Here is a 55,059-nt window from a genome sequence, read left to right as displayed (position 1 = left end):
GAGCTCATCACCGCGCTCGGCGGCATCGACGCGGCGGGCGAGATCGGCTGGACCGGCATGATACCGGCAACGGACGAGGCGTTCACCGAGCTGGACCCGGACCTCATCCTCGTCATGACCGACGGCCTCGAGTCGGTCGGCGGCGTCGACGGCCTGCTGGCCGAGAAGCCAGCGATCGCCCTGACCGCCGCAGGGGAGCACCGCCGCTTCGTCGACATGGCCGACGGCCAGGTGCTCTCCTTCGGCCCGCGCTCGGCCGAGGTGCTCGACGCGCTCGCCCGCGCGATCTACGCGCCCGAGGCCTGAGCCTTCCTCCGTTACCGTTCCGTGATCGGCGGATGCCCATGCGTCCTTAAGGTAAGGCTAAGCTCAGTGAGGCTGCCCTCACTTCCGGGCGCCGACCCGACTCACAGCACCAGGAGGTCTTGTCGTGCACAGAACCAGGAGGGCGCCCGGACGGCGCACCCTCTCGAGCATCGCGATCGGAGCGCTGCTCGCGAGCGCGGCGGCCTTGGGCGTCGCGGCCCCGGCGAATGCGGCCGCAGCCGTGCCCACGCTGACGCTCTCCCAGGCGACGGGCCTCGACCCCGCAGGTCAGACGATCACGGTCACGGGGACGAATTTCGATCCGAACCAGGCGATCTACCTCGTCGAGTGCCCCGACGTGCCTCTGGCGCAGGTCTCCTTCGCGATGGCGTTCAGCTGCCAGTCGACCGCCAAGCGCGTCGTGCCGATCGACGATCCGTCGCCTTCCCCCACGGTCGTCCGTTTCGCCGCCGACGGCTCGTTCACCACCGAGCTCACCGTGCAGCCTCGGGCGAACGGCACCGCGGTCTTCACCCTCGCCGACCACACCGGCATGGATGTTCGCACGCAGGACGCCAAGGCGTCCGTCACCTTCGCCGAGCCGATCCCCCTGCCCTCGCTCGAGCTGTCGAAGTCCGCTGACCTCGACCCGGCCGGCGAGACGGTGAGGGTGACGGGGAGGCACTACGACCCGAACCAGGCCATGTACCTCATCGTGTGCGATGAGGCGCCGGTCGACGAGATCGATTTCAGGTTCGCCCAGTCCTGCACGGCTGGCGCCAAGCGCATCGTGCCGATGGACGACCTCACCGCCTCGCCGACGGCCGTCCGCTTCGCGGATGACGGCTCGTTCAGCACAGAACTGCACATCACGCCCAGGAGCGGCTCGACTGCCGTCTACACCCTGGCCGACCACACGGGCATGGACGTCCGCACACAGGACGTCAAAGTTCCAGTGAGCTTCGCCACGGTCGTCTCACCCGAGCCTGAGCCTGAGCCCGAGCCCGAGCCCGAGCCCGCGCCTGAGCCCGCTGCACCGGCAGTGACCGTGGCCCCGGGCACGGCACTCGACCCGAACGTCGCCAACACCCTCACGATCTCCGGCACCGGGTTCACCGGTCCGGGTGCCGCGAACGGCGCCTACGTCGTCTTCGGTGCGAAGACGCAGTGGGCTCCCGGGACCAAGCCCGGCCAGAACGCTTGGATCGCGCAGACTCACGTTCCGAAGGGCTCGATCGCCGATGGCGCCTTCACGACGACGCTCACCATCCCTCGCGGTGAGCTCGAGCCGGGCACCGAGTACCAGGTCGGCACGTTCGCCGCGCACGGTCTGTCGCAGTCCGACCGCACCCTCGACACGTCGACGACCATCACCGTGCAGGACGTCGCCGTGAAGCCCGCGATCAACCTCAGCGTCGACACCGTTCTGCAGGGCGGCGAGCTCACCGTGCGCGGCGCCGGCCTCGCTGCCGGCAAGACCGCCGTCGTCACGGTCAACTCCGACCCCTACGAGCTCGGCCGCACCACGGTCGGCAGCGACGGACGCTTCTCGGTCACGGGCGCCCTGCCCGCGGACTTCGCGACCGGCGAGCACACCGTGACGGTGTCGGTGGACGGCGTCGAGCTCGCCTCCGCTCCGCTCACGGTCGCCGCGGCGATCCTGCCCGCGGCCGTCGAGGCGCCGCCCGCAGAGACCTGCACGGCCCGTGCCGTCCGCGGCGCGAGCATCTCGTGGAACGTCAAGGAGAGCTTCCGCAGCTACGTCCAAGGTGGCACCGCGAAGGGTTCGTACTCGATCAACTGGGGCGGCGGCAACGGCGCGTTCAACACCGAGGACGACCGCGGTCGCGTCGCCTACAGCGGCTCGGCCACCTTCTCCGGTCACAGCGGCGCGCTCGACATGACCCTGTCGAACCCGCGCATCCAGGTGGCGAGCGCCACCAGCGCCTCGCTCATCCTCGACGTGCGCTCGGCCGGGCTCGGCTCCAACCCGGGTGTGGATGCGAGCGGCGTCGTCTTCGCGACCCTGCGCCTGCCCGCGGCGACCGAGTCCGCGGACCGCATCAGCTGGAGCGGCGCCTCGGCGACGCTCACGGCCGCCGGAGCCGAGGCCTTCGCCGACTTCTACGACGCCGGCGAGGCCCTCGACCCCGTGTCGTTCAGCTTCCCGCTGGGCGCCGAGGTGGAGTGCGACGCCACCACCAGCACGACGCTCGCCAGCACCGGTTCCGAGCAGGGCGCTCAGACGCTCTGGATCGGCCTCGGTCTGCTGGTGCTCGGCGCGGGTGTCTTCGCCCTCCGCCGCCGCACCGCCGGCGTCTGACCCCGGTGCCGGGCCGCGACGCGCGGCCGGCACCGCACGAGCCCCGTCCCGCATCCCGCGGGGCGGGGCTCCGTCGTCCCGCGGTGACGGCCGAGCGGATGCGGGACCACGCAGGCCGCATCCGCTCGGTGCGATGGGGAGGGGCGCCTACGCCTGGTCGGCGTTGTAGCGCTCCACGACCTCGTCGATCGGGCCGTCGAGCAGCAGGCGGCCGCCCTCGAGGTAGAGGCCGCGGGTGCAGAAGCGGCGCAGGTCGCGCTCGGAGTGCGAGACGAAGAACAGCGTGCGCCCCTCCGAGAGCATCTCCTCGATGCGGGCGTAGCACTTCTCCCGGAAGCCCTTGTCGCCGACCGCCAGCACCTCGTCGACGAGCAGCACGGGCTCCTCGACGCGCGACATGACCGAGAACGCGATGCGCACCTTCATGCCGCTCGAGAGGTGCTTGTAGGGGTGTCGACGAAGTCGCCGACGCCGGCGAAGTCGATGATCTCGGCGAAGGCGTCGTCGATCTCGGCCTTCGACATGCCGTGCAGTCCCGCGGTCAGGTACACGTTGTCGCGCACGCTCAGGTCATCGACGAAGCCTCCGGTGATCTCGATCAGCGGAGCGACGCCGCCGTTCACGCGCACGCTCCCCTCATCCGGAAGCTGCACCTCGGCGACGAGCTTCAGCAGCGTCGACTTGCCCTGGCCGTTGCGGCCGACGACGCCGATCGCCTCACCGGCGCGCACCGTGAAGCTGACGTCGCGCAGCGCCCAGAACTCGTCGGGCCGCTTGCGGCGCAGGTTGCCGGAGAGCAGGTCCTTGAAGCTGCGACGTCCGCGACGGTTGCGGCGGTAGCTGATGCCCAGGCCCTCGACCTCGATCATCGGGTGCCCCTCGGTGACCGCGGCCATCACAGCTCCTTCAGCACGGCGCGCTCGCACCGCTTGAACACGAGCAGGCCGATGCCCAGGATCGCGAGGCTCATCGCGGCGCCGATGCCGATCGTGAGCCACTCGAGCTCCTGCGGGAAGAACGCCGAGCGGTAGAGCGCGAAGATGCCGGCGAGCGGATTGAAGGACGCGAGCAGATGCAGCGACTGCGGCAGCAACGCGAAGCTGTAGACGATCGGCGTCGCGTAGAACATGAAGCGCATGATGAGCTTCACGGCCCGCTCGAGGTCGCGGAAGAACACGACGATCGGTGCGACGATCAGGCCGAGACCGACGATGAGCGCGGCCTGCAGGATGATCGCCGGGATCCAGAGCAGCGCGGTCCAGTGCAGCGTGAGGTCCGACTCCGCGTCGAAGAGCGCGAAGGCGAGAGCGAAGCCCGCGAGCACCGGGATCGAGAGCAGGAACTCGATGCCCTTCGACGCCACGACGCGCAGCACCCAGATGCTGCGCGGCAGCTTCGTGGAGCGCACGAGCTTGGCGTCCTTGAGGAAGGCCCGCGTCGACTCGTTGATCGACGTGCTGAACCACATCCACGGCAGCAGGCCGCAGAGCAGGAACACGATGTACGGGTCCTCGCCGACGTCGCGCTTGATGACCACCGTGAAGACGAACCAGTAGATCGCCGACATCATCAGCGGATCGAGGATCGACCAGAGGTAGCCGAGCACGGAGGTCGTGTAGCGCACCCGCAGGTCGCGCTGCGTCAGCAGCCAGAGCGAGTGCCGGTACCGCGCGAACGGGCTGCGCGCGGCGCGCGCAGTTGGTGCGGCGGTCATCCGCTCATCATATTGGGCGCGCCGGAGTGAGCGGGCCCGCGCACGACGAAGGGCGACCGGATGCTCGAAGCATCCGGTCGCCCTCCGGTCGCGCGCCGCAGCGGCGCGTCATGACGCTCAGACGAAGAGGTTCGCCCGCTCCAGGTCCTCGGCGAAGTCGACCTCGACCGCGTACAGGTCGGAGATGTCGACCGGCTCGATGCGCACGCCGTCCTGCTCGATGGCGAGCTCGAGGCCGCGCTCGAAGTAGTCCTGGTCGCCGACGCGGGCCAGCTGGCGCACGAGGGCCGCCTTCTGGTGCGAGGCGATGTAGTTGATGCCCACGGCCTCGCCCAGACCGCCCTTGACGGTCTTCGACAGCTCCTTGATGAAGCCCTCGGCGTCGGTCGTGTACTTGACCTCCTCGTCGCTCACCTTGGCGGTGTTGACGGTCACGAAGGACTGGTCGCGGGCGACGAGCTTGGCCGCGCGGCGCAGCGCCTCGGGGTCGAAGACGACGTCGCCGTTCATCCAGAGCGTGCCGCCACTGCCGCCGGCGCGCAGCGCGCGCAGCAGGCTCTTCGACGTGTTCGTCTGGTCGTACTCCTCGTTGTAGACGAAGTCGGCGTCGGGGAACGCCTCGACGATGTGCTCGAGCTTGTAGCCGACCACGATGGTGACCTTGGCGTCCGCGCCGAAGGCGGCGTGGATGTTGTCGAACTGCTGCTGCATGATGGTGCGGCCGTCGCTGAGCTCGGTCAGCGGCTTCGGCAGCGAACGGCCGAGGCGGCTGCCCATCCCGGCGGCGAGGATGACGATCTGCGTGCTCACGTGGAGTACCTCCCTGATACGTCGTGAATGCGGGAGGGACATGGCGGCGTCGTTCGCTCGCCATTCACCCGCAGGTGGCTTGCTAGACACGACGACGTGCCTCCTCGATCATGACAGAGCGCCTGCGATTCCGCGGTGAAGCGCTTGCTCTGTGGCCAATTCGTGACCCGCGCTCCAACCTCCCGGCGGCGTCCTCGGCCGTTGGTACGGTGGTGCGGTGGAGTCGAAGAATACCCCCGAACTGGGCACGGATGCCGAGTTTCCTGTGAACGCGCAGGAACCGGTTGCGGAGACCTCCGGCAGCGACCCCGAACCCTCCTCGGAGGAGTCGGCTCCCGCGAAGCCCGCGCGGGCGCCGCGCAAGCCCGTCGCGCGCAAGCCGACGACGAAGCCGGCCGGGGCGGCCGCGACGGACGCGCCGGTCGATGAGACCGAGCTGCCGGGAGCCGCTGCGGCCGCGACGAAGCCCTCGACCGCCGCGCGCAAGCCCGCCGCGGCGAAGGCGACGGCCGGGACGACCGGTGCCAAGCGACCCGCCGCGCGCAAGACGGCTGCCGCGAAGACGACCGCGGGAGCGAAGACGCCTGCGGAGACGCCTGCAGCCGCGAAGAAGCCCGCCGCCGCGAAGAAGCCCGCCGCACGCAAGCCCGCTGCCCGCAAGCAGCCCGCGCCGCCGCCGGCGCCGCCGAAGCCCGTGGTGCTGCAGGTCAGCGGTCTCGAGAAGCGATTCGGCCAGAAGGTCGCCGTCGCCGGGATCGACCTCGAGGTGCGCGAGGGCTCCATCTACGGCGTGGTCGGCCCCAACGGCGCAGGCAAGACGACGACGCTCTCGATGGCCACGGGACTGCTCCGTCCTGATGCGGGCGCCGTGACCGTCCACGGCGCCGACGTCTGGGGCGACCCCGAGAAGGCCAAGCGCAACATGGGCGTGCTGCCCGACCGGCTGCGGCTCTTCGACCGCCTCACCGGTGCGCAGCTGCTGCACTACTCCGGCGTGCTGCGCGGGCTCGACGTCGCCGAGGTGCGCCGGCGCAGCGCCGACCTCGTCGCAGCCTTCGGCCTCGAGGAGGCGACGGGCCGGCTCGTCACCGACTACTCCGCCGGCATGACCAAGAAGATCGCCCTGGCGTGCGCGATGATCCACTCGCCGCGCCTGCTCGTCCTCGACGAGCCCTTCGAGTCGGTCGACCCGGTCTCGGCGGCGAACGTCACCGAGATCCTGCAGCGGTACGTGGCCAGCGGCGGCACGGTGGTGCTGTCGAGCCACAGCATGGACCTCATCCAGCGCGTCTGCGACACGGTCGCGGTGGTCGTCGACGGCCACATCCTGGCCTCCGGGCCGGTCGACGAGGTGCGCGCGGGCGCGACCCTCGAGGAGCGCTTCGTCGAACTGGCGGGCGGACGCAAGGCAGCGGAGGGCATGGAGTGGTTGCACACCTTCTCCGACTGAGGCTCAGCCTCTTCGCGAACAACTTCAAGCGGTCCCCGTGGCAGGTCGTCGGCCTGGTCGTCGGCCTGCTCTACGGCGGCATCATGGCGGTCGTGCTGCTCGGCGGTCTCATCGCGCTGCGCTTCGCGCCGCTCGACATCGCCCGGCCCGCGGTGGTGCTCGGCGGTGCGCTCGTGCTGATCGGCGCGCTCGTCGTGCCGCTGCTGATGGGCAGCGACGACGACCTCGATCCGCGTCGCTTCGCGCTCTTCGGCATCCCGCTCGACCGGCTGGTGCGCGGGCTGTTCCTCGCCGGGCTGGTCGCGATCCCGTCCGTCGTGCTGGCGCTGGCCGGGATCGCGCAGATCGTCACCTGGAGCCGCGATCCGCTCGCCCTGGCGCTCGCCATCCCGGTCGCGGCGCTCGTGCCGCTCGCCTGGGTGCTGGGTGCGCGGCTCACGACGAGCATCGCCTCGCTCTTCCTCTCCACCCGCCGCGCCCGCGAGTGGACCGGCATCATCGCACTGCTGCTCGTCCTGATGGTCTCGCCCGTGTTCGTGCTGCTCGGCCAGGTCGACTGGTCGGAGGACGGCGCGGATGTGGTGAGCCTGCTCGCATCCATCGCCGGGTGGACGCCGTTCGGCGCGGTCTGGGCGGCTCCCGCCGACGCTGCCGCGGGACTCGTCGGGCCGGCGCTGCTGAAGCTGCTGATCGGCCTCGCGTACGTGGCGCTGCTCTGGTTCGGCTGGCGCGCGATGGTGGCTCGGATGCTCTCGGCCCCGGACCACGAGGGGGCGGCGAAGGAGTACTCGGGCCTCGGCTGGTTCGATCGCATGCCCGGCACCCCGACCGGGGTCATCGCCGCGCGCAGCTTCGTCTACTGGCTGCGCGACCCGCGCTACCGGGCCTCCCTGCTGGTGCTGCCGATCGTGCCGATCGTGATGATCGTGCCGCTGGCCGTGTCGGGCGTGTCCACGGAGGTGCTCGCGCTCATCCCGGTGCCGATGATCGCGCTGTTCCTCGGCTGGAGCCTGCACGACGATGTCGCCTTCGACAGCACCGCGTTCTGGATGCACGTGGCCTCCAACGTGACCGGTCGCGCCGATCGCTTCGGTCGCCTCGTGCCCGCCCTGACGATCGGCCTGCCGGTCGTGCTCCTCGGTTCGGTCGTGAGCGCTTGGGTGCACGGCGACTGGTCGGTGCTCGGCTCGATCCTGGGCGTGAGCCTGTTCACGCTGCTGTGGGGTCTGGGGCTGTCGAGCGTCATGTCGGCGGCGTTCCCGTACCCGGTGGTGCGCCCCGGCGACAACCCGTTCACGCAGCCGCAGTCCGGCGGCGGACTGACGGCGCTGCTGCAGTCGCTCACGTTCCTCGGCACCCTCGTGGCCGCGGTGCCGGTCATCGTGCTCGCCGCGCTCGGACTGTTCCTCGACCCCGGCTGGCACGTGGCGGCGCTCATCGTCGGCGCGGTGCTCGGCGGCGCGTCCCTCGTCGGCGGCGTGGTCTGGGGAGCGCGCATCTTCGAGCGCCGCGCGCCCGAGCTGCTCGCGTTCACGATCAAGCACGACTGACCTGTCGTTTGCGCCGCCGTCCCCGCCGTGCGCGGGCGCCGAGGCTTATCATCGAGGGCATGAGCAGCAACGAGCCGACCGGCGGTGGCACCGACGTCCTGGACCGCGAGCTCGAGGAGCTCCTGAACCAGGAGGCCATCGAGCCGGGCGACCACGAGCGCTTCTCGCACTACGTGCCGAAGGACAAGATCCTCGAGTCCGCGATGACCGGCAAGCCGGTGCGCGCGCTCTGCGGCAAGAAGTGGACCCCGGGGCGCGACCCGGAGAAGTTCCCGGTCTGCCCGGCCTGCAAGAAGGTCTACGAGAAGATGAAGGCCGAGTAGCACTCGGCCGCACCACGAAGGGCTCCGCCGCGGCGGGGCCCTTCGTCATTCCGGGGCGGCGCATTCGGCCCGGCTTCGGGCGGGCCCGGGAACCAGCCGCGCCCCCGGCCGCGTCCGCGGCACGGGCGCCGCGCATCCGCGCGCCGCGCATCCGCTCGCCCAGCTGGCAAACCGGCACCAGTTCCCAAATGACGGAGATTCGAGCGGATGCACGCCTCATCCAGCCCGGAAGTGCTCGAAATCAAGCCCTAAGGCTTGTTGCCGCCGATCGAGCGCCCGACAGTTCCGTCATTTGGCACAGGGGAGCTGGGGGCCGGGAAGCTGGGGGCCGGGAAGCTGGGGGCTGGGGGCTGGGGGCTGGGAGCAGAGTGCGGAGGCGGGGAGCAGCTTGGCGGCGAGCAGCGGGGATCGGGGTGCGTCAGTCGATGAGGGTGGGGATGCCGGCCTCGTCGCTGCGGCCGATGCGCAGCGCCTCGCGGGGAGCTCGCCCATCGCGTAGGCGTGGTGGGCGCGGGCCGCCGTGACGCCCGCCGGGCCGGTCCAGCGCTCGTCGACGGCGCCATCGACGACGAGCGGCACGAGCAGCTCGCGGGCGCGCTCGGGCGGCAGCCCCCGGGTGCGCACGATCTCGGCGATGGCGGTGCCCCGCGCATCCGTCTGCCGCCAGGCGCGCTTGCGCCCGCCGACGCTGGCCTTCGAGGCGCTGCGCTTCGCCACGGGCACCCAGGCGCCGTCGTCGTCGACGTGCGCGACCAGCTTGTAGACCATGCCCGCGGTCGGGGCTCCCGAGCCCGTCACGAGCGACGTGCCCACGCCGTAGGAATCGACGGGGGCGGCGCGGAGCGCGCCGATGGTCGCCTCGTCGAGGTCGTTGGTGACGGTGATACGGGTGCCGGTGGCGCCGAGCCCGTCGAGCTGGGCGCGCACCTCGGCGACGAGCGCGGGCAGGTCGCCGCTGTCGAGGCGCACCGCGCCGAGGCCGGTGCCGGCGACGCGCACGGCGGTCTCGACGCCCTGGCGCACGTCGTAGGTGTCGACCAGCAGCGTGGTGCCGGGGCCGAGCGCCTCGACCTGGGCGCGGAACGCCTGCTCCTCGCTGTCGTGCAGCAGCGTGAAGGCGTGCGCCGCGGTGCCCATGGTGGGCACGCCCCAGGCGCGACCGGCCTCGAGGTTGCTGGTCGCCGAGAAGCCGGCGATGTACGCGGCGCGCGATGCGGCCACGGCGGAGACCTCGCCCGTGCGGCGCGAGCCCATCTCGCTGAGCGGGCGGCCGTCGGCGACCGACACCATCCGTGCCGCGGCGGCGGCGACCGCGCTGTCGTGGTTGAGGATGCTGAGGATCACCGTCTCGAGCAGCACCGTCTCGGCGAAGCCGCCCTCGAGCACGAGGATGGGGGAGTTCGGGAAGAAGGGCTCGCCCTCGCGGTAGCCGTGCACCGTGCCGGTGAAGCGGTAGTCGGCGAGCCAGGCGAGGGTCGCCGGCGTGACGACGTTCTCGCGCTCCAGCCAACCGAGCTCCTCGTCGCCGAAGCGGAAGTCGCGGATCGCGTCGAGCATGCGGCCGGTCCCGGCGACGACGCCGTAGCGGCGACCGTTCGGCAGCGAGCGGGCGAACACCTCGAAGACGCTGCGGCGGTGCGCGGTGCCGGCGCGCAGGGCGGCATCGACCATCGTCAGCTCGTAGCGGTCGGTGAGGAAAGCGGTCGTGCCGGTCACCGCGCCAGCCTAGCCATCCGCGCCGGGGGCCCATCCCATCCGGGCGGGACGGCCAGGCGCCCCGCACTAGACTCGACCCCCGTGAACGATGCGCCGATCGGAGTCTTCGACTCGGGAGTGGGCGGCCTGACGGTCGCCCGGGCGATCATCGACCAGCGGCCGAACGAGAGCATCCTCTACGTCGGCGACACCGCGCACTCGCCGTACGGGCCGAAGCCCATCGCCGAGGTGCGCCGCTACGCGCTCGAGGTGCTCGACGACCTCGTCGCCCAGGGCGTGAAGCTGCTCGTCATCGCCTGCAACACCGCCAGCGCCGCCATGCTGCGCGACGCGCGCGAGCGCTACGACGTGCCCGTCGTCGAGGTCATCCAGCCCGCCGTGCGCCGCGCCGTGAAGACCACCCGCAACGGGCGGGTCGGCGTGATCGCGACCGCCGGCACCATCGGCTCGCGCGCCTACGACGACGCCTTCGCCGCCGCCCCGCACCTCGAGCTCTTCTCGAACGCCTGCCCGCGCTTCGTCGAGTTCGTGGAGGCCGGCGTCACGAGCGGGCCCGAGCTGCTCGCCGCCGCCGAGGAGTACCTGGCACCGCTGCGCGCCGCCGACGTCGACACCCTCGTGCTCGGCTGCACGCACTACCCCTACCTCAAGGGCGCGATCTCCTACGTGATGGGTGAGGACGTGACGCTCGTCTCGAGCGACGTCGAGACCGCCAACGATGTGTACCGCGTGCTCGCCGACCGCCGCATCGAGCGCACCGCCTCGACGCCGCCGACCTACCGCTTCCGCGCCACCGGCGAGAGCGAGGACGAGTTCCTGCGCCTCGCGCACCGCTTCCTCGGCCCCGAGGTGAACACGGTGTCGCTGGTGGAGACCGGCGCGATCGCCCTGCCGCGCGACCTGCGCGCCTGACCCGACCCTCCGCATCCGTCCATCCCCTCGAGAAGGAGCACCCCCATGAGCGAGACCCGCGTCGACGGCCGCAGCAACGACCAGCTGCGCCCCATCACGATCGAGCGCGGCTGGAGCGCCCAGGCCGAGGGCAGCGCGCTCATCAGCTTCGGCGGCACGAAGGTGCTGTGCACCGCCAGCTTCACGAACGGCGTGCCGCGCTGGATGGCCGGCAAGGGCAAGGGCTGGGTGACGGCCGAGTACTCGATGCTGCCGCGATCGACGAACGAGCGGATGCAGCGCGAGAGCATCAAGGGCAAGGTCGGCGGCCGCACCCACGAGATCAGCCGGCTCATCGGCCGCAGCCTGCGCGCCGCCGTCGACATGAAGGCGCTCGGCGAGAACACCATCGTCATCGACTGCGACGTGCTGCAGGCGGACGGCGGCACCCGCACCGCCGCGATCACCGGCGCCTTCGTCGCGCTCGTCGACGCCATCGAGTGGGGCCGCGAGAAGAAGTTCATCGGGCAGAAGGCGCAGGCGATCGTCGACAGCATCCAGGCGGTCTCCGTCGGCATCATCGATGGCACGCCGATGCTCGACCTCGCCTACACCGAGGACGTGCGCGCGGAGACCGACATGAACGTCGTCATGACCGGCCGCGGTCTCTTCATCGAGGTGCAGGGCACGGCCGAGGGCGCGCCCTTCGACCGCGAGGAGCTGAACGCGCTGCTCGAGCTCGGCACCGTCGGCAACGCCGAGCTGGCCCGCATCCAGGCCGAGGTGCTCGAGCAGTGAGCACCGTCGTGCTCGCCACGCACAACCAGCACAAGGTGCGCGAGCTGGGCGAGATCCTCGGCCCGCAGCTCGGCGGCATCGAGCTCGTCGCCTACGACGGCCCCGCCCCGGTCGAGGACGGGCTGAGCTTCACGGCGAACGCGTTCATCAAGGCCCGCGCCGCGGCGGCGCACACCGGGCTGCCGGCCCTCGCCGACGACTCGGGCATCTGCGTCGACGTGCTGGGCGGCTCGCCCGGCATCTTCTCGGCGCGCTGGGGCGGCCCGGCGCGCGACGCCGACGCGAACCTGGAACTGCTGCTCTGGCAGCTCGCCGACGTGGCCGACGAGCATCGCGGCGCGCAGTTCGCCTGCGCGGCGGCGCTCGTGCTGCCCGACGGCCGCGAGCACGTGGAGGAGTCGCGCTGGCGCGGGAGCATCCTGCGCGAGCGCACCGGTGCGGGCGGGCACGGCTACGACCCGATCTTCCGCCCCGAGGGCTCCGCGATCTCGGCCGCCGAGATGACCGCCGCCGAGAAGAACGCGGTCTCGCACCGCACGCAGGCGTTCAGCGCCCTGCTGCCGACCCTGCGCGAGCTGCTCGGCTGAGCGCTCCTGCGCGCCGCCCCCTGCGGCGCGTGGCCGGGCGCGGTCGCTCGCCCCGCCGGCTCAGAGCCAGCTGCGCTCGCGGGCGACCCGCGCCGCCTGGTGTCGTGAGCTGGTGCCCGTCTTGCCCATCGCGCTCGAGAGGTAGTTGCGCACGGTGCCGCCCGCGAGGTGCAGGCGCGCGCCGATCTCGCGTACCGAGTAGCCCTCCACGGTGAGCCGCAGCGCGTCGAGCTCGCGCTCGGTGAGCGGGCAGTCGTCCATCATCGCCGCCGCGGAGATCTCGCTGTCGATGTAGCGCTGGCCGCCGTGCACGCGCTCGACGACCTCGGCGAGCTGCGCCGGGTCGATCGACTTCGACACGAAGCCGCGCACGCCCGCGCCGAGGGCCCGCTTGAGCAGGCCCGGCCGCCCGTGCCGGGTGAGCAGCACGATCGCGCGGTCCGGGAACGCCTGCAGGATGCGGGTGGTCGCCTCGATGCCGTCCATTCGCGGCATCTCCATGTCGAGCAGCACGACATCCGGTCGGTGCTCGGCGTCGAGGGCGACCGCATCCGCTCCGTTGTCGGCCTGGGCGACGACCTCGATCTGGCCCTCCAGCTCCAGCAGGGCGCCGATGGCACCGCGCAGCAGGTTCTCGTCGTCGGCGAGCAGCACCCGGATCATGCGCGCACCGCCTCGCGGCTGCCGGCGAGGCTCGCCTCGGTCGTGAAGACGCCCTTGTTCACCGAGGCCTGCAGTGCGCCGCCCGCGTCGCGGAAGCGCTCGCCGAGGCGGGCCAGCCCGCGCAGCTTCGGCTCCGCATCCGCCGCCCCATCGTTGCTGAGCAGGATGCGCCGGTCGCCGAAGCGCACGTCGACCCTGCTGGCCTGCGCGTGCCGCAGGATGTTCGTCGTGCCCTCGCGCACGACGAGGCCGAGCAGCTCCTCGCCCTCCTCGGGCGGTGCGCCGTGCACGGTGAAGCGGATGCCCGCGGCCTCGAACAGCGCCTGCGAGTTCGCGAGCTCGGCGCGCAGCGACACCTCCCGCTGGCCGTAGGCGAGCGAGCGTGTCTCGGCGAGCGTCTCGGCCACCAGCCCCTCGATCTCGGCGAGGTGCTGCCGAGCGGCAGCGGGGTCGCGCTCGAGTAGCCGGTCGGCGAGGCGCGCCTTGAGCCGGATGACGTGCAGGGTGTGGCCCTGGATGTCGTGCAGGTCGGCGGCGAAGCGGAAGCGCTCCTGCATGACGGCCAGGCTCGCGGTGGCCTGGCGCGAGTCCTCGAGCTCGAGGGAGATGTTCCAGGCGTAGCGGTTGAGCCACATCATGAGCACGAACGCGAAGATCGTGCCGACGCCGAGCCCCAAGCCGAAGCCGGGCCCGTTCTCGACCGCGGCGCCCATGGTGGGCGGCCCGTCGAGGTCGACCCCGAGCGCCCGGACGATGACGAGGGGCGCCCAGCCGATCGCGCAGGCGAGCAGCGCCCACCACAGCCGGTGCCGCGGGGCGTACGAGACGAGCATGCCGGCGCCGAGCGCGAAGGGCAGGGCTCCCAGCGGGTTCGTGAGGCAGAGCACCGACACCCACCAGAGCGCATAGCCGGCGGCGGTCATGGTCGGCACGATCCAGCGCGGGCCCTGCTCGGCCCAGTAGAGCGCCAGCACGACCGTGGCGAGCACGCTGAAGGCGAGGCTCGTGAGCAGCAGGCCGGGGTTGTCGAACCAGCCGAGGCCGACGAACATGAGCATGAGGATCGAGCTCAGCAGCGACCACGTGGTGTACCGGTGCATCCGGGTCAGCGGCGACGCCCGCCGCTTCACGCGCTTGGTCCTCATCACGCGTCCACGCTAGCGCGGCCGCACGGCACGGAGCAGAGCGGATGCGCACGCCGCGATGTGACATCCGTCACGCGGATGCGTGCTCGCCGGGCACTACTGCGCCGCCGTCCTCCGGCGTTGGATCGGAGCCATGACGAACTCCACCGTGATCCAGGCCACCGGCCTCCGCGTCTCCTACGGCTCCTTCGAGGCCGTCAGCGGCGTCGACCTCACCGTGCAGCGCGGCGAGATCTACGCGCTGCTCGGCACCAACGGCGCCGGCAAGACCACGACCCTCGAGACGCTCGAGGGCCACCGCGCGCCGAGCGCCGGCACCGTCGAGGTGCTCGGCGGCGACCCCGCCGACCGCAAGCGCATCCGCCCGCGCATGGGCGTGATGCTGCAGGAGACGGGTTTCGCCGGCGAGCTCACCACGATCGAGATGGTCGAGCTGGTGGGCCGGCTCTCGGGGCGCAGCGATGACGCGATGCGCCTGCTGCAGGCCGTCGGACTGGCCGACAAGGCGCGCACCCGCCTCGATCAGCTCTCCGGCGGGCAGAAGCGCCGGGTCGACTTCGTCATGGCCATCTACGGCACCCCCGAGCTGGTCTTCCTCGACGAGCCGACCACCGGCCTCGACCCGAGCGCCCGCGAGGCGCTCTGGCAGGTCGTGGAGGACGTGCGCCGGGCCGGCAGCACGATCGTGCTCACCACCCACTACCTGGAGGAGGCGGAGCGCCACGCCGACCGCATCGGGCTCATGCACGAGGGCCGTCTGCAGCGGGAGGGCTCGCTGCAGGAGCTCGTGGAGGCGCATCCCTCCCGCATCCGCTTCGCGCCCGTCGAAGGGCTGGCGGAGCTGCCGCTCGCGCACCGCCTCGACGACGAGCTCGTGACCATCGAGACCTCCGAGCTGCAGGACGACCTCACCGCCCTGCTCGGCTGGGCCGCCGCCCGGGGCGTGCGACTCGACCGCCTCAGCGCCACCAGCTCGAGCCTGGAGGACGTCTTCCGTCAGCTCGGCACCGCGCAGCCCGCGAACGCCTGACACCCCCGAACCCGACAAGGAGAACCTGATGCTCGCCATCGCCGCCGCCGAGTCCAAGATGCTCGTGCGCAACAAGCTCGTCGCCTTCAGCGCCCTGCTCATGCCGTTCCTGTTCGGCTTCCTCATGATCAACATGAGCGACAACTTCGGCGGCTTCGCCTTCGCCGCCTCGTCCCTGGTCATCAGCGTGGTCGCGACCGCGGTCTACCTGACGTCGACGACGACGCTCTCCGCGCGCCGCCAGAACCTCTTCCTGAAGCGGATGCGCTCCACCGCCGAGAGCGATCTCGGCATCATCACCGGGCTGCTGCTGCCCACCGTCGTGCTCGCCGCGGTGCAGCTCGCGGTGATCCTCACCGGCATGGTGGTGTTCGGCGGCACGACCATCGCGAACCCCGTCGTCGTGATCGCGGCGATCCTGCTCGCGGTCGTCATGTTCGTCGGTCTCGCGCTCGCGACCGCCGGCGTGACGAACTCGCCGGAGCACGCCCAGGTCACCACGCTGCCGGTCTTCTTCATCGCCATCGCGGCCTCCGTGTGGGCGGGCATCGGCTCGCGGATCGAGGAGCCGGGCTCGGTCTTCGGCCTGGTGCGCGCCTTCCTGCCCGGCGGCGGCGTGGCCGAGCTCGTCGGGCTGGGCTGGAGCGGCGCACCGGTGGGCGAGCTCCTGGCCCCGCTCGGCGGAGCGGTGCTCTGGGCGGTCATCGGCCTCGTCGCGGCGCGGCGGATGTTCCGCTGGGAGCCGCGGGTCTGAGCGATCCGGTGCGCCGCCGCCCCGCGGCGCACGCCCGGCGGGAGCGACCGAGCGCGGTCGCTCCTGCCGGGCCGATCGGCACCGGGCCCCGTCTCGGCGGGGCCCTCTGCCATGTCGGCCGCCAGGCCGTCCGTCCGCAGTCCGTGGCCGGGCACGGATCCGGGGCTACTGTCGTGCTGCCGTGGTCTAAGGTTTCGGTATGCCGAAACTTCGATCGTCGACGTCCCTCGCGGCGGTGCTCACCGCTGGTCTGCTGCTGAGCGGATGCGCGAACCCGTTCGCCGACGGGGCACCGCCGACCGCCTCCGACGCCGCCGAGCGCCCGGTGGTGCTGACCACCTTCACGGTGCTCGCCGACCTCGTCGCCGAGATCGGCGGCGATGCCGTCGAGGTGCGCTCCATCACGCGGGTCGGCGCCGAGATCCACGGCTACGAACCGACGCCCTCCGACCTCGTCGCGGCGCAGGACGCGGACCTCATCCTGGACAACGGCCTGGGCCTGGAAGGCTGGTTCGCGCAGTTCACGGACGGCATCGATGCGCCGCACGCGACGCTCAGCGACGGCGTCGAGACCATCGCGATCGGCACCGGCGAGTACGAGGGGCGGGTCAATCCGCACGCCTGGATGTCGCCGAAGGAGGCCGCCGTCTACGTCGACAACGCGGTGGATGCCCTCTCGGCGCTGGTGCCCGCATCCGCTCGCTCCTTCGAGGAGAACGGCGAGGCGTACCAGGCCTCCCTCGCGGAGCTCGAGGCGAGGATCGTCGACGCCGTCGCCACGATCCCGCCGGAGCAGCGGATGCTCGTCACCTGCGAGGGCGCCTTCAGCTACCTCGCGCGCGACGCCGGCCTCGACGAGGCGTACCTCTGGGCGGTGAATCAGGAGCGTCAGGGCACTCCGCAGCAGACCGCCGCGGTCGTCGACACGGTGCGCGAGCGCGGGGTGCGCGCCGTGTTCTGCGAGTCGACCGTCAGCGACGCCGCGCAGCGCCAGGTGGCGCTCGAGACCGGGGCGGTCCTGGCGGGACCGCTGTACGTGGACTCGCTCAGCGAGGGCGCCCCCGTGCCCACACTGCTCGACCTGCTCGAGCACGACATCGACACCATCGTGGCGGCGCTCGCGTGAGCGCCGTGGTGGTCGCCGACCTCACCGTGCACTACGGCGAGGTGCTCGCGTTGAGCGCGGTCGACCTGCGGCTCGAGGAGGGCCGCGTGATCGGGCTGCTCGGCACCAACGGTGCCGGCAAGTCGACGCTCTTCAACTCCGTCATGGGTCTCGTCGCCCCCACCCGCGGGCGTGTCGAAGTGCTGGGCGGCGCCTCGTCCGACGCCCGCCGCCGCGGGCTCGTCGCCTTCGTGCCGCAGAGCGAGCGGATCGACACCGACTTCCCGGTCTCGGTGCGCGACGTCGTGGCGATGGGCCGCTACGGCCGCCTCGGCATCACGCGACGGCTGCGCGCAGCGGACCGCGACGCCGTGGAGTCGGCGATCGCGCGCGTCGGACTCGCGGAGCTGGCCGACCGGCAGATCGGCGAGCTCTCCGGCGGGCAGCGCAAGCGCGCCTTCGTCGCCCGCGGCATCGCGCAGGACGCCCGCCTGCTGCTGCTCGACGAGCCCTTCGCCGGCGTCGACGTCACCTCGCAGGCGCTCATCACACAGCTGCTGCACGAGCTGCGCGACGAGGGCCGCACCGTGCTGATCTCGACCCACGACCTCGCCGGCGTGCCCGCCCTCTGCGACGAGGTGGTGCTGCTGCACCACCGCGTCGTCTTCCACGGCGACCCGGCGTCGGCCATGGCCCCCGAGCGGCTCGCGCACGCCTTCGTGGGGCCGGACGCGCCGGATGCGGCGCACGCCCCGCCCGCCGCCTCCGCGCATCCGCTCGACCGATCGGGGGAGCCCGCATGATCGACCTCATCCTCGAGCCGCTGCAGTACTCGTTCATGACACGCGCGCTCCTGGTCAGCCTCGTCGCGGCGGTCACCTGCGCCCTGCTCAGCGTCTGGCTCGTGCAGATCGGCTGGTCGCTCATGGGCGACGCGGTGTCGCACGCCGTGCTGCCCGGGGTGGTCATCGCCTACCTCATCGGCTGGCCGTTCGCGATCGGCGCCTTCGTGTTCGGCGTCGGGGCGGTGGCCCTGATCGGCGGCATCCAGGCGACGACGCGGATCAAGGCGGATGCGGCGATCGGCGTCGTCTTCACCGCGCTCTTCGCGCTCGGCGTGGTGCTCATCAGCCGCACGCCGTCGGGCGTCGATCTGAGCCACATCCTCTTCGGCAACGTGCTCGGCACCAGCGCCGCGGACCTCGTGCAGGTGCTGATCATCGGTGCGGTCACGGCCGCGGTGCTGCTGCTCAAACGCCGCGACCTGACGCTGTTCGCCTTCGATCCCTCGCACGCGCATGCGCTGGGGCTCAGCGTGCGGTGGCTGCGCGCACTGCTCCTGGGCCTGCTGGCGCTCACGGTCGTCACGGCGCTGCAGGCCGTGGGCATCATCCTCGTGGTGGCGATGCTCATCACGCCGGGCGCCACGGTCGTGCTGCTCAGCCGGCGTTTCGACCGCATGCTGCTGCTGGCCGTGCTCATCACGGCGGTGAGCGCCGCCGTCGGCGTCTACGCCAGCTACCACCTCGACGTCGCGACCGGCGGGTCGATCGTGCTCGCGCAGGCCGCGGCGTTCCTGCTCGCGTTCCTGTTCGGTCCGCGCGGCGGGATGCTCGTGCGGTTGCGCGGGCGGCGGCGGGCGCGGGCGGCGACGGCGCCGCCCTCCGGAGCCGGTCCGCTGCCGGCCGGCGGCGCATCCGCTCGTCTCGACGGAGTCGCGCCGTGAAGGCCGTCGCCGGGGCGCCCACCTCGGTCGCCGAGGACTATGTGAAGGTCGTCTACGGGCACACCGAGTGGCAGCCGGCGCCCATCACGACCTCGGGCATCGCGGTGCGACTCGGGCTCGCGGCCTCGAGCGTCACGGAGATGGTCAAGAAGCTCGCCGCGGCCGGCCTGCTCACCCACGTGCCCTACGGCGCCGTCGAGCTCACCGATCGCGGCCGCGAGCTCGCGCTGCGCATGGTGCGCCGGCACCGTCTGATCGAGACGTGGCTCGTCGAGCAGCACGGCTACGGCTGGGACGAGGTGCACGACGAGGCCGAGGTGCTGGAGCACACCGTCAGCGACCGGCTGCTCGACTCGATCGACGAGCAGCTCGGCCGGCCCGTGCGCGATCCGCACGGCGACCCGATCCCCGACGCGGCCGGAGCCCTGCACCGACCGGACGCCGTGCTGCTCGGCGAGGCTCCCGACGGCCACGTCGGGGCGGTCGTGCGCATCAGCGACCGCGACCCCGACCTGCTGCGCTACCTGGAGGCGGAGGGCATCGGGCTCGACACGACCATCTCGGTGCTCGGCAGGCGCCCGTTCGGCGGAGCGCTGGCCGTGCGCGCAGCGGAGGCGGAGCTCGACCTCGGCGAGGAGGTCGCGTCCAGCGTGTGGATCGCGCGCTGACGCGCATCCGATCGCGCAGGTGTCGGCGGTGGGCATCCGCTGTGCGTGAAAGCGCCGATCAGAGCGAGGATCGTTCTCATTCCCGAGATGCCCCACGGGTGACGGATGCGCCCTACGGTGGTCGCATGAGTCACGCGCACGAGCACGGTCAGGGATCGAACCGGCGGCGCCTGCTGCTCGCGATCGCGGTCATCGGCGGGTTCCTGCTCATCGAGGTCATCGGCGCCCTGCTGAGCGGTTCGCTGGCGCTGCTCGCCGACGCCGGCCACATGCTCGGCGACCTCGTCGGGCTCTGCGTCGCGCTCGTCGCGCTGTCGGTCGCCGCTCGGCCGGCCACGGATCGGCAGACCTTCGGCTTCCGCCGCGCCGAGGTGTTCGGCGCCCTGGTGAACGGCGTCATCCTCGCCGCCGTCGCGGTGAGCGTGGGCATCGAGGGCGTGCGCCGGCTCCTGGAGCCGGCTGAGGGCCACGTCGACGGCCCGCTCATGCTCGCGGTCGCCGCGGCGGGCCTGCTGGCGAACGTCGCGGCGCTGCTCGTGCTGCGCGGCGGCCGCGGCGAGTCCATCAACCTGCGCGGTGCCTACCTCGAGGTGCTCGGCGACCTGATCGGCTCCGTCGCGGCGATCCTCGCCGGCGCCGTCATCCTGACGACCGGATGGGCGCCCACCGACGCCATCGCCTCGCTCGCCATCGCGGCCCTCATCCTGCCCCGCGCCATCGCGCTGCTGCGCGAGGTCGTCCACGTGCTCAGCGAGAGCGCTCCGCGCGAGACGAGCGTCGCCGAGATCCGCGAGCACGTGCTCCGCGCCGACGGCGTCGTGGCGGTGCACGACGTGCACGTGTGGGCGATCACCTCGGGGCACCCGGTGTTCACCGCGCACGTCGTGGTCGAGGACTCGGTGCTCGAGTCGGGCGGCACCGATGCGCTGCTCGACCGACTCGCCGGCTGCCTGGCCGAGCACTTCGACGTGGCGCACTCCACGTTCCAGCTCGAGCCGGCCTCGCACGCCCACCACGAGGACGTCGCGCACCGCTGATCGGTGCGCTCCTCGTGGCCCTCGCCGGTGCCGCTCCTCTGCTCCCGGCCGCCGCTCCTCTGCTCCCCGGCAGCTGCTCCTCGTTGCGCAGTGCAGCACGCGAGCGACACGGGAGTATCGAGACTCCTACGTCTTGGTCGGTCGGATACGGCTACTCGATGGCCCGCGGCTGCGCACGCCAGCGCCCCTGGGGGATGCCGGCGCGCAGCATGGCCAGCCTCAGGGGCTCCACGCGCATCACGTCGCTCCAGATCCAGCGGATGAACGCATCACCGGTGGCGGCACGGATCGCGTCTTCGCGGAGCTTCTCATCGATGACCACCTCGGCGGGCGTGCGCCCCTTGCGGAACTCCGCGGCGCGGTACTTCTCCAGACCGTCGAACTCGCCCCGCCGACGCCAGCGGGGCCAGCCGAAGTCCGTCGCGTACGGCGTGCCGATGGCCGGCACCTGCAGCAGCGGCGCCGGGAAGCCGAGCTCGAGCAGCGTGGCTCGACTCGTCGACTCGCCCGCGTTCGCGGCGTGGCCGTCGGCCCAGCTGATGGCGAGCTGCGCACGGCGATGCGCACGGGGCGCAGCGGCATCCAGTTCGGCCGACAACGCCTCGCGCGACCAGCCGCGGCGCAGCGCCTCATCGAGGGGTGCCAGCGCGAAACGGAACGGCGACGTCGCAGCGAGATCCACGAGGGTGCGTCCGATGGGCGTGGCGAGCGCCGCCCCGACCCGCACGACGTCGACGGTTCCGCTGCTGGTATGGCGCAGGACCGCGGCGGTCGAACGCGAGCGGACCGTGCGTCGCTCCACGACCTCGGGGCGCTCCGGCATCGGCCCGATGAGCGGCAGACCGTGCGCGACGGCTGCCGAGCGATGGCTCAGCACCGCCTCCGGCACGGTCGCGACCAGCGCGTGGGTGCGGAGGGCGAACCGCTCCCTGGGGTTCACGAGCTCCCAGTCCCGTCGCGCGATGTAGGCGCCGGGGCGGATGCGCACGAGCGCGCCGCGCTGCTGCGCGCGCTGCAAGCCGCGAGGGTCCGATCCCGGGGAGCGGCCGATGATGATGAGTCGCGGGTCGATCTGCATCCGTCGACGATGCCGGCCGCGTCGCGGCCACGGTGACCGCCCGGGAGACCCGTGCTGGGAGCTCCCGTTGCGCCCGATGTGGAGGGATGGAGCACCGGAGCGTCACGGCGGTATCGGCACCGGTACGGCGCAGTCGTCCGCGTACTGCGCCGACGGCGTGGCATCGCCGGTGGCCCGGCGAGCGCCGTGAGAGGAGCGCACCGCGCACGCGGCTCGCATCCGCTCGGGGTGCCTCAGCGCCCGCGTCATACAGCGCCCGCGTCATACAGCGCCCGCGTCATACAGTGCCCGTGTCATGCAGTGCCCGTGTCATGCAGTGCCCGTGTCGTGCAGCGCCGGTGTCATGCAGTGCCCGTGTCATGCAGTACCGGTGCGACACGGTCGTACGGATGCCGCTACGACTGGGACGTTCGCGTACTCCTTCACGGGGAGGCGCGGCCGTGGTGGCCACAGCGCGTCGGCGCGCTGCCGCGGCATCGCGTCAGCCGAGGTGGCGCGTCAGCCGCGGCGTCGCGGCTCCGGGCCGTGCTCGTCGAGCGAGCCGTGCTCGATCGACGGCGACCTATGCGGCGCACCGGTCGACTCCGACCCGGTGCCGGGCGCAGCGGGCGCACCGATCGCCCCCGACTCGGTGCCGGGACCCCCGGGCGCACCGGTCGGCGCCGACTCGGCGCCGGGCGCCCCGGCATCCTCCTCCTCCTGGCGCTCGCGCCGCTCCTTCAGCCAGTGCACGACCATGCTCGCCACGACGATGACGACCAGCCCGATGAGCACGTACTCGATGTAGTGCGTGACGAGGTCCGCGACTCCGGGGATATGGGCCACGCCCCAGCCGACCATGACGAGCCCGACGCCCCAGACCAGTGCGCCCAGCACGTTGAAGAAGAGGAACTTGCGGTACGGCATCCGGCCGACGCCCGCGGCGACCGGCGCGATGGTGCGGGCAACCGGCACGAAGCGCGCGATCGTGACCGCGAGGCCCCCGTATCGCTCGAAGAAGGCGTTGGTGCGCTCGACGCTGCGGCGCGAGAAGAAGCCGCTCGACTTGCGCTCGAAGATCGCCGGGCCGCTCTTGACGCCGATCAGGTACCCCAGCTGGTCGCCGAGCACCGCTGCGGCGAAGACGGCCAGGCACACCAGCCACACGGGCTGCGGAATCGTGCCCTGGAAGGTGAGCACCCCCGTCACCAGCAGCAGGGTGTCGCCCGGCAGCAGGAAGCCGATGAGCAGCCCGGTCTCGACGAACACGATGGCGCACACGACGAGCAGGCCCCAGGTGCCGGCGCCGGAGATCAGGCCCTCCACGTCGAACAGGCCTGCGGCGAGCGTCTCCACGGGGGTCTCCTGATGCGGGGCCACGAAGCCGCGGCAGGGTGTGCGGGCCTCCTCCGCCATCGCGGCGAGCGGATGCGGGGAGGTTCGATCGGTGCGGAAGGAGGGACTCGAACCCTCACGCCCTGGAGCACAGGAACCTAAATCCTGCGTGTCTGCCGATTCCACCACTCCCGCGGGTGTGCCCAGTGTATCCGCGGGCGCCGTGCAGCCTCGTCCGACCGCGGGATGACGCAGGACGGCGCCCCGGACCAGTCGGGCCGTCGCCCGCCAGCGTCCTCCCGGCCCGCCTCAGCCGCAGAGCTGGAACACGTGCGCCGGGTCGCCGGGCACCGTGAGATCGCGATCGCGCAGCACCACCGAGGCCGGCGTGGCCGGATCGTCGCAGATCTCCTCGAAGGGCGCGGCAGCGCATCCGTGTACTCGATGTCGATGACCGCGTCGCCGTAGACGTCGGTGTAGGCACGGCACTCGTCGAAGGCCGCGCACTCCTCGACGACGGCGAAGTCGAAGCCGGCCTCGTCGTGCATCCGCTCGGTCAGCTCCGCCGCGTTCTTCTGGCCCGCGGCGAGCCCCGCGCCGTGCGCGATGTCGACGAGGGCGGATGCGAGCGCCAGGTTGTCGTCCACGGTCAGCGCGTCGTCCGAGCGCGTGAACGTGTCGAGGTTGTCGAACTCGACCGCGTCGAAGCCGTCCTCGGCGCAGCCCTCGATCCACGGGCCGACGAGGTCGACGATCGCGTCGCGGCCCTCGGCCGTGCTCGTGTCGAGCAGCGCCTCGTCCGGCCAGTCGGGGTCGAAGACGGTCTCGCCGTCCCGCTGCAGCAGCAGCTCGTCGGGCCACTGCTCGAGCTCGCCGGGCTGGGTCTGGAAGCCGTTGACGTAGCAGACCGAGTAGGCGCCCTCCGCGGGTTCCGCGGACCGGTCGCGGCCGACGATACCGACCGCGGGGTCGGGGTCGTAGGCGCCGCCGAGCTGGTAGTCGGGGGCCGCGCCGGCGGGGAAGCCGTCGTCCGGCTGCGCGGCGCATCCGCTCAGCAGCAGGGCCGTGACGGCGACGGCGGCGAGCGGGCGGATGCGGGGCACGGGATGAGCCTAGGCTCGCTCGAACAGCCCCGGGTAGTCCACGACGAGCCCCTCGTCGTCGACCTCGATCTCGCGCTCGAAGCCCCCGTCGAGCGCCTCGTACCGGTAGCGGCGGGCATCGAGGCGGGTGTACCGCTGCCCGTCGGGTTGCACGGCGAGGTCGGGGGAGACGTAGGCGGTGACGATCTCGGCGCTCGCCCCGACGGGCAGCCGCAGCCGCCGGATCGGCAGCGTGTTGGTGAACGGCGACAGGGCCAGGTCGATGTCGACGGCCGCCGCCAGATCGTCGCGGCGCTCGCCGTCGACCCGCCAGGTGCAGTGCGAGCGCTCCAGTCGCAGCTCCCGCTCGCCGTGGCGCAGCAGCAGGCTGCGGAACCACCACAGGGGCGACAGCTCGAGGCTGTAGCGGATGCGCCGACCGCCGGACTCGAGCGTGGACTCGGCCCGGATCCGCTCCGGTTCGCTGCGGAGCGCCAGACGCTCGATGCTCGCGGGATCGGTGCCGCGCCACGCTACGACGGTCATGCCCGAACGCTACGCATCGACGCTGATCAGCGGATGAACGAGGGTGGGGGCCGACGCCGGGGGACATGACATCGACCCCCGGGAGACGAGAGTAGCCAGCGGCGGATGTGCGGACGCTCGGAGCGCCGGACGGTGGAGAACACTGCGCCCTGTGGATAACGCAGGCCCGCCGATCCGCGGCGAACGACCATGACCGCATGCCCACCGCCGTCGCCGTCATCACCGATCGGGTGCGCGAGCGCCTGCGACGCGACGGCGTCGATCTCGCCGTCCGTCCGGAGGCCGCGGGCTCCCTCGTGCGCGAGGAGGTGCGCCGCTACGCGGAGCGCGCGCTCGCCGGCGACGGCCCGCTGCTCGGCGACGAGCCCGGCACCGCGCGGCAGGTGCTCGCCCAGCTGACCGGCCACGGACCGCTGCAGCCGCTGTTCGACGACCCCTCGGTCGAGGAGATCTGGATCAACGGCGTCGACAAGGTCTTCGCCGCGAGGAACGGCGTCTCCGAGTCCACCGGCATCCGGCTCTCGCAGATCGAGATCCGCGACCTCGTCGAGCGGATGCTGCAGACCTCCGGTCGCCGCGTCGACCTCTCGAGCCCGTTCGTGGACGCGTCGCTGCCGGACGGCTCGCGGCTCCACGTCACGATCCCGGACATCACGCGCGAGTGGTCCGTCAACATCCGCCGCTTCCCGCAGCGCATCCGCTCGCTGCAGCGGCTCGTCGAGCTCGGGTCGCTCGACGCGGCGCTCGCCGAGGTGCTGCGCGACGCGGTGCGCGCCGGGCGCAGCATCCTGGTCACCGGCGCGACGCAGGCCGGCAAGACGACGACGCTGGCGGCGCTGCTCGGCGAGAGCGCGCCGAGCGATCGCATCGTCACGGTCGAGGAGACCTTCGAGCTCGCGATCGAGGCCCGCGACGTCGTGGCCATGCAGTGCCGGCAGCCGAGCCTCGAGGGCACCGGCGAGGTGACGTTGCGCCGCCTCGTCAAGGAGGCGCTGCGCATGCGGCCCGACCGCATCGTCGTGGGCGAGGTGCGCGACGCCGAGGCGCTCGACCTGCTGCTCGCGCTCAACGCCGGCCTGCCCGGCATGTGCACGCTGCACGCCAACAGCGCCCGCGATGCCCTCGCCAAGCTCTGCACGCTGCCGCTGCTGGCCGGGCGCAACATCGACGCCGGCTTCATCCTGCCGACCGTGGCCGCCAGCCTCGACCTCGTCGTGCACTGCGAGCTGCTCCCGGACGGGCGGCGCCGCATCCGCGAGGTCGTCGCGCCGATGGGCGTCGAGGGGGCGACGATCGCGGTGCGCACGGTCTACGAAGCGGATGCGGCGCCGTCCCCCGCTGCATCGCCGGCCCGGGCGGTGACCCGGTGACCGGGCCGATCCTGCTGGGGGCGCTGCTCGGCGCCGGTGTGCTGCTGCTCGCGGCGCCGAAGCTCTGGCCGCGCGCGACGCGCGAGCGCCGCCGCGAACCCGGCCCGCTGCGCCTGCTCCGCGACCGCCTCGTGCAGGCGGGCCTCGCCTCCGTCTCCGCCCCGGTCTTCCTGCTGGTCGTGCTGCTCGTCGCCCTCGCCACGACGGTGCTGGGCGCCGCGCTGCTGCCGGTGCCCGCGCTGGGCCTCGTGCTCGGCGCCGTGGCGCTCGTGCTGCCCTTCCTGCTGCTCGGCTCGCGGGCGCGCAGCCGGCGGCGCTCCGGCCGTGAGCACTGGCCCGACGTGGTCGACCTGCTCGTCTCCGCGGTACGCGCGGGCAGCACGCTGCCCGAGGCGATCGCGCGTCTCGGCGACGTGGCGCCGGAGCCCGTACGGCCGGTGTTCATCCGCTTCGCCGACGACTACGAGACGACCGGCGATGTCGGCCGTTGCCTCGACGACGCGAAGGCGCGGCTCGCGGACCCCGTCGCGGACCGCATCCTCGAGACGCTGCGCATGGCGCGCGAGGTCGGCGGCACCGAGCTGACCAGCGTGCTGCGCGGCCTCGCCGCCGCCCTGCGCGCCGAGGCTGCGGTGCGCCGCGAACTGGAGGCTCGGCAGGGCTGGCTCGTCAACGCCGCCCGGCTCGGCGTCGCCGCGCCGTGGATCGTGCTCGTCATGCTCGTCTCCCGACCCGAGGCCGCGGCGGCCTACGACACCCCGACGGGCGCCGCGGTGATCGTCGGCGGCGTCGGCGTCTCGCTGCTGGCGTACCGGGTGATGCGCGGTCTCGGACGGCTGCCGGAGGAGCGGCGGTGGTTCCGATGACGCTGCCGCTCGCGCTCGCGGTGCTCTGCGGCATCGGCCTCGGGCTCGGGACGTGGTCGCTCGCCTCCCTAGCGCCGCCGCTGCGCGGCCCCGCCTGCTGCTGCGGGTCGCGCCGGCGGTGGTCGACGTGTCGCCCGAGGCGCGCCGCCTGCTCGCACGGCGTCCCGCCGACCCGCTGCCCGTGCTCGGGTTCCTGCTCGCGCCCATCGCCGACGCCGGTCGCACCCTGCTCGACCGGGTGCTCGGCGGCGGTGAGACCATCGCTCGGCGGCTCAGCCAATCCGGCAGCTCCCTCGACCTGCGCGCCTACCGGTCGCAGCAGCTGCTCTGCGTCATCGGCGGCGGGGTGGGCGGGGCCGTGCTCGGCATCCTGCTGCTCGCCTCCGCCGGCGCCTCGCCCCTGCTGCCGTTCGGCCTCAGCCCGCTCGGCGCCGTCGTCGCGCTGCTGGTGCGGGAGCAGCTGCTGGCGCGTGCGGCGCGCGCACGCCTCGACCGGCTGGCCGAGGAGCTGCCCACGACGCTCGAGTTCCTCACCCTCAGCCTCTCCGCGGGCGAGGGGGTGCTGGATGCGCTGCGCCGCCTCGCCCGCGTCGGCCGCGGCGAGCTGGCCGCCGAGTTCTCCCGAGCCCTCGCCGAGCACGCCGCCGGTCGCCCGCTGAGCGAGGCCCTGCTCGAGCTGAGCGCCCGACTGCGCCTGCCCGTGCTGGAGCGTTGCATCGACCAGCTCGTCGTCGCCCTCGAGCGCGGCACCCCGCTCATCGAGGTGCTCCGCGCCCATGCCGACGACGCCCGCGAGCTCGGCAAGCGCGAGCTGCTCGAGTCGGCCGGGCGCAAGGAGGTCGCGATGCTCGTGCCGCTCGTCTTCCTCATCCTGCCCATCACGGTCGTGTTCGCGATGTACCCGGGCCTCGCCGTGCTGCAGATGGGCTTCTGAGATGGGGGAGCGGATGCGGGGACGGGCCGGCACGGCGCCCGCGGCCACGAAGGCGGCCGGGAGCCGAGCGACCGCTTCGCGCCGCACGACCGCTTCGCGCCGCACGACCACGGATCGACCGACCACGACGAGAGGAACGACCATGCGAACCCTTCGAACGCGAGCCGCGCTCGCCGCGGCCGCGGTGCACCGCCGCGCCGCCGACGATCGTGGCGACGTGCCCGGCTGGTCTGAAATTGGCTAGCACATATGACAGGCAGGTGTATGGAGGCTCGGGCGCAGGCTAGGCTTCACGGGTGGTTGGGGGCGAACGATAGCGATGTGGAATCCGGCGGATTATTTCGGCGCGGGACAACTCTTCGTCGCGATTTTGGGGTTCGGGATTGCCATATGGCAATTGGTGCGCACAGCGGACGCGACGGTCGAGTCCACCCGCCTCCTCGGTGCGAGGCTGCTCGCTAACGACTTGCTCGTACTGCTTCCGGAGCTTGAGGCTCTAGAAGACGCTGTTCACTCTGCAGTGAAATCCGAGGACGCGGATAAAGTTGGCATCGCGCTGGCAAAGTACGCGCGTCGGGCCCAGAGGGTTCACGGACACCTCACGTCAAGCCCAGTGTATGAAGGCGTTGTTCTCGTCGGCCTGATCAATGAGAGCGTTGAAGCCTGCCGTGACGCGAAGCAGAAGCTTTACGATAAGCCCAAAGTCAACATCATCCCAACCGTTCGCGCCGCAAGGCAAAGCATCGATAAAGTAGTTCTAGAAGCAGCAAGTTTCTCAGCTACTCTTCAGAAGGGGACCGAAAGTGGCAACAACAGAAGAAAACGTTGGTTCGGTTCTCGCCGCTCTGATCAGTGAGACTCGCTCAGGGGAGATGCACTGGGAGGACTCCATCGAGCCAACAGAGTACACCGCTCGAACAGGAAAATTTGGTTACTACATCAAATCTCGTGATGAAGACGGTCTCTCGCCCTTCAGGTTCCAAATCTTCTCGGAAGATACACCTTCGCGACCGATCTTAGAGATTGTCTCGGCAGACTTCCTCGAGAACCTGAATGACTCCTTCCGGGAACTCTACAACCTGGCGAAGGGAGCGGCGTCCGGGCTGTCCTCAAAACTCACAGCAGAAGTGCTCGAGGCCATCGAAAGGCATCGCGCCAACCCGTCATAAGTAAGGCGTATTTACTTCAAAACACGCCTGCCCTCGAGCGTCGCCACAGGTTGGTGGAGCTCGGGGGCTTCTCTATTTGGTACTTGCCAGGTACTCTTCTCAAGCCGGGACCATCCTGGTGGGCCAATCTTCTGTACGGTGGAATCCCAAATTTTGGGACGGCATGTGTAGTTAGCACATGGGCTCTTGCAGTACGCGCGGAGCATTCGTGTCTATCTCGGAATCTAGGGCTAACTGGGCCGCATCCTTCTATGGCCAGCCTGTTCATTATCAAGACAGAACTCGTTATACCCCTAAGCCTGTACTGCAGCTAACCAGGGAGCTTCAGAACTTCCTATTCGAGCAAAGTACACTCCAGGGACTCAAGCGGTGTAGTGACAGGTTTCCCTGCAGATGCGCCCTGTGCCCCTTCTGCGCTAGACGCCTTGCGGCCAAGGCGCGACGGGGCATCCACGGCAGTGATGTAGCTAACGCTCCCGCGTTGCTGCTTACCCTCACTACAGCGAGCTCGGCGAGCCTTGCTGAAGCATGGGATAACCAATCGCGAGTACGTGCAAGATTCCAGCGCAAATCATGGCTGTCGAGTCGAACTCAAGGCTGGACGCGAAATTCAGAAATTACGATGACGGACGCCGGATGGCACGTGCACGACCACTTTGTGGTGATGCCCGATGCAGCCAACCACGCCTTCCTCGAGGCGGCTATCCGGCACTGGCTCGCCGCTGCGGAGCATGAGGGCGTGGGAGCCTCGCAGAGCGGCCAGGACGCCCGGAGCTACAGGGATGCCCGGACAGCGGTGGCTTATGCGTCCAAGGGCTGGTTCAAGCCCGCCAAGGGCGCATCGCAGTCCCCGGGTGACATCCTTGCCGCCTTCATAGCCGGAGAGGCCGATGCGGCTGAGCGATGGCGTGAGTTGGAGGATCTTCTTATACAACGGAGGGTAGTTACCCGGGGTGCAGGTGGATGCCTCAAGAAGAACGCGCTGCTCAGAATTGCGAATGTGGAGTCTAGTGAGACCGTTACGAGTTCGTGACCGGATGGCGCCGATATAGCGACTTTTCCGGAATCCGAAAGCCGATAGTACTAGTAGAGGTAGTAGTAGAGAATAAGTCGTTCTACTCGGAATCGAATGGAGTTCGAAATGGCCAGGCCATGCGCTCTCTGCGGGCTCGCAAACCGCGACAACGTAGACGCCCGACTCGTTGCGGGTGCTCGCGTTGTGGACATCGCGGCTGAAGCCCGAGTCAGTGAGTCTGCCGTCCGCCGCCATGTCCGGAACCACCTCTCGCTGCCGCTCTTCCGCGACGGACTCGATGTAGACGATTTGTCGCCTTCTGACCTCATCGAAAAGCTCAGCGAGAACCTCCGTGACCTTGAGCGGGTTCGGAGTGCCGCATTGCGCACTGGTGCGAGCGGGACGGTTATCCGGGCCGCGTCTACTTCCTCAGACATCATCGCCACCCTCATGAACAGGCTTGGCATCGATGACCTGAGTATTGCGGGAGAGCTGGCGTACGCCGAGCAGCTAGCCCGAGCAGTCGCCACCGCCACGCGGTCCAGTCCGGCCCTCGCCGCCCTACTCGCGCCCGAACTCCGCACGGTCGGACTCGAAGCCGAGGCCGCCTCTCTAGATGCCTACGTCGCCCACCTAGGCGCGCTAACTACCCTACGCAAGGAGCCCTCTCATGACTGATAAGAAGCATCCTCTAGAAGGTGCGGAGATTCACTTCCTCCGCTCCATCACCGTCTATTTGGGTCAGCGCCAAAGCCGGGTGTTCGACCGCGGCGAGACCCTGACCCTCACCGCCGAGATTCTGGAATTCTCTCGGGACCGCCTCGGACAGTCTTGGTTCGAAACCGAGCTGGCGAAGGGCTCCGCGTCGCTAAAGATCGCTCGCGGCGCATGGCCGGAGGGGGTGCCGACTTGGATCGCTGGGGACGCAGCTTGGGCTACAGCGCGCGAGCAGGCGCGGCTGGAGGCATGGGCGCATCCCACGCTTGAAGAGCAGCTTGCTGCGCGAGCCGAAGTCAACAGGGTGTACGGCCCCGCGGTCACCTCCCGCACGCTAGGGCAGGTCGTGCGATGAGTGCCCCCATGGCCCCTATGGCGTTTCGGCAGCGCATCGCCGACGTGTTGCGGTCCTTCGGGGCTCCGGCACACGTCCGTGCCCGTTCAGACCGTCAACTCTCCGAGCTACTCGCCGAAGCTGAGCAGAACGCCGTGCGTCCGGACATCTTGGGACTGAAACGGTGGAGCATCAACGCTCGTGCCGACCTTGCAGTGTCCGGCGTTATCGCTTCCGCCGCGGAGGTTACGCGCGACGGGGCAGACTTCTCCGCCGTTGTAGTGCGTCGCCACGTCGCTGCGGGTGGCCGTGGCGGACTCGTCGCGGTCGTGCCTATTGCTGTCCTTGCCGATTTGATCGCGGAGAGTGAGGGTCAGCAGGGTATCTAATCTTGCGGGCCGCTTCCGTCCCCTACATGCGGCGGCCCGCGAGCGCGGATTTTCTTCGGGTCCGCGGTGGTGGCTGGGTTCTCCTTCCCTCAGCCCCCGGGGCCGGGCCTCTGCTGGGGCCCGGCCCTTTTTCGTTGCACTGATGCCGAGATTTCCGAATCTCGGGCTCGTAACGCGACCGCAGTCGCTGCATGACTTGAGCCACACGATAATGTCAGTTATCGTGTGTTTATGAGCGCGAGCGTCCAGGCCACCGACATCACGAGCAACACAACACGCCACGGGGCTCTCGCCGGAGCTTGGCTCGCATCGCTGACCAGCGACAACACCCGCCGCGCGTACCGCCGTGACCTGACGGCATTTCTCGAGTTCCTGGACGGTCACGGGGTCGACTTGTTCGCAGCTGAGCGCCCTCACGTTGACCTCTACCGGCTCAGCATCGAAGAGCAGTCCGCTGCCACGGTGGCCCGCAAGCTCTCTGCGCTGAGCGCGTTTTACCGCTATGCGCAGGATGAGGGGGCGGCGACGTCCAACCCCGTCGTTCGCGTCAAGCGCCCCAAGATCGATGCAGACCACTCTGAGACGCAGGGCCTCACCCGTGCACAGGCAATGGCGCTGCTCGAAGCTGCGAAAGAAGATTCCGCACGCTCGCACGCGCTCGTGGCGCTGCTCCTCTTCACCGGCGCTCGCGTCTCTGAGGCCCTAGGAGCGCGCGTGAGCGACCTCAAGCACAGTGGGGGCCACAGGGTACTTAGCGTGACCCGGAAGGGCGGTAAGCGGGCTCTGCTCGTGCTTCCGGCACAGGTGCTCGACGCGCTCGGCGGCTACCTGGGAACAGGGACGGCTCATGGCACTGAGGTCACCACCGCGGATGCGGCGAGCGCCGCCGATGCCCTGCTCTTCACTACCCGCACCGGGAAGTCGTGGGCGCCCTCTGAAGCCTTCCGCACGGTACAGCGGCTCGCTAAGGGCGCGGGTATTGAAGGGGCGCTCAGCCCGCACAGCCTCCGCCACACGCACGCCACGCTGGCGCTCGACGCCGGTATGCCTCTTGCCGAACTCCAGGATTCGCTAGGTCACGCCGACCCCCGAACCACGCAGCGGTACAACCGTGCCCGGAACCGGCTGGAGCGGTCGAGCGCTCACACCCTGGCGGCGGTGTTGTCCTGAGGTCGCACGCCTGTCGTACGTATCTTCACGCCGGAACAGCCGTACGCCAGTCGGGCGTGCATTGGGGTGTACATCCCATATACACGTGGTGCTAGAGTCAGACCATTGCTCCCCGCCCTCCCTAACGGGACTGGCGGGGCCTTTTTCTTTGGGGGACGTTTTGAGCACCGGCTGGCTCCTGATCGACTATCAGAATCTCCATTTCAGCGCTGGAGACGTGTTCGAGCCCCACGGGACGCCGCCCGAGGACTACCTTGTGCACCCCGACCGTTTCGCCGCGCAAGTCGAAGTCGAGTGGCAAAACAAGTTCGCTCAGCCTCTTGAGATTCGCCGTGTAGATGTGTTTCGGGGACTCCCTGATCCTCGCAAAGAGGGTGCGCTCAACGGTCATGTGAGCAGACAGAACCGCCTATGGACTAGTGGTCGAGTCAACGTCTACACCCGTGCTCTTCGCTATCCGCGGGACTGGCCGAACTCTCGCGCCGAGGAAAAGGGCATCGACGTGCTGCTTGCGCTGTCCTTCTTCCGCGCGGTGCTCGTCAAGAAATCGGACTATGTCGCGAGACACGGACCTCGTGCCTGCGCTTGAGATGGCCGAGACTGCTGTCCCTGGACGCGCTGCAATCGCGACATGGAGTGGTAGCTCCGTTCTCCGCCCGAAGACGGCGAACCAAATTCCGACCGTGCAACTCGGGCGTGCTGCGTACGAGAAAACTTTGGCCGAGCACGACGGGAGCTAGCTGTACCCTGGGACGCGCTCCGACGATGTGACGCACGGACCTTCGTGACGCGCCGTGATCGTCGACTGGTCCGTGCTGCTCGCCCGCGACCGCGTCAGGCGATGACGGACCGGTCCTCAACGCCGCATCGTTCGCCATCGACGATCGTCGCGCTGACGTTGTCCGCAATCGGCTGCGCATCCGCGCGGTCGAGCGGGTCCTGGCCCGCTACCGGATGCCACGTCGCAAGGCTGCGGTCCGATGGACGACGAGCTGGTCCACATCGATATCGCTCGCGCATGCGTGCTCGACGGTCGGGCCGGCATTACGCGTTCCTGCATCACGCGATCGACAGCTACTCGAGTCTACGAGCAGCACACGGACGATTCTGTTCGAGACCGCGTTCACCGTCAGCGCGGTGATGACCGATAACGGCTCTTGCTACCGCGTCTTCGCGACGGCGCTCGGCGACGTCAAGCTATCGGCCACGGTCGAGCGCTTCAACCGCTCGCGACCGAGTGCCTACGAACGGCTCGCTCAGCGACCTACGTCGACTGGGATCGGGCTCACGCCCGCCGATCACAGCTAGCCCCATCCGAAGTGAACGTTTGGGATCAGCCCGGAACTCAAGAACCTTGCGCACCCGCTCCTCCCGATCTGCGCTGAGTTCGAGCGGAATCATCCGCCCGTCGTCCGGATGCACCCCATACGCCATCCAAAAGATCGTGTGTCCGCGCCCGATCCGCCGCCGCTCGATCTTGCCGAGCATGTCGCCGTTCTCGTTATGCAGCGTCCACGCCTCGCTTCCGGGTACCTTGCGTTCTTCCACAAGCTCGAAGGTAAAGGGCGCCTGAGACATTGAACCTTTCGAGCCCTCAGGCAGTGGATGGCCGCTCGCTCAGCGCCCGAATCCGAGCGACTGTGCGGTCCATTGCGATCTGGACTTCGATGGCGTCTTTCTTCCACTCCGGCCAGTCGGGGTCCTCAAGAAACTTCTGAAACCCCTCCTCGTCATGACCTACCTGCCGATCCCACTGCTCAGGCACGAGGTCTCGGCCAAGGAGTCCAACCAGGGTCAATGCCTCCGCGCCCATGACCTTCCGCTCCTGAGGATCACTTGATCCACCACGGTTTCGGTTCTGGAGAAGGCGGATCATCATTTCCAGGTCCAGCATGAGTTTGGCTTGCTCGATACTGGCACGCCGATCCTCCGCGGCGATGCGACGGGAGTTCACTCGATCTCGCCACGACACGATTAGAGCAACGACTGAAGCGCCTACGGCAACCACGACGGCAGCCGTCTGAATCCATAGAGCTAGGGCCTCTGGGTAATCCACGGGTTTCCTCCTCGTTGTGCACGATGCTGGTTCCATTCAGACACACTCAATGGCGGATGCCGTTTTGCCTTGACCGATGCGTACCCCCTCGACACGGGTCTACAGAATTGGATCGTCCGACTGCTTCCAATCCGGTGGCCAGCGCTTGCGGATGAACCCTGCTGACCACTCCTCGCCCTCTCCGGGCCACGAGGTTGGAGGTGCGTCGCCTTGGAAGACGAACTTGCTCCTATGCTCCGAACCCCCGATGCCTAGCACCCCACCGCCAGGTGTGATTCGCCAGGCGCGCCATACCTTGAACGCGTCAGCGGTCTCGATGTGCACACCGTGATTGGCGGGCAGCCCGTGAGCCGCGGCATCGATTAGAACATCGGGCACATCGTCCCAATATTGTGAGCCGCGTCTTTCGTACTGTCCGTTTTGCAGGACCCACAACCACTCAAGCTGTTCTTTCGTTTCGCGAAACTCACGACGATCAAGGTGCCTGCCGTCGGCGTCTCGCTCGTTCCGCCCGACGTTGCGTTCCAGTGCCGCGAGGCGATCCGCTTCGGCTTGAGCGGTCTTCCGAATGTCCGCCCGAACTTCTCTCATCCCGAGGAGCGACCCCCGCAAAGTACCGTCACGGGCGAACTCATCATGACGAGGGCGATATCTCTGCAAGATGCTCAGCCTGCCCTGAGAACCCAGGGCGAGACCAGTCACGTTGCGACGTGTGAGCTTCGTCCCTCGGATGCTGATGCGGGTGGTCACCTCTTGGAGGACTACGGAATATCCGAACCAGTAAAAGAAAGGAAACAGCGACAGCGGTAGCCAGAATCCGTAGAACAGGGACTGCATCACATCTGCCCAGTCCGGTGGCTGCGTAACGAAGCTCACCGACGTCCAAATGAATAGAGATGCCCCGATGAGGGCGAGTCCTTTGGTTGCCCAGTTGCTACCGCTGTCCTTGCCTTGCCGGGCCACTGCCACCGACGCAGCGACCAGGACAAGCACGATGACTTGAAGGAGAAGCTCGCCTAGGAGCGGAAGGGGGCTGTGTCTAGATAGAACGTGAGTAGGACGGACAACCCGAACGTCTCTTTCATGAGACGAGAGGCGAGGTGTCCTCCTGAGTCAGCTTTAAACGAGCGGTATGCAAGGGGAAACACCACAGTTGTGGTGAGGATGATGGAGTCCTTGAGCAGGTTCAAATCCCACAGCCCGATGCTCCTCGCAAGGCCGGTGGAGATGACTGCTGCACCTGCGACGACCATGAAGACCTTCAGCATGGTGATGTTGAAGACAGCGCGGAGCAGTTCGCTGAGGGATGGGCGAATCTGCCGCCGCACGTTGGGGATCGCGACAAAGATCAAGCCTGTAGCAACGATCACGATCAGAGAGGCAAGCTCTCGTGTAGTAAGCACATCCAGCATGTTGACTCCCTCGGTCAACAGCGTACGGTTCTCCACCGTCACCCATCTGCCCTCCCTACAGCACGAGACGGTTGCCGCGTGAGGTACCTGACGGTCGGAGCCGCACGCCATCGGCGAACGGCGGGCAGTGTGAGATGACGCCTTCGCTTAGCAGAGTGCCGCTGGGCTGAGAGGGAAGGAAGATCGCTAGGGTACGAGCGGCATTCGATGATCCTGGGGGGACTAATGCACGTCGTGTTCGTTGACGATTCGAAGCAAAAGGGCCGCAGGGAGGCGATGGGGAATCTCATCACCCTCGGCGCAGTCGCGTTCGCTGAGGACAAAGTGCGTCCCTTCGCGGAAGCGTTCAACGCCCGCCTCGATGAGTTCGATGTGCCGCGTGAAGTCGAACTGAAGTGGTCTCCTGACTCGAAGACCGACTGGTTCCGCAAGAACAAAAAGACCAGCATTATCGCTCCGCTCCGCGAGGCCATCCTTGCGGACGCTCTCGCACACGGTTGCAGGGTGGTTGCAGCTGTCTGGGATGACGAGCTCGCCGGACTAGGGATGAGAAATCAGACGGCGGAGCAATGGGTGATTCGGTTCCTCTTCGAACGCGTCGAGATGATGCTTCAAAATGAGGGGCACCGTGGGATTCTGGTTTTTGACAAGCCAGGCGGCGATCACCGTGCAGAGGATGCTTGGTTAGGTGAGACAGCGGACTTGACCTCGATAGGCACCGAATTCGTGAAGTCGGAAGCCATCGTGATACCCGTCTTGACTGCACCGTCTCACCGGCATCCACATCTCCAACTGGCCGATCTTGTGACGGGCGTAGTGACCGCAGCCCTCGCAGGATCGAAGTATGGAATGGCCCTCGCGAACATGGTCACTCCCATGTTTCACCGGAATTACTACGGAGGCATTGGAGGCGCGGGCCTCAAGCTCTACCCGGACTCGCTACTCAACCTGCTGCACTGGGTGTTCGAGGAAGAACGTTTCGTGCGTAACGGCATGGGCTTCGCCTTACCTGCGCCAGCGCTCGGGCGCTTCGGCGAGAACGACGGCCTTGCACCATCCTGACCTGCACGACACTGGTGCCACATCTCTTGATAACGGCCTCGAGCCCGGCTGGGCGTCAATCATTTCGCGTAGCCATGACCGGTGTCGGGGCTGTGAGCGCCACGCCGCCGAGATACACCGGGGTGCAGCAGGCTGATCCGAAAGTCACGAGATGGCTGCCCAGCCCTCGGGCTCGGGTTCGAATGAAACCGGATTGTCGAAGCCCATATAGTCCCCGCCAGGCAACTGCCCCAAACTCAGCCGACTGATCCCACGTCCACCAACCTTCACGGATGGGCGGTAGCGGGCGCGGATCATGGCCCGCTGACGGTCGATGGGCAGGCTGCCCCAAGCCTCACGGAGGCGAGCCTCCCAGGCCTCGCGCTCCTCGGTGTCTTTGAACGGAGCATCGTCCGAACGCCGCCACTCATCCAGGAACCCGGAGAGCGCACCACCATCGGCAGCGCGGGAGAGGAGGCGATCTCGCTCCGCTTCGAGCTCTTCTCGTTCGCTGTCGAGGGCTGCCAGATTCGATTTGCCCTGAGCGTGGATCGACTTGAGGGCAGGGTCGAGCAACTGTGCCCCTACGTGCTTCACGTTCTCTTGGTTCTCAATGAGTCGTTGAGCCAGGTCGCTCAGTTTGGCGCTTACGTCGTCGCCAGGAGCCTTGATCCTGTCGTGAAAGAGGTCCGCCAGGAGCGTAGCCGTGAAGAAATCATCGACGGCACCTTGGGCTATCGATGCATGGCGCTGGCTCTTGTCGTAGAGGGCCTTTGAGCATTTGTAGTTCTTGAAGACGTAGCGCTTGCCCGCGGGGACGTTGCCGCGCTCCTTATTGCGCTGGGAATAGCTCGTGGTGCCGTGCATGACGGCTCCGCACTCACAGCGGAGGACGCCGCCGAGCAGGGTCACGGCACGCTCAGACACCGGTGTCCCGGCCTTCACGCGGCTTTTCAGGGCCTCATGCTGTTCCGGCTCGATGATGCGCTCGATCTTGCTCTCTGCGAGCTGCTGACCCTTGTACACGAGCAGGCCAGCATTCCGAGGGCGAAGGAGCAGCTGACGGACCGTCGTCGCGGTCCAGACCGTTGACACCGGGCGCTTCTCACCATCCCTGCTGACTCGCTCCCGGTAGTCCCGGCCCGCCTCGACATCTGCCTCTGAAGGTCGCATCGCGTCCGTCTTGACGCCAGCAGCGGTCCAGTCCTTTGCGATTCTCAGCATGGAGCGCGTCCCGCTGAGGTAGTCGGCGACGGCGGTCCGAATGTATGCCGCCTCCTCCTCACGGACCGTGATCCGGTCGGGCTCGAATCCGAACGGACGGGTGCCCCACAAGGGCATCCCCGCGGCTCGCTCCCGCTCGTAGCGTCGTCGCTGACGTGCATCGCGGATGCGGCCCTCACGACGCCCTGACGTGAAGATCGCTACGGCTGTCTCCTCTCCATTCGGTGTGGAAACGTCCAGCGGGGTCCGGTCGCCCTCGAAGTGCCAGAGAACACCAGCGTCGGCGGAGGTCGAAATGAACTTCAAGCCGTCTTGATACGTCCTCGCCAGTCGCTCGCCTTCAACAGCAAGGAGCACATCGAACTCCTTGGCCTCCATAGCCTTCAGGAGAGCTTGTGCGCCGGGGCGCTTCTCCAACGTGGTGTCGTCGATGCTCTTGCCTGACGCCGCGATGCCGTCGTCCTGGAACACCGGCCCCACGGTGTAGCCGCACTCGCCAGCGAACAGCTTCAGGATCGCAATCTGATCTGCGACCTTTGGCGTTCGCTTGTCCTTATTGCTGATCCGGGCGTATATCGCAGCGCGCAGCTTCATATGTTGAACTCTAGTACTGGCTGGGTGCTGATCACGCTCATGACCGCCGGGCTGGTCCTCATCATCTGGGCGCTCGCCGAGCCTGCGCTCAGCGGGGTCTTCGACGCGGCCATCGCCCGCGTCATGGGGTACTGAGGGGCTGCGCCGTGCATCCGCTCGTCCGCTCCGTGCCCGCTTTCGTGGTGCGGATGCGGCATCCCCTCGCGGACGAGCGCGGTTCGGCGCCGGCGGAGTTCGTGATGGTGAGCGCCCTGCTGCTCGCGCTGCTGCTGGCGGTGCTGCAGCTGGGAGTCGCGCTGCACGTGCGCAACACCGTGACCGACGCGGCCTCGGAGGGCGCGCTTCGCGGCGCTCGCCGACGGCTCCGCCGCCGCGGGCGTTGAGCGCACGCGCGAGCTGATCGGCACCGCGCTCGGCCCGTCCTACGCCGATGACGTGACGGCGGTCGAGGGCGAGCATCTCGGCGTGCCGTCCGTCGAGGTCACGGTGCGGGCCGCACTGCCGCTCTTCGGACTGCTCGGTGTCGAACGCGGTCTGGAGGTGCGCGGCCATGCGGCCCTCGAGACGCTGCCGTGACACGAGCTCGGCGGTCGGAGCGCGACTGCGCGACGATCGCGGCAGCGCCTCGCTCGAGTTCCTCGGTGCCGGCGTCGTGCTGCTCGTGCCGCTGATCTACCTCGTGCTCGCCGTGTCGCAGATCCAGGCCGGAGCGCTCGCCGTCGAGGGCGCGGCGCGGCAGGCCGCCCGGGTGCTCGTCGCGGCGCCCGACGTGGCCTCCGGGCGGGAATCGGCCGAGCTCGCGCTGGCGTTCGCGCTCGAGGATCACGGACTCGACGACGTCGACGCCTCGCTCGCGCTCCGCTGCGATCCGGAGCCCTGCCTCGGGCGCGGCAGCCTGGTGCACGTGACCGTCACGGCCGAGGTTCCGCTGCCGCTCGTGCCGCCCTTCGTCCAGTCCGCGCTGCCCGTCACCGTGCCGCTCGAGGCCGTCGCCAGCCAGCGCGTCTCGCGCTTCGCGGGAGCCGGGTCGTGAGGGCGGCCGAGCGGATGCGCATCCTCCGCCGCGATGACGGCTCCGTCCTGCCGCTGGTGCTGCTCGGGGCCTTGCTCGGCCTGACGCTGATCATCGTGGCGATGGGCGCCACCTCGCTCTACCTGGAGCGCAAGCGGCTGCTGAGCCTCGCCGACGGTGCCGCGCTCGCCGGAGCGGAGGCGTTCGACCTGGCCGGCGTCGGCCCGGGCGGCGACTGGCGCGCGCCGAACCTCGACTCCGGCGACGTGCTCGTCACCGTCGAGGACCACCTCGCTGTGGTGCCCCACCGGCTCGAGGGCCTCGAGCTCGTGCAGGCCGGCACGCCCGACGGCCGCAGCGCCCGCGTCGTGCTCGCCGCCGAGTGGCGACCGCCGGTCGTCGGGGTCGTGCTGCCGGAGGCGCTGCGCCTCGAGGTGACGACGACGGCGCGCTCGGTGCTCGTCGCGCCGTAGGGGCCTTCCGCGACGTCTGGTCTCGACGCCGCCTCAGCGAGCGGTCGCGGGCGACTCGCCGGCCGGGCCGCCGACGGTCGTGTCGACGCGGTCGCCGCCGAGCGCCTCGCCCTGGAAGGTGCGCACGATCCACTCGCCCTCGGGGGTGTCCTCGGCCACGACGACGCCGGTGTTGTGCATCGGGTTGCTCAGGATGTGCTCGCGCGGCACGTTGATGCCGCGGATCGAGGCCCACGCGCGGATCGCCGCGCCGTGGCTCACGAAGGCGACGGTGCCCCATCCGCTCTCCTGCGCCTCCGCGATGACGGCGTCGTAGCGTGCGACGAACTCGTGGCCGTCCTCGCCGCCCGGGATGCGCGCACCGAGGTCGCCCTGCGACCAGGAGTAGACGGCGGTCATGTAGGTCTCGACGCTGGGACGGTCGCTGTGCATCTCGAGGTCGCCCGAGGTGATCTCGCGGATGCCGGCACGCTGGATCGGCTCGAGGTCGAGGGTCGCGGAGAGGTGTGCCGCGGTGATGCTGGTGCGCACCATGTCCGACACGTAGATCGCGTCGATGCGCTCGTCGCGCAGCGCCCCCGGCAGCGCCGCCGCCTGCTCGAGGCCGAGCAGCGTGAGGCCGGGGCCGGGCAGCCGGGTGTCGAGCACCCCCTTCACGTTCGACGGTGTCTGTCCGTGGCGGATGAGGATGAGGCGCACGTCGCTCCCTGTCTGTTCGGTGCGCCCAGGCTAACCGCGCAAGGGCGTCATCCGTCCCCACGACGTAGATCGTTGGCACTCGCGGTCGGCGAGGCGCGGCCCGAGCGCCGGAAGTGGCAACGATCCCGGCGCGAGCGACCCGAGCGCCAGAAGCCGCGACGATTCCGAGGCGCGGAGTGGGCCAGGGGACACCAGTTGCTCCCCGCGGACTCGGGAAGCGCAGCTTCCGTCCCCTCGGCGGGCATCGTTGCCACTCGCGGTCGGCGAGGCGCGGCCCGAGCGCCGGAAGTGGCACCGATCGCGGCGTGCGGCGTGCGGCGTGCGGGGTGCTCAGTCCCGCGGCGTGCGGCGTGCGGGGTGCTCAGTCCCGCGGCGTGCGGCGTGCGGGGTGCTCAGTCCCGCGGCGTGCGGCCCGGCGCGTAGCGCGGCAGGTAGCGCAGGAACACCAGGCCGCCGATCACGCCGAGCACGCCCATCGCAGCGCTCGCCGCCGAGAGCGACACGAGCGCGGTCAGCCCCGAGATGATGAGCGGAGCGGATGCGGTGCCGCTGTCCGCGATGAAGCGCCACGCCCCGAGGAAGGGCGCCGGGTCGCGCGGGTCGGCCAGGTCGGCGCCGACCGTCATCATGATGCCGCTGCCGACGCCGTTGGCGAGCGCCAGGAAGACGGCGACGGCGCCGAACCACCAGGCGGCGGCGCCGACGTCGTGCGTGAGGGCCAGGACCAGGTGCCCGAGTCCCAGACCCGTCATGGCGGGCACCGCCGACCAGGCGCGGCCGAAGCGGTCCATGATCCATCCGCTCACGAAGAAGAGGCCGAAGTCGATGGCCGCCCCGAGGCCGATGATCAGCGCCGCGTCGCGCTCGCCGATGCCGAGGCTCACGGCCCACAGCGGCAGCAGGGTCATGCGGCTCGAGCGCAGCGCCCCCATGAGCAGCACGCCCCAGCCGAGCCGCAGCAGCACGTCGCGCCGCCGCCACAGCGTGCGGAAGGTGCCGGCGGATGCGGCGGGCGGGTCGTCGTCCGCCCCCGGTCCGCGCTCGGTCGGCTCGAGTGCGGTGCGCGAGCCGGCGCCCGCTCCGAGCTCGGGCGACTCCGCCCTCGGGCGCTCGGCCGCGTTCGCTCCGAGCCCGCCGGCTCCGCCCGCCGCGGTCCTATCGGCAGCGCCGCCCGGACCCCGCCGCGCAGCGGCCCCGGCACCGCCGAAGCCGCGCAGCCCGGTCTCCGGGTCGCGCAGCGCCGCGAGCAGCACCACGCAGGCCAGCGCCATGACGGCCTGCACCCAGAACACGTTCCGCGCGTCGCCGGTCAGCTCGATGATGAGCGCGCCGACGAACGGGCCGATGAAGAGCCCGAGCCGGAACGAGCCGCCGAGGGTCGACAGCGCCCGGGCGCGCACCCGCAGCGGCACCCGCTGGGTCATGAACGAGTGCCGGGCCAGCGCGAAGGCGGTGGTCGCGATGCCGAGCACGAGGATCGCCGCCGCGAGCACGGCCGGGGTCGGCGCCAGCAGGCAGCCGCCCATCGCCAGCAGCGCGAGCACGCAGCTGGCGATCATGGCCGGGCGCTCCCCGATGCGGCTGATCACCCATCCGCTCGGCAGGTCGCCGATCAGCGTGCCGATCATGAGCATGCCGGCGACGAGCCCGGCGATCGCGAGGCTGCCCCCGGCGTTCGCCACGATCTGCGGGATGACCGGCAGGATGGCGCCCTCGCCGGTGGCGAAGAGCACGGTCGGCAGGAACACCGGGATCGCCACGGAGCGCCAACGGAAGGGCTGCTCGGCGACGCTCATCACCGCCGAGCCTACGCCCGTCGGCGCGGGCCTCCGGGGCGGTAGGCTGGTCGGCACAATGCTGGACGACTTCAACGATCAGATCGCCGCTGCGCGGGCCACCTTCGCCGACATCAAGGCGGTGGTGGACACCGAGCGCCTCGAGCGCGAGATCGCTGAGCTCAGCGAGCAGGCGGGCGCCCCCGACCTCTGGGACGACACCGCGAACGCGCAGAAGGTGACCAGCGCGCTCAGCCACGCGCAGGCCGCACTCGGCCGCGTCACCGCGCTCGAGCGCCGGCTCGACGACCTCGAGGTGCTGGCCGAGCTGGCCCGCGAGATGGAGGACGACGACAGCGCCGCCGAGGCGGAGACCGAGCTGAAGTCGATCGAGAAGACCATCGCCGACCTCGAGGTGCAGACGCTGCTCGACGGCGAGTACGACAGCCGCGGCGCGGTCGTGACCATCCGCTCCGGTGCCGGCGGCGACGACGCCACCGACTTCGCCGAGATGCTCATGCGCATGTACCTGCGCTGGGCGGAGCGGCACAAGTACTCGGTCAAGGTGATGGATACCTCCTTCGCGGAGGGCGCCGGCATCAAGAGCGCGACCTTCGAGATCGACGCCCCCTACGTCTTCGGCACGCTCAGCGTCGAGGCGGGCACGCACCGCCTGGCGCGCATCAGCCCGTTCGGCGGCGCCGACAAGCGACAGACGAGCTTCGCCGCGGTCGAGGTCATCCCCGTCATGGAGGAGGCCCAGGCCGTGGAGGTGCCCGAGAACGACATCCGCGTCGACGTGTTCCGCTCGTCCGGCCCCGGCGGCCAGTCGGTCAACACGACCGACTCGGCGGTGCGCATCACGCACATCCCGACCGGCATCGTCGTGTCGATGCAGAACGAGAAGTCGCAGATCCAGAACCGCGCCGCCGCCATGCGCGTGCTGCAGACCCGCCTCATGCTGCTGCAGCGCGAGGAGGAGGCCGCAAAGAAGAAGGAGCTCGCAGGCACCATCACCGCGAGCTGGGGCGACCAGATGCGGTCGTACTTCCTCTACGGCCAGCAGCTGGTCAAGGACCTGCGCACCGGACACGAGGTCGGCAACCCCGCGATCGTGCTCGACGGCGACCTCGACGGCTTCATCGCCGCGGGCATCCGCTGGCGCAAGCAGCGCGCTGGAGCTGAAGGCTGACGCGAAGCGTCAGTGCGACGCCAGCGCCGATCGAGCTGTGCTCGATCGGTTCGATGACGAGCACCGGGCGCTCTGTTCATAAGGAACCCTCAGGGACCCGCCGCCCCCGCGCGGGTGTCGCTCCCGGGATCGCGGATGCGGCGACCTAGGCTCGTGCCGTCATGATTCGATTCGACCAGGTCACCAAGCAGTACGCGCGCACCGCCCGCCCTGCCCTCAACGCGGTCGACCTCGAGATCCTGCGGGGCGAATTCGTCTTCCTCGTCGGCGCATCGGGGTCGGGCAAGTCCAGCTTCCTGCGGCTGATCCTGCGCGAGGAGCGCCCCAACCGCGGGCAGATCCACGTGCTCGGTCAGGACCTCCAGAGCCTGCCGAGCCGCAAGGTGCCGTACTTCCGGCGCAACCTGGGCGTCGTGTTCCAGGACTTCCGCCTGCTGCCGAACAAGACCGTGGCCGAGAACGTCGCGTTCACGCTGCAGGTCATCGGCAAGAGCCGCGGCTTCATCCAGGAGGCCGTGCCCGACGTGCTGCAGATGGTCGGCCTCGGCAACAAGTCGGAGCGCCTGCCCCACGAGCTCTCCGGCGGCGAGCAGCAGCGCGTCGCCATCGCCCGCGCGATCGTCAACAAGCCGCAGCTGCTGCTGGCGGACGAGCCGACCGGCAACCTCGACCCCGCCACGAGCCAGGGCATCATGAACCTGCTCGAGCGCATCAACGCCAACGGCACGACGGTGGTCATGGCCACCCACGCCGCCGATCTGGTCGACCAGATGCAGCGCCGCGTCGTCGAGCTCAGCGCGGGTGACATCGTGCGCGACGAGCGCGGCGGCGGCTACCAGACGCAGGCCGTGCCGATCCAGGCGCCGGCGGACGCGGAGCCCGTCGCCCGGCGACGCGATCTGCGCGAGACCGGCGCGGTGACCATCCCGAGCACGCCGGTGACCGCGGCGACGGACCTGCCGTCCGCGCCCGAGTCGCTGCGCACCGGCCAGCAGCCCGCATCCGCTCCCGCCGCGACGGAACGGCCCGCCAGCGCCGCGCAGCCTGCGAGCGCCGCCCAGCCCGGCGACGACGACCGCGACCCGCGCGGCTTCGACAAGCCCATCCGCAGTACCCGGTTCGACAAGGGGGACCGCGCATGAGGTTCGCACTCGTCATGGGCGAGGTGGGCCAGGGCCTGCGTCGCAACCTGTCCATGGTCGTCTCGGTCGTGCTCGTCACGTTCATCTCGCTGACCTTCGTGGGCGCCTCGGCCCTGCTGCAGCTGCAGGTCAACGAGATGCGCCAGTTCTGGAGCGACCGCGCCCAGGTGGTCGTCTACATGTGCACGGAGTCCGCGGCCAACTGCGAGGGCGTGGCGGCCACGGATGCGCAGATCGAGGCGGTGCAGGCGGAGCTCGACTCCGACGTGCTGCAGCCCTTCGTCTCCTCCATGTCGTACGACACCCCGCAGGAGAGCTACGACCGCTTCGTGCAGCAGTTCTCGGGCACGCCGACCGCCGAGCTCGGCAGCGCCGAGAACTTCGGCGGCACCTTCTGGGTCAACCTGGTCGACCCGGCGCAGTTCGAGGTGCTCACCGAGTCGCTGGCCGGCCTGGCCGGCGTGGACGAGGTCGTCAACCAGCTCAGCTACCTGGCGCCGATCTTCGACGCCCTCAACGCCTCGAGCGTCGCGGCGATCGGCATCGCGGCCCTCATGCTCGTCGCGGCGGTGCTGCTGATCGCCACGACCATCCGTCTCTCCGCCTTCTCCCGGAGGCGCGAGCTCGGCATCATGCGCCTCGTCGGCGCCTCGAACGCGTTCATCAAGACGCCGTTCATCCTCGAGGGCATCGTGGCGGCGCTCATCGGCTCGGTGCTCGCCTGCGCCGCACTGGTGGCGCTCGTGCACTTCTTCGTGGGCGACTACCTGACGGCGCAGCTCACCGCCTTCAGCTTCATCGACCTCGACGAGGTGTGGCTCGTGCTGCCGCTCGTGATCGGCGTCGGGGTGCTGCTCTCGGCGCTCAGCGCCCAGTTCGCCATCAGCCGGTACCTGCGGGTCTGAGGCCCGTCCGCGCGGTAGGCTGTGAGGCTGCCCGCACGGTCCGGTGCGCGGCGATGGACGGATGAGGTGAGACGGTGCCCAGGGAGCAGGGAGAGCGCGTCGTCGCGACGAACCGCAAGGCGCGACACGACTACTCGATCGAGGACACCTACGAGGCGGGCCTCGTGCTCTCGGGCACCGAGGTGAAGTCGCTGCGCGAGGGCAAGGCCTCGCTGGTGGACGGCTACGCGTACATCGACCGCGAGGAGGCGTGGCTCGACAACGTGCACATCCCCGAGTGGGGATCGGGCTCGTGGACGAACCACGCGACCCGCCGCAAGCGCAAGCTGCTGCTGCACAAGGCGCAGATCATCAAGATCAGCCAGCGCATCCAGGGCGGCGGCTACACGCTCGTGCCGCTCAGGATCTACTTCAGCGACGGCAGGGCCAAGGTCGAGATCGCGATCGCGAAGGGCAAGCGCGAGTACGACAAGCGTCAGGCGCTGCGCGAGCAGCAGGACAACCGCGAGGCGCAGCGCGCCATGCGCTACCGCAACCTGGGGGAGTAGGGCTCAGGCCGCGCTCCGCCCAGCACATCGCCCCCTGCTTCTCCGCCCCTCCGCTGTCCTCACCAGCCTTTGGGGCGCTTTGGCGACGCTGGGGCATGCGGGCGCACGCCCCGTTGTCGCCGATGCGCCCCAACGGGAGGATGAGGCGGGTGCGACCCGGCCTCAGATCCCCGCGCCCAGGTCGAGCTCGACGGGTACGGCTGGACCGGTGCCGATCTGCCGTGCGGGCACGCCGACCAGCGTGCTGCCCGGCGCCGCGTCGCGGGTGACGACGGCGTTCGCGCCGACGCGGGTGTCCGCGCCGACCGTGACGGGGCCGATGACCTTGGCGCCGGCGCCGATGACGACGCGGTCGCCGATGGTGGGGTGGCGCTTGCCGGTGCGCAGCGTGCGCCCGCCGAGCGTGACGCCGTGGTAAATCAGCACGTCGTCGCCGACGACCGCGGTGGCGCCGATCACGACGCCCATGCCGTGGTCGATGACGACGCGGCGGCCGATGCGGGCGGCCGGATGGATCTCGACGCCGGTGAGCGAGCGGACGAGCTGTGAGAGCAGCCGGGCCGGCAGCCGCAGGCCCGCGCGCCAGAGGGTGTGGGACGCCCGGTGGGCCCAGAGCGCGTGCATGCCGGAGTAGGCGAGCACGATCTCCAGGCCCGACCGGGCGGCGGGGTCGCGGGCCTGGACGGCGCGCACGTCCTCGCGAAGCCTCATGCGACCAAGGCTATCGGGCCGTGAGGTCAGGCCAGGTCCTCGTAGAGCACCGTCGAGAGGTAGCGCTCGCCGTAGCTGGCGAGGATCACGACGATGGTCTTGCCGGCGTTCTCGGGTCGCTTCGCGAGCTCGAGCGCGGCGTGCACCGTGGCGCCCGACGAGATGCCGGCGAGGATGCCCTCCTCCGTGCCGAGGCGGCGGGCGGTGGCCACCGAGGTCGCGATGTCGACGTCGATGATCTCGTCGTAGACCTCGCGGTCGAGGATCGGCGGCACGAAGTTGGCGCCGATGCCCTGAATCTTGTGCGGGCCCGGGTTGCCGCCGTTGAGGATCGGCGACTCGGCGGGCTCGACGCCGACGACCTGCAGGCCCGGCTTCTGCTCCTTCAGGTAGCGGCCGGCGCCCGTGATGGTGCCGCCCGTGCCGATGCCGGAGACGAAGATGTCGACCTCGCCGTCCGTGTCCTGCCAGATCTCGGGGCCGGTGGTCGCGTGGTGGATGGCGGGGTTCGCCTCGTTCGCGAACTGGCTCGCCAGCACCGCGCCCTCGCGCTCGGCGGCGATCTGCTCGGCACGGGCGACGGCGCCCTTCATGCCCTCGCCGCCCGGGGTGAGCACGAGCTCGGCACCGTAGGCGCGCAGCAGCAGCTTGCGCTCGTTCGACATGGTCTCGGGCATCGCGAGCACGACCTCGTAGCCGCGCGCCGCGCCGACCGCGGCGAGCGCGATGCCGGTGTTGCCGCTGGTGCCCTCGACGATCGTGCCGCCGGGCTGCAGCGCACCGGACGCCTCGGCGGCGTCGACGATGGCGATGCCCAGGCGGTCCTTGACGCTGGCGGAGGGGTTGTAGAACTCGAGCTTGCCCAGCACGGTGGCGCCGACGCCCTCGGTGACGCGGTTCAGTCGCACGAGCGGGGTCTTGCCGAAGGCACCGGTGATGTCGGCGTGGATGTTGGCCATGGGTTGCAGACGCTCCCTTGTCGGTCGGACGGGTCGTTGCGAAGCCTAGTGAGAGCGGGTGAGCGGTGACCTCGCGTGACGGCTCGATGCATCCGCTTCGCTCTGAGCGGATGCGCGGGGCATGCGCCGCGGGCGGGATGCGGGTTACACTGAACGGCCCGCCGGAAACGGCGGACACCGCTCGCGAGGGCGGCTTGGCAACTCCACAGCGCATGACGACGGCCCGCAGGGGGATGATCGGTTTCGACATCGCCTGGATGCGCACGAGAAGCGGGCCGAGGACGCGGGGTTATCTCGTTAACGCCCTCCGCAAACCAATAGGTGCCAATGCTAAGCGCACCGACTTCGCCCTCGCCGCCTAAGGCCAGCGCGTAAGTCCGTCAGACCGGGTTCGCCTCCGCCCCGGTTCCTGGCGTCATCTAGGAGGCTCGCTGCGCGGCGACGCCTGAGCGTCGCGCGGGACTTGTACTCGGGCTGGGCCTGTCGATCCAGGGGCTCATGGCAAGGATCGGGGCCGAGTAGAACGCCTTCATGAGCTGCGCCCGGAGAAGACGTGCAAACTCAGCGATGGACGGGGGTTCAATTCCCCCATCTCCACCATAGGAGGCTTATTAGAAACACCGTCCGCTGAAGCGGCGGTGATCAAGTAAGTCCAAGTCGTCGTCATGCGCTGTGAGCTGTCGAGAAGGCCGTCCTCCTGGGCGGCCTTCTGCTTTGCGGGGACGTTCCGCGCGAATGCAGCGTTGTAAGCCGCCTTGATCGCCTCAGCCCCGAGCCCAGCGTCCGATGCTCGGTAGGCTGCCTCCGTCGCCAGCAACTGGCCGAGCGGCTCGTTGAGCTCGGCGCCCTCCACGACCTCATCGCTGATGTAGAGCCGGTGGAAGATCGCCTGGTTGAGCCGGCGCCGAACCTCGTCCTCCGCGACCACGTAGAGCTCCTGCGGGTTCTCGAGGAGACGAAGGTTGGCCTCGATGTAGCGCACGCCCATCTTGAGATCGGTCTCGACGCCACCAAGCTGTCCGGAGAGGCGCTCGCGCTCGAGCTTGATCTTGGACAGTCGCGCCCGGATGCGAGCCTGCGGAACCTCGGGATCGGCCGCGAGATCGAGGAGGTTCTCCTCCTGCACGTCGTAGGACTTGAGCTGCTCGCGGAGCTGTCGCTGGAGCAGGCGCTGAGCGTCGGACTGGTCGGCGATCGTGCCCGTCATGAGGTCGCGCATCGCAGCGATGAAGTCGGGGCCGAAGCGCTTCGTCTTGTAGAAGTCCTCGACCGCGTACTCAACGCGCAGCACGTTGTGGTGCGGCTGGTTGCAGTCGCGCTCTCGCCGGCCAGGGCAGAAGAAGTAGTAGTACTCGCCGCCATTGCGCCCAACCGCCCGCTGCAGGATGAGACGCTGCTCGACACCGAATCGGCGCCTGCATTCACCGCAGTAGACGGAGCCCTTGAGGTAATGGTGGTGCTCACGGCGACGCTCACCCGAACGACCTCGTGATTCGACGAGTGCCTGTACGGCATTGAACAGTTCTTCGTCAATCAGCGGCTCGTGGCGCCCGGCGAACTGCTCGCCCTTGTAGCTGACGATGCCGACGTAGTAACTGTCGGTGAGCATCTGGTGGATCTTGTTGACCGATACCGGGCCGGCGGGGCGACTTGCTGTCGGGCGCGTAGTGAGGCCGCGCTCCGTCAACTCGTCCACGATGTCATTGAGGGTGTAGTTGCCGGTGGCGTAAAGCTCGAACGCGAGCTTGACGAAGGGGGCCCGATCCGGGTCGAGACCGACCGTGCGGATTTGCCGGCCCTCGCTCGAGTCGATCACGTTGAGGTAGCCGAGCTTGGCCTTGCCGAGCGTTCCACCGCGCCTGGCCTTCTCGCCCATCTTGAAGGCGATGTCAGCTCCTGAAGCCTTGGACTGGTACTCATTGATCACGGCCAGCATGCCGGGGACTGCCCCGACTTTGGTTGACATCTGAGTTCTGAGGCCCGTGGGTCTCTGATGGAAGGATGTTCCCTGTGCCGAAGCCGTATCCGAAAGAGTTCCGTGACGATGTCGTGGCCGTCGCCCGACGCGGGCAAGCGCCGCTGGTCCAGATCGCGAAGGACTTCGGGATCTCCGAAGGCTCGTTGACGAACTGGATCAAGCGCGCCGACATCGAAGACGGCGTTCGTGCCGGTGCGAGCGACGCCGACCGTGCCGAACTGCGTGAAGCGAGGAAGCGGATCCGTTTGCTCGAGCAGGAGAACGAGGTGCTGCGGCGGGCGGCGGCGTATCTGTCGCAGGCAAACCTGCCGGGAAAATAGTCTTCCCGCTCGTCCGAGAGATGGCCGAGCCCGGCGCCCGCGTGCGGGTGCCGGTCGCGGTGGCGTTGCGGGTCCTCGGCCTCTCGAGGCAGGGGTATTACCAGTGGTTGGCGGAGCCGGTGTCCCAGCGGGACTGGGACGACGCGCATGTCATCGACGCGCTGCGCGTCGAGCACGACAAGGACGCGACGCTCGGGTACCGGTTCCTGACCGACGAGCTCGCCAGTGAGCACGACCTGGTCGTGGGCGAGAACCGGGTGGCGCGACTGTGTCGTATCGCGGGCATCCAGGCCTCACACCACCCCAAACGCAGCAAGGCCGGCAGCGCCGGGCCCGCCCCGCACGACGATCTCCTCGCGATCGTCGACGAGCACGGCGTCGTCCGGCACCGGTTCGTCGCGGCCGGGCCGAACACGGTCTGGTTGTGGGACATCTCCGAGCACCCGACCCGGGAGGGCAAGGTCTACATCTGCGCGATCAAGGACCTCTGGTCGAACAAGATCGTCGGCTACTCCATCGGCGACCGCATGCGCGGCGAACTCGTCCGCGCAGCCCTGCGCAACGCGATCGCGTTGCGCTCCCCGGTCGGCACGATCTGCCACTCCGACCGAGGCGGCCAATTTTGTGCCAAGAAGACCCACGAGCTCCTGCAACGTCACGGGCTCGTCGGGTCGATGGGCCGCTCCTACGGCGCTGGCGACAACGCGAGCATGGAGAGCTTCTTCGCGCTGCTGCAGAAGAACGTCCTCAACACGCGCCGGTGGGAAACCCGGCAGGACTTGCGCCTGGCGATGGTGTCCTGGATCGAGACGAAGTACAACCGGCGCCGCCGCCAACGCGGCCTCGGGAAACTCACCCCGGTCGAGTTTGAGATGATCTACACGGCCGCAAAGGCGGCCTGATTTCTACAACCCCCCGACTGTCAACCAAACTCGGGGCAATCCCATCTGTGGTTTGTCGGAGATTAGGACTGGGACTCGTAAGGCGCTCGAAACGTGCGGCGGCGCGACCTCATTGCTAGGGCGTGGACGGTCACCTCGACCGAGTTGGCAGCCCGCGCCGCTTCAGCAGCGCGCGGATCGTCTCGCGGTGCACCTCGAACTCGACGGCCAGCGCCCGGGCAGACTCGCCCGCTTGATGCCGCTCAACGAGCTCGTCGATCCGCGCCTTCGACAACCTTCCCGACCGCTCGAGGGTTTTATTCACAGCAGGTGTCTCGAGCCGCGGAAGCCGGATCTCGCCCCGAGAAGCCCGATCCAGCAGCTCGATCACTGCATTCGCGGCCCTCGCGTGGTTGGAGTAGTGTCCCAGCACTTCCACCGAAGAGACGGTCGGATGGACGGTTGATGAGACGGGTGTGAGCTCGGCTGATCAGCTGGTTCCGTGAAGACCGTCGTGGTCGTCGTCATGCGTTGTGCTGCTGTAGTCCTGCTGCCCTCCCCGAATGAGCCACGCTTGCGACCGTGCCTGACTAGGCTCGACGCGCTGCGCAGGCGGCGGGATATCGGGGGATCGACGTGCGATTGAAGCTGACGGTGCGTTCGGAGCGCGGCGACGACGACGTGGTGGTGTCGTGCGACGCGACGGCGACGGTCGGGGATCTCGCGTCGGCGCTGTTCCGGCAGACGGTGGAGCAGCGGCTGCGGCAGCCGGTGACGTTGTGGACGGATGGCGGCGGGCGTACCGCCCCACGCGTGCTGAGCCCGTTGTTGTCCGTGCACGAGGCCGGGATCGGCTCGGGTGCGTTGGTGTCGGTAACGAGCCCGGAGGGTCCGGACGACGCCTTCGTGACTGCGCGGGCGACGGTCGTGGTGGAGGAGCCGCGCCGTGAGCGGCGCACGGTTCCCTTGGGCGACGGGGTGGCTTTCATCGGCCGGGATTCGGCTGCGCAGATCCGGTTGAACGATCCGAAGGTGTCCCGCCGTCACGCGAGCCTGCAGCTCGACGTCATCGCTCGCGAAGCCGATAACCAGCGCGCTCTAGAGGACATCAAGGCGGTGATGGAGCGATGAGGGGCAGAGCACGAGCAACGGCGACCGTCGGCGCGCTCGTCATCGCGATGCTCTTGACGGGGTGCGGAACGGAGGACCCGGTGGCCCAGGATCTCGAATCGGCCAAGCGCGCTGCGCAACAGCAGCAGGAGGCGATCGTTGCCTTGCTGCCGCAGGAGCTGATCGCATCACTCGAGCAGCCCGACACCGGTGTGCTGATGGCGTGCGAGTCGGAGGGCAGCGCGCAATGGACTGGAAGGGCGACCGTCGTGCTGTCCGAGCTGCCGGATCTCGAAGCGACGTTGGCGAGCATCGCAGCGGCATTCGAGGAACGAGGCTTCGCTGCACGGTGGGACCAGACGATCTCCGGCGAGCCGCGGGTGCAGCTGCTCGGAGCCGATGGCGATTCGTATCTCGTGTCGCCTTGGGCGGAGGAAATGAGTATCGGTGTGGCCTCCGCCTCGCCGTGCTTCCCGCTCGCTGATGACGAGCACCCAGGTCTGGTCGTCTGAAATCGAATCCGGCTCGAAATGTCGGAGTGTGGAGATGCGGGCGTGTCCGTGACTGACTTCCTCCCGCCGGATCGCCCCGCGGTCAGCCTTCTCGTGACTTCGCGCTGCGGCAACGAAGCTGAGGGAGGCTGAGCCACGACGACGACGGTAGTGAAATGACCAAGCCCATGCGACAACAACGGCTGCTGATCGCGGCGCCTCTCGGGTCGATGTTGCTCGCCAGATGCGCGACAGCCGATGTGAAAGAGAGCCCGTGTTCACGATCGAAGTCGTCTGCCGCATCGAGTCTGCTCAGCGAATCGACGTTGCTCATCGGAGCCGTCCAGTTGGGTTCGGCTGCTGTCGAGGGCGTACTCGCTCAGACCACGAGCATCCATCAGGCTCGTGTTGGTGCGGTCGCCAACCTGCTCGCTGTCGAGAAGGCCGGAGTGCGGGGCGCGATCCTCGAGTTCACCGGGGTCGACGAGCAAGCCGGCGAGACGGGGCGTCGGCTGGGAGCGGCCATCGGACATGGTGGGCGTCATTGGGCGAGCCTCAGCAGACCGCGCTGGTCCTCGGGGCCGCCGGTGCCATCGGCGCCCTCGGAGGGATCCCACCCCTCGCCCGCGCAGCCGCGAACCGGGTTAACGCGACAAGAGCGCTGACGACGATCGACGAGGAAATCCGCAGCGCCGAGGAATCCAGGCCGAGCGGAGCGCTCCGTGAGGAGGTATTCGCTGATCATCTCGAGAAACTTCGCGATGAGCGCACCTACGTCGCTAAGGTCGCTGAGGGCAGCGTGCAGCTCTATCTCTGGGACCGCGACCGCGGGCACATCGTCGAAATGGTCGGTGACTTCACGAAGGAGTACCACCGCGTCATCACCTACACGCCGGGTACATTCACGAACATGCAGTCGTTCTACGACGGTTCCGTGCAAGAGGCAGCGAAGTGGTTCACCGGAGAGAACTCCGGGGCGGTCGGTTTCGTCTGGAAAGGTGCCGAGTTCCCGGGGCAAACTCGCGAGCTCGGCAAGCCCGTCGACACCTTCGTCGGGATCAACGAGGCCAACGCCCAGCAGCTCGCACTGGATACCGGCTCCGCGCTCGCTGCTTTCCAGGACGGGATCCGGGCCGATCCCCGCATTGACGGCAGCCAGAGCATCGCGATGGGGCACAGCTGGGGTCTCGCAGCGACGACGGGATCGGAGGTCGCCGGCGCGCACTATGACCAGGTGCACTCGCTGGCCGGCGCCTGGATGCCGCAGGGCTGGGACGCCGACGGCGACACCGGCTACCACCATTGGTCATACACCGACTTCCTATCGGTCGCGCAGGACTTCGGGCTCGTCGGTGAAGGGAACGTGCCTGATACGGATCCCGCTTTCACGAGCACGATCTACGAATCCGACGAGGACTCGACGATCTACATTCCGACGACGACAAATCCCTGGGCACCGACCCCGCCCGGCGAGATCCGGAGCGCGTCCGGCGCCGGACTGACGGAGAATCACACCCTGATCGCAACGCAGGAGGACAAGAACTTGGAGGCGCTCCTGGACATGCGCGCGAGGATGGACCGGTGATGTCGAGAATGCGCAAAGTCGCAGGTATGGCGGTGCTCGGTGCAGTGATGACGCTCACCGCGTGCGCCAGCGTGGAGGAGGAACCGGTGGTGGACGAGACGATCACGCTCGAGACAGCGAAGCAAACGACGATGCAGGTGGAGCGACAGATCGCTGAGCTGGTCCCCGATGTCTCCCCGGATGCAATCCAACAGCAGCAGGAAGGCGTTCTGCTGAGCTGTTCCGATGACGGAGTCAAGCGCTGGACCGGACGCACCACTGTGGCGGTCGATCCTGGTCGCTCCGACGGTCTGCTCGATGCGGTACAAGAGCACTTCGCGGCGCTCGAAGGTTTCGAATCGCTCCGCGAGACCTCGCAGGGCGGCATCGAT

General features: G+C 69.4%; 60 protein-coding genes, 1 tRNA gene, 1 other RNA gene and 2 pseudogenes (1 of these 64 only partly in view). 41 read left to right on the top strand and 23 right to left on the bottom strand.

Annotated features, from left to right (window positions below):
* Together QQK26_RS16030 and QQK26_RS16025 are read left to right on the top strand one after the other, a co-directional pair.
* On the top strand, positions 1-306 hold the end of the coding sequence (locus tag QQK26_RS16030) for a heme/hemin ABC transporter substrate-binding protein (protein WP_284234356.1). The gene continues 792 nt to the left of window position 1, outside the view; only the last 306 of its 1,098 coding nucleotides appear in the window; its start codon lies beyond the left edge, outside the window; the stop codon is at positions 304-306.
* A 124-nt stretch (positions 307-430) separates the two neighbouring features.
* Entirely contained in the window at positions 431-2,629 is a 2,199-nt protein-coding gene (locus QQK26_RS16025) for an HtaA domain-containing protein (protein WP_284228805.1), read from the top strand.
* Positions 2,630-2,776: 147 nt separating this feature from the next.
* Here the strand turns inward: QQK26_RS16025 and QQK26_RS16020 are convergent.
* The 3 genes and pseudogenes from QQK26_RS16020 to QQK26_RS16010 form a co-directional block, all read right to left on the bottom strand.
* Positions 2,777-3,525 (bottom strand): annotated as a pseudogene (locus tag QQK26_RS16020) (ABC transporter ATP-binding protein).
* On the bottom strand, positions 3,525-4,343 hold the full coding sequence (locus tag QQK26_RS16015; RefSeq protein WP_284228807.1) for an ABC transporter permease: 819 nt from the start codon (positions 4,341-4,343) through the stop codon (positions 3,525-3,527). The pseudogene QQK26_RS16020 and the gene QQK26_RS16015 overlap by 1 nt, the downstream one beginning before the upstream one ends.
* Positions 4,344-4,460: 117 nt before the next feature.
* Positions 4,461-5,153, bottom strand: a complete 693-nt coding sequence (locus tag QQK26_RS16010) for a phosphocholine cytidylyltransferase family protein (protein WP_284228809.1) — start codon at positions 5,151-5,153, stop codon at positions 4,461-4,463.
* Positions 5,154-5,850: 697 nt separating this feature from the next.
* Here QQK26_RS16010 and QQK26_RS16005 point away from each other — a divergent pair.
* The 3 genes from QQK26_RS16005 to QQK26_RS15995 are packed head-to-tail and all read left to right on the top strand — an operon-like array spanning position 5,851 to position 8,476.
* Positions 5,851-6,603, top strand: a complete 753-nt coding sequence (locus QQK26_RS16005) for an ABC transporter ATP-binding protein (protein ID WP_431308021.1) — start codon at positions 5,851-5,853, stop codon at positions 6,601-6,603.
* Positions 6,579-8,153, top strand: coding sequence for a hypothetical protein (locus tag QQK26_RS16000; RefSeq protein WP_284228811.1), 1,575 nt, complete (start codon positions 6,579-6,581; stop codon positions 8,151-8,153). The genes QQK26_RS16005 and QQK26_RS16000 overlap by 25 nt, the downstream gene beginning before the upstream one ends.
* A 59-nt stretch (positions 8,154-8,212) precedes the next feature.
* The gene (locus QQK26_RS15995; protein ID WP_284228813.1) at positions 8,213-8,476 is read left to right on the top strand and encodes a DUF3039 domain-containing protein; all 264 of its coding nucleotides are present in this window, start codon (positions 8,213-8,215) and stop codon (positions 8,474-8,476) included.
* 288 nt (positions 8,477-8,764) lie between these two features.
* Here QQK26_RS15995 and QQK26_RS15990 read toward each other — a convergent pair whose 3' ends face one another.
* Positions 8,765-10,192, bottom strand: a complete 1,428-nt coding sequence (locus tag QQK26_RS15990; RefSeq protein WP_284235442.1) for a nicotinate phosphoribosyltransferase — start codon at positions 10,190-10,192, stop codon at positions 8,765-8,767.
* Between the two features lie 81 nt (positions 10,193-10,273).
* Between QQK26_RS15990 and murI the strand changes: the two genes are divergently transcribed.
* From murI to rdgB, 3 genes are read left to right on the top strand one after another with little or no spacing between them, the layout of a single operon-like run.
* Positions 10,274-11,104 carry a glutamate racemase gene (gene murI / locus QQK26_RS15985; protein ID WP_284228815.1) on the top strand — a complete coding sequence of 277 codons (831 nt, stop codon included), beginning with the start codon at positions 10,274-10,276 and terminating at the stop codon, positions 11,102-11,104.
* A 45-nt stretch (positions 11,105-11,149) separates the two neighbouring features.
* Positions 11,150-11,881, top strand: coding sequence for a ribonuclease PH (gene rph, locus QQK26_RS15980; protein ID WP_284228816.1), 732 nt, complete (start codon positions 11,150-11,152; stop codon positions 11,879-11,881).
* The gene (rdgB, locus tag QQK26_RS15975) at positions 11,878-12,468 is read left to right on the top strand and encodes an RdgB/HAM1 family non-canonical purine NTP pyrophosphatase (protein WP_284228817.1); all 591 of its coding nucleotides are present in this window, start codon (positions 11,878-11,880) and stop codon (positions 12,466-12,468) included. Before rph ends, rdgB begins: the two co-directional genes overlap by 4 nt.
* Before the next feature lie 60 nt (positions 12,469-12,528).
* Here the strand turns inward: rdgB and QQK26_RS15970 are convergent, their stop codons facing one another.
* Both QQK26_RS15970 and QQK26_RS15965 read right to left on the bottom strand, forming a co-directional pair.
* Positions 12,529-13,131, bottom strand: coding sequence for a response regulator transcription factor (locus QQK26_RS15970; protein WP_284228818.1), 603 nt, complete (start codon positions 13,129-13,131; stop codon positions 12,529-12,531).
* Positions 13,128-14,276, bottom strand: coding sequence for a sensor histidine kinase (locus QQK26_RS15965; protein ID WP_284228819.1), 1,149 nt, complete (start codon positions 14,274-14,276; stop codon positions 13,128-13,130). Before QQK26_RS15965 ends, QQK26_RS15970 begins: the two co-directional genes overlap by 4 nt.
* A 133-nt stretch (positions 14,277-14,409) precedes the next feature.
* Here QQK26_RS15965 and QQK26_RS15960 point away from each other — a divergent pair, with 133 nt between their 5' ends.
* From QQK26_RS15960 to QQK26_RS15930, 7 genes are all read left to right on the top strand, one after another.
* Positions 14,410-15,306, top strand: a complete 897-nt coding sequence (locus QQK26_RS15960; protein ID WP_284228820.1) for an ABC transporter ATP-binding protein — start codon at positions 14,410-14,412, stop codon at positions 15,304-15,306.
* A gap of 28 nt (positions 15,307-15,334) precedes the next feature.
* Positions 15,335-16,060 carry an ABC transporter permease gene (locus QQK26_RS15955; RefSeq protein WP_284228821.1) on the top strand — a complete coding sequence of 242 codons (726 nt, stop codon included), beginning with the start codon at positions 15,335-15,337 and terminating at the stop codon, positions 16,058-16,060.
* A 199-nt stretch (positions 16,061-16,259) separates the two neighbouring features.
* Positions 16,260-17,186 carry a metal ABC transporter substrate-binding protein gene (locus QQK26_RS15950; RefSeq protein WP_284228822.1) on the top strand — a complete coding sequence of 309 codons (927 nt, stop codon included), beginning with the start codon at positions 16,260-16,262 and terminating at the stop codon, positions 17,184-17,186.
* Positions 17,183-17,968: a metal ABC transporter ATP-binding protein gene (locus QQK26_RS15945; protein WP_284234346.1), complete on the top strand. Its 786-nt coding sequence runs from the start codon at positions 17,183-17,185 to the stop codon at positions 17,966-17,968. Before QQK26_RS15950 ends, QQK26_RS15945 begins: the two co-directional genes overlap by 4 nt.
* Complete coding sequence (locus tag QQK26_RS15940; protein WP_284228824.1) at positions 17,965-18,891, top strand: metal ABC transporter permease; 927 nt, start codon at positions 17,965-17,967, stop codon at positions 18,889-18,891. The genes QQK26_RS15945 and QQK26_RS15940 overlap by 4 nt, the downstream gene beginning before the upstream one ends.
* Positions 18,888-19,559, top strand: a complete 672-nt coding sequence (locus QQK26_RS15935; protein ID WP_284234348.1) for a metal-dependent transcriptional regulator — start codon at positions 18,888-18,890, stop codon at positions 19,557-19,559. The genes QQK26_RS15940 and QQK26_RS15935 overlap by 4 nt, the downstream gene beginning before the upstream one ends.
* A gap of 125 nt (positions 19,560-19,684) precedes the next feature.
* Positions 19,685-20,596 carry a cation diffusion facilitator family transporter gene (locus QQK26_RS15930; protein ID WP_284228826.1) on the top strand — a complete coding sequence of 304 codons (912 nt, stop codon included), beginning with the start codon at positions 19,685-19,687 and terminating at the stop codon, positions 20,594-20,596.
* A gap of 151 nt (positions 20,597-20,747) precedes the next feature.
* On the opposite strand, the gene QQK26_RS15925 is transcribed toward QQK26_RS15930, so the two are convergent.
* From QQK26_RS15925 to QQK26_RS15905, 5 genes are all read right to left on the bottom strand, one after another.
* Positions 20,748-21,674, bottom strand: a complete 927-nt coding sequence (locus tag QQK26_RS15925; protein ID WP_284228833.1) for a hypothetical protein — start codon at positions 21,672-21,674, stop codon at positions 20,748-20,750.
* Positions 21,675-22,172: 498 nt separating this feature from the next.
* Complete coding sequence (locus tag QQK26_RS15920; RefSeq protein ID WP_284228835.1) at positions 22,173-23,069, bottom strand: DedA family protein; 897 nt, start codon at positions 23,067-23,069, stop codon at positions 22,173-22,175.
* A gap of 32 nt (positions 23,070-23,101) precedes the next feature.
* A tRNA-Leu gene (locus tag QQK26_RS15915) sits at positions 23,102-23,183 on the bottom strand.
* Positions 23,147-24,091 carry an endo alpha-1,4 polygalactosaminidase gene (locus tag QQK26_RS15910; RefSeq protein ID WP_348519969.1) on the bottom strand — a complete coding sequence of 315 codons (945 nt, stop codon included), beginning with the start codon at positions 24,089-24,091 and terminating at the stop codon, positions 23,147-23,149. The genes QQK26_RS15915 and QQK26_RS15910 overlap by 37 nt, the downstream gene beginning before the upstream one ends.
* A gap of 9 nt (positions 24,092-24,100) precedes the next feature.
* Positions 24,101-24,616, bottom strand: coding sequence for a putative glycolipid-binding domain-containing protein (locus tag QQK26_RS15905; protein ID WP_284228838.1), 516 nt, complete (start codon positions 24,614-24,616; stop codon positions 24,101-24,103).
* A 197-nt stretch (positions 24,617-24,813) separates the two neighbouring features.
* Between QQK26_RS15905 and QQK26_RS15900 the strand changes: the two genes are divergently transcribed.
* From QQK26_RS15900 to QQK26_RS15855, 10 genes are all read left to right on the top strand, one after another.
* Positions 24,814-25,986, top strand: a complete 1,173-nt coding sequence (locus QQK26_RS15900) for a TadA family conjugal transfer-associated ATPase (protein WP_284228840.1) — start codon at positions 24,814-24,816, stop codon at positions 25,984-25,986.
* Complete coding sequence (locus QQK26_RS15895; protein ID WP_284228842.1) at positions 25,983-26,852, top strand: type II secretion system F family protein; 870 nt, start codon at positions 25,983-25,985, stop codon at positions 26,850-26,852. Before QQK26_RS15900 ends, QQK26_RS15895 begins: the two co-directional genes overlap by 4 nt.
* Positions 26,853-26,904: 52 nt before the next feature.
* A complete protein-coding gene (locus QQK26_RS15890; RefSeq protein ID WP_284228844.1) occupies positions 26,905-27,786 on the top strand; it encodes a type II secretion system F family protein in 882 nt (293 codons plus the stop codon).
* A gap of 319 nt (positions 27,787-28,105) precedes the next feature.
* Positions 28,106-28,642 (top strand): hypothetical protein, encoded by a 537-nt coding sequence (locus QQK26_RS15885; protein ID WP_284228846.1) that lies wholly within the window; start codon positions 28,106-28,108, stop codon positions 28,640-28,642.
* Positions 28,590-28,955: a hypothetical protein gene (locus QQK26_RS15880; protein WP_284235440.1), complete on the top strand. Its 366-nt coding sequence runs from the start codon at positions 28,590-28,592 to the stop codon at positions 28,953-28,955. The genes QQK26_RS15885 and QQK26_RS15880 overlap by 53 nt, the downstream gene beginning before the upstream one ends.
* Positions 28,956-29,577: 622 nt before the next feature.
* Entirely contained in the window at positions 29,578-29,988 is a 411-nt protein-coding gene (locus tag QQK26_RS15875; RefSeq protein ID WP_284228850.1) for a hypothetical protein, read from the top strand.
* A 96-nt stretch (positions 29,989-30,084) separates the two neighbouring features.
* Positions 30,085-30,648, top strand: coding sequence for a hypothetical protein (locus QQK26_RS15870; RefSeq protein WP_284228852.1), 564 nt, complete (start codon positions 30,085-30,087; stop codon positions 30,646-30,648).
* Positions 30,641-31,042 carry a hypothetical protein gene (locus tag QQK26_RS15865; protein ID WP_284228855.1) on the top strand — a complete coding sequence of 134 codons (402 nt, stop codon included), beginning with the start codon at positions 30,641-30,643 and terminating at the stop codon, positions 31,040-31,042. The genes QQK26_RS15870 and QQK26_RS15865 overlap by 8 nt, the downstream gene beginning before the upstream one ends.
* 599 nt (positions 31,043-31,641) lie before the next feature.
* Positions 31,642-32,580: a tyrosine-type recombinase/integrase gene (locus QQK26_RS15860; protein ID WP_284228857.1), complete on the top strand. Its 939-nt coding sequence runs from the start codon at positions 31,642-31,644 to the stop codon at positions 32,578-32,580.
* Positions 32,581-32,740: 160 nt separating this feature from the next.
* The gene (locus QQK26_RS15855) at positions 32,741-33,169 is read left to right on the top strand and encodes a hypothetical protein (RefSeq protein ID WP_284235436.1); all 429 of its coding nucleotides are present in this window, start codon (positions 32,741-32,743) and stop codon (positions 33,167-33,169) included.
* 608 nt (positions 33,170-33,777) lie between these two features.
* Here the strand turns inward: QQK26_RS15855 and QQK26_RS15845 are convergent.
* The 4 genes from QQK26_RS15845 to QQK26_RS15830 form a co-directional block, all read right to left on the bottom strand.
* Complete coding sequence (locus QQK26_RS15845) at positions 33,778-34,158, bottom strand: hypothetical protein (protein WP_284235446.1); 381 nt, start codon at positions 34,156-34,158, stop codon at positions 33,778-33,780.
* Positions 34,159-34,174: 16 nt separating this feature from the next.
* A complete protein-coding gene (locus QQK26_RS15840; RefSeq protein ID WP_284228864.1) occupies positions 34,175-34,636 on the bottom strand; it encodes a hypothetical protein in 462 nt (153 codons plus the stop codon).
* A gap of 99 nt (positions 34,637-34,735) precedes the next feature.
* The gene (locus QQK26_RS15835; protein ID WP_284228866.1) at positions 34,736-35,629 is read right to left on the bottom strand and encodes a hypothetical protein; all 894 of its coding nucleotides are present in this window, start codon (positions 35,627-35,629) and stop codon (positions 34,736-34,738) included.
* A gap of 23 nt (positions 35,630-35,652) precedes the next feature.
* Positions 35,653-36,090: a hypothetical protein gene (locus tag QQK26_RS15830; protein ID WP_284228867.1), complete on the bottom strand. Its 438-nt coding sequence runs from the start codon at positions 36,088-36,090 to the stop codon at positions 35,653-35,655.
* A gap of 183 nt (positions 36,091-36,273) precedes the next feature.
* Between QQK26_RS15830 and QQK26_RS15825 the strand changes: the two genes are divergently transcribed.
* Positions 36,274-37,110 carry a DUF3800 domain-containing protein gene (locus QQK26_RS15825; RefSeq protein WP_284228869.1) on the top strand — a complete coding sequence of 279 codons (837 nt, stop codon included), beginning with the start codon at positions 36,274-36,276 and terminating at the stop codon, positions 37,108-37,110.
* Between the two features lie 144 nt (positions 37,111-37,254).
* Here QQK26_RS15825 and QQK26_RS15820 read toward each other — a convergent pair whose 3' ends face one another.
* Positions 37,255-38,907 carry a recombinase family protein gene (locus tag QQK26_RS15820; protein ID WP_284228871.1) on the bottom strand — a complete coding sequence of 551 codons (1,653 nt, stop codon included), beginning with the start codon at positions 38,905-38,907 and terminating at the stop codon, positions 37,255-37,257.
* Here QQK26_RS15820 and QQK26_RS15815 point away from each other — a divergent pair, their 5' ends adjacent.
* From QQK26_RS15815 to QQK26_RS15800, 5 genes are read left to right on the top strand one after another with little or no spacing between them, the layout of a single operon-like run.
* A complete protein-coding gene (locus QQK26_RS15815) occupies positions 38,908-39,042 on the top strand; it encodes a hypothetical protein (RefSeq protein WP_284235385.1) in 135 nt (44 codons plus the stop codon).
* 11 nt (positions 39,043-39,053) lie between these two features.
* Positions 39,054-39,290, top strand: a complete 237-nt coding sequence (locus QQK26_RS16345) for a TadE/TadG family type IV pilus assembly protein (protein WP_348519970.1) — start codon at positions 39,054-39,056, stop codon at positions 39,288-39,290.
* 52 nt (positions 39,291-39,342) lie between these two features.
* The gene (locus tag QQK26_RS16340; protein ID WP_348519971.1) at positions 39,343-39,483 is read left to right on the top strand and encodes a hypothetical protein; all 141 of its coding nucleotides are present in this window, start codon (positions 39,343-39,345) and stop codon (positions 39,481-39,483) included.
* Positions 39,458-39,940 (top strand): hypothetical protein, encoded by a 483-nt coding sequence (locus tag QQK26_RS15805; protein WP_284228873.1) that lies wholly within the window; start codon positions 39,458-39,460, stop codon positions 39,938-39,940. The genes QQK26_RS16340 and QQK26_RS15805 overlap by 26 nt, the downstream gene beginning before the upstream one ends.
* Positions 39,941-39,954: 14 nt before the next feature.
* Positions 39,955-40,392: a pilus assembly protein TadG-related protein gene (locus QQK26_RS15800; RefSeq protein WP_284228875.1), complete on the top strand. Its 438-nt coding sequence runs from the start codon at positions 39,955-39,957 to the stop codon at positions 40,390-40,392.
* Positions 40,393-40,425: 33 nt separating this feature from the next.
* Here the strand turns inward: QQK26_RS15800 and QQK26_RS15795 are convergent, their stop codons facing one another.
* Positions 40,426-41,091, bottom strand: coding sequence for a histidine phosphatase family protein (locus QQK26_RS15795; RefSeq protein WP_284228877.1), 666 nt, complete (start codon positions 41,089-41,091; stop codon positions 40,426-40,428).
* 392 nt (positions 41,092-41,483) lie between these two features.
* Positions 41,484-42,887, bottom strand: a complete 1,404-nt coding sequence (locus tag QQK26_RS15790; RefSeq protein ID WP_284228879.1) for an MFS transporter — start codon at positions 42,885-42,887, stop codon at positions 41,484-41,486.
* A gap of 58 nt (positions 42,888-42,945) precedes the next feature.
* On the opposite strand from QQK26_RS15790, the gene prfB reads away from it, so the two are divergent.
* From prfB to smpB, 4 genes are all read left to right on the top strand, one after another.
* Positions 42,946-44,058, top strand: coding sequence for a peptide chain release factor 2 (gene prfB, locus QQK26_RS15785; protein ID WP_284228880.1), 1,113 nt, complete (start codon positions 42,946-42,948; stop codon positions 44,056-44,058).
* 161 nt (positions 44,059-44,219) lie between these two features.
* Positions 44,220-45,200 carry a cell division ATP-binding protein FtsE gene (gene ftsE / locus QQK26_RS15780; protein WP_284228882.1) on the top strand — a complete coding sequence of 327 codons (981 nt, stop codon included), beginning with the start codon at positions 44,220-44,222 and terminating at the stop codon, positions 45,198-45,200.
* Positions 45,197-46,105 carry a permease-like cell division protein FtsX gene (ftsX, locus tag QQK26_RS15775; protein ID WP_284228884.1) on the top strand — a complete coding sequence of 303 codons (909 nt, stop codon included), beginning with the start codon at positions 45,197-45,199 and terminating at the stop codon, positions 46,103-46,105. The genes ftsE and ftsX overlap by 4 nt, the downstream gene beginning before the upstream one ends.
* 74 nt (positions 46,106-46,179) lie before the next feature.
* Positions 46,180-46,653: an SsrA-binding protein SmpB gene (gene smpB / locus QQK26_RS15770; RefSeq protein WP_284228886.1), complete on the top strand. Its 474-nt coding sequence runs from the start codon at positions 46,180-46,182 to the stop codon at positions 46,651-46,653.
* 162 nt (positions 46,654-46,815) lie between these two features.
* Here the strand turns inward: smpB and cysE are convergent, their stop codons facing one another.
* A complete protein-coding gene (cysE, locus tag QQK26_RS15765; RefSeq protein WP_284228888.1) occupies positions 46,816-47,364 on the bottom strand; it encodes a serine O-acetyltransferase in 549 nt (182 codons plus the stop codon).
* A 26-nt stretch (positions 47,365-47,390) separates the two neighbouring features.
* Entirely contained in the window at positions 47,391-48,323 is a 933-nt protein-coding gene (gene cysK, locus QQK26_RS15760; protein ID WP_284228890.1) for a cysteine synthase A, read from the bottom strand.
* Positions 48,324-48,552: 229 nt separating this feature from the next.
* Here cysK and ssrA point away from each other — a divergent pair.
* Positions 48,553-48,923, top strand: a transfer-messenger RNA (tmRNA) gene (gene ssrA / locus QQK26_RS15755).
* Between the two features lie 715 nt (positions 48,924-49,638).
* Here ssrA and QQK26_RS16555 read toward each other — a convergent pair.
* Positions 49,639-50,199 (bottom strand): annotated as a pseudogene (locus tag QQK26_RS16555) (recombinase family protein); the annotation flags it as partial.
* Between the two features lie 134 nt (positions 50,200-50,333).
* Here QQK26_RS16555 and QQK26_RS15740 point away from each other — a divergent pair.
* Positions 50,334-51,523, top strand: a protein-coding gene (locus tag QQK26_RS15740) for an IS3 family transposase (protein ID WP_284228901.1) whose coding sequence is annotated in 2 segments (ribosomal slippage) — positions 50,334-50,612 and positions 50,615-51,523 — 1,188 coding nt in all. Because the reading frame shifts where the segments join, the coding sequence is not laid out codon by codon here.
* Positions 51,524-51,653: 130 nt separating this feature from the next.
* Here the strand turns inward: QQK26_RS15740 and QQK26_RS15735 are convergent.
* Entirely contained in the window at positions 51,654-51,941 is a 288-nt protein-coding gene (locus QQK26_RS15735; protein WP_284228903.1) for a helix-turn-helix domain-containing protein, read from the bottom strand.
* Positions 51,942-52,138: 197 nt separating this feature from the next.
* On the opposite strand from QQK26_RS15735, the gene QQK26_RS15730 reads away from it, so the two are divergent.
* Both QQK26_RS15730 and QQK26_RS15725 read left to right on the top strand, forming a co-directional pair.
* Positions 52,139-52,633 (top strand): FHA domain-containing protein, encoded by a 495-nt coding sequence (locus QQK26_RS15730; protein ID WP_284228905.1) that lies wholly within the window; start codon positions 52,139-52,141, stop codon positions 52,631-52,633.
* Between the two features lie 80 nt (positions 52,634-52,713).
* Positions 52,714-53,124: a hypothetical protein gene (locus QQK26_RS15725; RefSeq protein WP_284228908.1), complete on the top strand. Its 411-nt coding sequence runs from the start codon at positions 52,714-52,716 to the stop codon at positions 53,122-53,124.
* A gap of 257 nt (positions 53,125-53,381) precedes the next feature.
* Here QQK26_RS15725 and QQK26_RS15720 read toward each other — a convergent pair whose 3' ends face one another.
* Positions 53,382-53,648, bottom strand: coding sequence for a hypothetical protein (locus tag QQK26_RS15720; protein ID WP_284228910.1), 267 nt, complete (start codon positions 53,646-53,648; stop codon positions 53,382-53,384).
* Here QQK26_RS15720 and QQK26_RS15715 point away from each other — a divergent pair.
* Together QQK26_RS15715 and QQK26_RS15710 are read left to right on the top strand one after the other, a co-directional pair.
* A complete protein-coding gene (locus QQK26_RS15715; protein WP_284228912.1) occupies positions 53,648-54,688 on the top strand; it encodes a hypothetical protein in 1,041 nt (346 codons plus the stop codon). The genes QQK26_RS15720 and QQK26_RS15715 overlap by 1 nt on opposite strands.
* On the top strand, positions 54,685-55,059 hold a 375-nt coding region (locus tag QQK26_RS15710; RefSeq protein ID WP_284235433.1), incomplete at its 3' end, for a hypothetical protein. The genes QQK26_RS15715 and QQK26_RS15710, both read left to right, overlap by 4 nt.

This window comes from Arenivirga flava, from assembly GCF_030161575.1.
GTDB classification, from domain to species: Bacteria; Actinomycetota; Actinomycetes; order Actinomycetales; family Microbacteriaceae; genus Arenivirga; species Arenivirga flava.
Note: the sequence above shows the minus strand (reverse complement) of the source record. Positions and strands in the feature narration are given on the sequence as shown.

What these genes read in the sequence shown, in the direction of transcription:
- QQK26_RS16015 (WP_284228807.1), bottom strand. Translation starts at nt 4,343, where the DNA reads ATGACCGCCGCACCAACTGCGCGCGCCGCGCGCAGCCCGTTCGCGCGG.
- QQK26_RS15995 (WP_284228813.1), top strand. Translation starts at nt 8,213, where the DNA reads ATGAGCAGCAACGAGCCGACCGGCGGTGGCACCGACGTCCTGGACCGC.
- rph (WP_284228816.1), top strand. Translation starts at nt 11,150, where the DNA reads ATGAGCGAGACCCGCGTCGACGGCCGCAGCAACGACCAGCTGCGCCCC.
- QQK26_RS15970 (WP_284228818.1), bottom strand. Translation starts at nt 13,131, where the DNA reads ATGATCCGGGTGCTGCTCGCCGACGACGAGAACCTGCTGCGCGGTGCC.
- QQK26_RS15965 (WP_284228819.1), bottom strand. Translation starts at nt 14,276, where the DNA reads ATGAGGACCAAGCGCGTGAAGCGGCGGGCGTCGCCGCTGACCCGGATG.
- QQK26_RS15960 (WP_284228820.1), top strand. Translation starts at nt 14,410, where the DNA reads ATGACGAACTCCACCGTGATCCAGGCCACCGGCCTCCGCGTCTCCTAC.
- QQK26_RS15955 (WP_284228821.1), top strand. Translation starts at nt 15,335, where the DNA reads ATGCTCGCCATCGCCGCCGCCGAGTCCAAGATGCTCGTGCGCAACAAG.
- QQK26_RS15950 (WP_284228822.1), top strand. Translation starts at nt 16,260, where the DNA reads ATGCCGAAACTTCGATCGTCGACGTCCCTCGCGGCGGTGCTCACCGCT.
- QQK26_RS15940 (WP_284228824.1), top strand. Translation starts at nt 17,965, where the DNA reads ATGATCGACCTCATCCTCGAGCCGCTGCAGTACTCGTTCATGACACGC.
- QQK26_RS15930 (WP_284228826.1), top strand. Translation starts at nt 19,685, where the DNA reads ATGAGTCACGCGCACGAGCACGGTCAGGGATCGAACCGGCGGCGCCTG.
- QQK26_RS15925 (WP_284228833.1), bottom strand. Translation starts at nt 21,674, where the DNA reads ATGCAGATCGACCCGCGACTCATCATCATCGGCCGCTCCCCGGGATCG.
- QQK26_RS15920 (WP_284228835.1), bottom strand. Translation starts at nt 23,069, where the DNA reads ATGGCGGAGGAGGCCCGCACACCCTGCCGCGGCTTCGTGGCCCCGCAT.
- QQK26_RS15905 (WP_284228838.1), bottom strand. Translation starts at nt 24,616, where the DNA reads ATGACCGTCGTAGCGTGGCGCGGCACCGATCCCGCGAGCATCGAGCGT.
- QQK26_RS15900 (WP_284228840.1), top strand. Translation starts at nt 24,814, where the DNA reads ATGCCCACCGCCGTCGCCGTCATCACCGATCGGGTGCGCGAGCGCCTG.
- QQK26_RS15885 (WP_284228846.1), top strand. Translation starts at nt 28,106, where the DNA reads ATGTGGAATCCGGCGGATTATTTCGGCGCGGGACAACTCTTCGTCGCG.
- QQK26_RS15875 (WP_284228850.1), top strand. Translation starts at nt 29,578, where the DNA reads ATGACGGACGCCGGATGGCACGTGCACGACCACTTTGTGGTGATGCCC.
- QQK26_RS15870 (WP_284228852.1), top strand. Translation starts at nt 30,085, where the DNA reads ATGGAGTTCGAAATGGCCAGGCCATGCGCTCTCTGCGGGCTCGCAAAC.
- QQK26_RS15865 (WP_284228855.1), top strand. Translation starts at nt 30,641, where the DNA reads ATGACTGATAAGAAGCATCCTCTAGAAGGTGCGGAGATTCACTTCCTC.
- QQK26_RS15860 (WP_284228857.1), top strand. Translation starts at nt 31,642, where the DNA reads ATGAGCGCGAGCGTCCAGGCCACCGACATCACGAGCAACACAACACGC.
- QQK26_RS15845 (WP_284235446.1), bottom strand. Translation starts at nt 34,158, where the DNA reads ATGTCTCAGGCGCCCTTTACCTTCGAGCTTGTGGAAGAACGCAAGGTA.
- QQK26_RS15825 (WP_284228869.1), top strand. Translation starts at nt 36,274, where the DNA reads ATGCACGTCGTGTTCGTTGACGATTCGAAGCAAAAGGGCCGCAGGGAG.
- QQK26_RS15820 (WP_284228871.1), bottom strand. Translation starts at nt 38,907, where the DNA reads ATGAAGCTGCGCGCTGCGATATACGCCCGGATCAGCAATAAGGACAAG.
- QQK26_RS15815 (WP_284235385.1), top strand. Translation starts at nt 38,908, where the DNA reads ATGTTGAACTCTAGTACTGGCTGGGTGCTGATCACGCTCATGACCGCC.
- QQK26_RS15805 (WP_284228873.1), top strand. Translation starts at nt 39,458, where the DNA reads ATGCGGCCCTCGAGACGCTGCCGTGACACGAGCTCGGCGGTCGGAGCG.
- QQK26_RS15800 (WP_284228875.1), top strand. Translation starts at nt 39,955, where the DNA reads ATGCGCATCCTCCGCCGCGATGACGGCTCCGTCCTGCCGCTGGTGCTG.
- QQK26_RS15790 (WP_284228879.1), bottom strand. Translation starts at nt 42,887, where the DNA reads ATGAGCGTCGCCGAGCAGCCCTTCCGTTGGCGCTCCGTGGCGATCCCG.
- prfB (WP_284228880.1), top strand. Translation starts at nt 42,946, where the DNA reads ATGCTGGACGACTTCAACGATCAGATCGCCGCTGCGCGGGCCACCTTC.
- ftsE (WP_284228882.1), top strand. Translation starts at nt 44,220, where the DNA reads ATGATTCGATTCGACCAGGTCACCAAGCAGTACGCGCGCACCGCCCGC.
- ftsX (WP_284228884.1), top strand. Translation starts at nt 45,197, where the DNA reads ATGAGGTTCGCACTCGTCATGGGCGAGGTGGGCCAGGGCCTGCGTCGC.
- cysE (WP_284228888.1), bottom strand. Translation starts at nt 47,364, where the DNA reads ATGAGGCTTCGCGAGGACGTGCGCGCCGTCCAGGCCCGCGACCCCGCC.
- cysK (WP_284228890.1), bottom strand. Translation starts at nt 48,323, where the DNA reads ATGGCCAACATCCACGCCGACATCACCGGTGCCTTCGGCAAGACCCCG.
- QQK26_RS15720 (WP_284228910.1), bottom strand. Translation starts at nt 53,648, where the DNA reads ATGACGCCCACCATGTCCGATGGCCGCTCCCAGCCGACGCCCCGTCTC.